55 protein-coding genes (2 of these 55 cut by a window edge) are annotated in these 56366 nt (G+C 71.4%); 34 read left to right on the top strand and 21 right to left on the bottom strand.

What is annotated here, in order from left to right:
* From thrB to ACZ53K_RS11510, 21 genes are all read left to right on the top strand, one after another.
* Positions 1-180, top strand: partial view of a homoserine kinase gene (gene thrB, locus ACZ53K_RS11410; protein WP_468834153.1) — the final stretch only. It extends 738 nt beyond the left edge of the window; 180 of the gene's 918 nt are visible here — the last part of the coding sequence; the start codon falls outside the window, past its left edge; it ends in the stop codon at positions 178-180.
* A 361-nt stretch (positions 181-541) separates the two neighbouring features.
* A complete protein-coding gene (gene rho / locus ACZ53K_RS11415; RefSeq protein WP_468834155.1) occupies positions 542-2611 on the top strand; it encodes a transcription termination factor Rho in 2070 nt (689 codons plus the stop codon).
* A gap of 376 nt (positions 2612-2987) precedes the next feature.
* Positions 2988-4115 (top strand): LCP family protein, encoded by a 1128-nt coding sequence (locus ACZ53K_RS11420; RefSeq protein WP_468834158.1) that lies wholly within the window; start codon positions 2988-2990, stop codon positions 4113-4115.
* 173 nt (positions 4116-4288) lie between these two features.
* Positions 4289-4513, top strand: coding sequence for a 50S ribosomal protein L31 (gene rpmE, locus ACZ53K_RS11425; RefSeq protein WP_468834161.1), 225 nt, complete (start codon positions 4289-4291; stop codon positions 4511-4513).
* 174 nt (positions 4514-4687) lie between these two features.
* Entirely contained in the window at positions 4688-5767 is a 1080-nt protein-coding gene (gene prfA, locus ACZ53K_RS11430) for a peptide chain release factor 1 (RefSeq protein ID WP_073757832.1), read from the top strand.
* A 112-nt stretch (positions 5768-5879) separates the two neighbouring features.
* Positions 5880-6719: a peptide chain release factor N(5)-glutamine methyltransferase gene (gene prmC, locus ACZ53K_RS11435; protein ID WP_468834538.1), complete on the top strand. Its 840-nt coding sequence runs from the start codon at positions 5880-5882 to the stop codon at positions 6717-6719.
* A gap of 53 nt (positions 6720-6772) precedes the next feature.
* Entirely contained in the window at positions 6773-7420 is a 648-nt protein-coding gene (locus tag ACZ53K_RS11440) for an L-threonylcarbamoyladenylate synthase (protein WP_468834163.1), read from the top strand.
* Complete coding sequence (locus ACZ53K_RS11445) at positions 7417-8079, top strand: arsenate reductase/protein-tyrosine-phosphatase family protein (RefSeq protein WP_468834165.1); 663 nt, start codon at positions 7417-7419, stop codon at positions 8077-8079. The genes ACZ53K_RS11440 and ACZ53K_RS11445 overlap by 4 nt, the downstream gene beginning before the upstream one ends.
* 200 nt (positions 8080-8279) lie before the next feature.
* A complete protein-coding gene (locus tag ACZ53K_RS11450) occupies positions 8280-9617 on the top strand; it encodes a serine hydroxymethyltransferase (RefSeq protein WP_468834168.1) in 1338 nt (445 codons plus the stop codon).
* Between the two features lie 99 nt (positions 9618-9716).
* Positions 9717-11063: an MraY family glycosyltransferase gene (locus tag ACZ53K_RS11455; RefSeq protein ID WP_468834170.1), complete on the top strand. Its 1347-nt coding sequence runs from the start codon at positions 9717-9719 to the stop codon at positions 11061-11063.
* Positions 11064-11352: 289 nt separating this feature from the next.
* Positions 11353-11790: a hypothetical protein gene (locus tag ACZ53K_RS11460; protein WP_406524537.1), complete on the top strand. Its 438-nt coding sequence runs from the start codon at positions 11353-11355 to the stop codon at positions 11788-11790.
* Between the two features lie 279 nt (positions 11791-12069).
* The gene (atpB, locus tag ACZ53K_RS11465; RefSeq protein ID WP_468834540.1) at positions 12070-12867 is read left to right on the top strand and encodes a F0F1 ATP synthase subunit A; all 798 of its coding nucleotides are present in this window, start codon (positions 12070-12072) and stop codon (positions 12865-12867) included.
* 80 nt (positions 12868-12947) lie between these two features.
* Positions 12948-13187 carry an ATP synthase F0 subunit C gene (gene atpE / locus ACZ53K_RS11470; RefSeq protein ID WP_030022192.1) on the top strand — a complete coding sequence of 80 codons (240 nt, stop codon included), beginning with the start codon at positions 12948-12950 and terminating at the stop codon, positions 13185-13187.
* A gap of 62 nt (positions 13188-13249) precedes the next feature.
* Positions 13250-13798: a F0F1 ATP synthase subunit B gene (locus ACZ53K_RS11475; RefSeq protein WP_468834541.1), complete on the top strand. Its 549-nt coding sequence runs from the start codon at positions 13250-13252 to the stop codon at positions 13796-13798.
* Positions 13795-14610, top strand: coding sequence for a F0F1 ATP synthase subunit delta (locus ACZ53K_RS11480; protein WP_468834173.1), 816 nt, complete (start codon positions 13795-13797; stop codon positions 14608-14610). The genes ACZ53K_RS11475 and ACZ53K_RS11480 overlap by 4 nt, the downstream gene beginning before the upstream one ends.
* Positions 14611-14759: 149 nt before the next feature.
* The gene (atpA, locus tag ACZ53K_RS11485; RefSeq protein ID WP_030649803.1) at positions 14760-16352 is read left to right on the top strand and encodes a F0F1 ATP synthase subunit alpha; all 1593 of its coding nucleotides are present in this window, start codon (positions 14760-14762) and stop codon (positions 16350-16352) included.
* Between the two features lie 20 nt (positions 16353-16372).
* On the top strand, positions 16373-17293 hold the full coding sequence (locus ACZ53K_RS11490; RefSeq protein ID WP_468834175.1) for a F0F1 ATP synthase subunit gamma: 921 nt from the start codon (positions 16373-16375) through the stop codon (positions 17291-17293).
* A gap of 5 nt (positions 17294-17298) precedes the next feature.
* A complete protein-coding gene (gene atpD, locus ACZ53K_RS11495; RefSeq protein ID WP_468834177.1) occupies positions 17299-18741 on the top strand; it encodes a F0F1 ATP synthase subunit beta in 1443 nt (480 codons plus the stop codon).
* A 107-nt stretch (positions 18742-18848) separates the two neighbouring features.
* Entirely contained in the window at positions 18849-19232 is a 384-nt protein-coding gene (locus ACZ53K_RS11500; protein WP_003981308.1) for a F0F1 ATP synthase subunit epsilon, read from the top strand.
* A 149-nt stretch (positions 19233-19381) separates the two neighbouring features.
* Positions 19382-19831 (top strand): DUF2550 domain-containing protein, encoded by a 450-nt coding sequence (locus ACZ53K_RS11505; RefSeq protein ID WP_468834180.1) that lies wholly within the window; start codon positions 19382-19384, stop codon positions 19829-19831.
* 139 nt (positions 19832-19970) lie between these two features.
* Complete coding sequence (locus tag ACZ53K_RS11510; RefSeq protein WP_468834182.1) at positions 19971-20303, top strand: DUF6234 family protein; 333 nt, start codon at positions 19971-19973, stop codon at positions 20301-20303.
* 95 nt (positions 20304-20398) lie between these two features.
* On the opposite strand, the gene ACZ53K_RS11515 is transcribed toward ACZ53K_RS11510, so the two are convergent.
* The 3 genes from ACZ53K_RS11515 to ACZ53K_RS11525 all read right to left on the bottom strand — a co-directional run bounded on the left by ACZ53K_RS11515 (position 20399) and on the right by ACZ53K_RS11525 (position 24626).
* The gene (locus tag ACZ53K_RS11515) at positions 20399-22531 is read right to left on the bottom strand and encodes a glycosyl hydrolase family 18 protein (protein WP_468834185.1); all 2133 of its coding nucleotides are present in this window, start codon (positions 22529-22531) and stop codon (positions 20399-20401) included.
* A 188-nt stretch (positions 22532-22719) separates the two neighbouring features.
* The gene (locus tag ACZ53K_RS11520) at positions 22720-23403 is read right to left on the bottom strand and encodes a response regulator (protein ID WP_468834187.1); all 684 of its coding nucleotides are present in this window, start codon (positions 23401-23403) and stop codon (positions 22720-22722) included.
* The gene (locus tag ACZ53K_RS11525; RefSeq protein WP_468834190.1) at positions 23400-24626 is read right to left on the bottom strand and encodes a sensor histidine kinase; all 1227 of its coding nucleotides are present in this window, start codon (positions 24624-24626) and stop codon (positions 23400-23402) included. The genes ACZ53K_RS11520 and ACZ53K_RS11525 overlap by 4 nt, the downstream gene beginning before the upstream one ends.
* 164 nt (positions 24627-24790) lie before the next feature.
* Between ACZ53K_RS11525 and ACZ53K_RS11530 the strand changes: the two genes are divergently transcribed.
* A complete protein-coding gene (locus ACZ53K_RS11530) occupies positions 24791-25405 on the top strand; it encodes a hypothetical protein (protein WP_468834193.1) in 615 nt (204 codons plus the stop codon).
* A 6-nt stretch (positions 25406-25411) separates the two neighbouring features.
* Here the strand turns inward: ACZ53K_RS11530 and ACZ53K_RS11535 are convergent, their stop codons facing one another.
* The 3 genes from ACZ53K_RS11535 to ACZ53K_RS11545 are packed head-to-tail and all read right to left on the bottom strand — an operon-like array spanning position 25412 to position 27587.
* Entirely contained in the window at positions 25412-25984 is a 573-nt protein-coding gene (locus tag ACZ53K_RS11535) for a cob(I)yrinic acid a,c-diamide adenosyltransferase (RefSeq protein WP_468834195.1), read from the bottom strand.
* Between the two features lie 41 nt (positions 25985-26025).
* Complete coding sequence (locus ACZ53K_RS11540) at positions 26026-26781, bottom strand: ABC transporter permease (protein ID WP_468834198.1); 756 nt, start codon at positions 26779-26781, stop codon at positions 26026-26028.
* Positions 26782-26804: 23 nt separating this feature from the next.
* The gene (locus ACZ53K_RS11545) at positions 26805-27587 is read right to left on the bottom strand and encodes an ABC transporter ATP-binding protein (RefSeq protein WP_468834200.1); all 783 of its coding nucleotides are present in this window, start codon (positions 27585-27587) and stop codon (positions 26805-26807) included.
* A gap of 81 nt (positions 27588-27668) precedes the next feature.
* Here ACZ53K_RS11545 and ACZ53K_RS11550 point away from each other — a divergent pair, with 81 nt between their 5' ends.
* From ACZ53K_RS11550 to ACZ53K_RS11565, 4 genes are all read left to right on the top strand, one after another.
* Positions 27669-28310 (top strand): TetR/AcrR family transcriptional regulator, encoded by a 642-nt coding sequence (locus tag ACZ53K_RS11550; RefSeq protein ID WP_468834202.1) that lies wholly within the window; start codon positions 27669-27671, stop codon positions 28308-28310.
* A 126-nt stretch (positions 28311-28436) separates the two neighbouring features.
* On the top strand, positions 28437-29285 hold the full coding sequence (locus tag ACZ53K_RS11555) for a 3-hydroxyacyl-CoA dehydrogenase family protein (RefSeq protein ID WP_468834205.1): 849 nt from the start codon (positions 28437-28439) through the stop codon (positions 29283-29285).
* Positions 29286-29551: 266 nt separating this feature from the next.
* Positions 29552-29875: an STAS domain-containing protein gene (locus ACZ53K_RS11560; RefSeq protein WP_468834207.1), complete on the top strand. Its 324-nt coding sequence runs from the start codon at positions 29552-29554 to the stop codon at positions 29873-29875.
* 350 nt (positions 29876-30225) lie between these two features.
* Complete coding sequence (locus ACZ53K_RS11565) at positions 30226-32748, top strand: ATP-binding protein (RefSeq protein ID WP_468834210.1); 2523 nt, start codon at positions 30226-30228, stop codon at positions 32746-32748.
* A 140-nt stretch (positions 32749-32888) separates the two neighbouring features.
* On the opposite strand, the gene nucS is transcribed toward ACZ53K_RS11565, so the two are convergent.
* Positions 32889-33551 carry an endonuclease NucS gene (gene nucS / locus ACZ53K_RS11570; protein WP_360132050.1) on the bottom strand — a complete coding sequence of 221 codons (663 nt, stop codon included), beginning with the start codon at positions 33549-33551 and terminating at the stop codon, positions 32889-32891.
* 213 nt (positions 33552-33764) lie between these two features.
* On the opposite strand from nucS, the gene ACZ53K_RS11575 reads away from it, so the two are divergent.
* Positions 33765-34157, top strand: a complete 393-nt coding sequence (locus ACZ53K_RS11575) for an SCO5389 family protein (RefSeq protein ID WP_468834212.1) — start codon at positions 33765-33767, stop codon at positions 34155-34157.
* A 232-nt stretch (positions 34158-34389) separates the two neighbouring features.
* Here the strand turns inward: ACZ53K_RS11575 and ACZ53K_RS11580 are convergent, their stop codons facing one another.
* Positions 34390-35418 (bottom strand): LLM class flavin-dependent oxidoreductase, encoded by a 1029-nt coding sequence (locus ACZ53K_RS11580; protein WP_468834215.1) that lies wholly within the window; start codon positions 35416-35418, stop codon positions 34390-34392.
* Between the two features lie 189 nt (positions 35419-35607).
* Between ACZ53K_RS11580 and ACZ53K_RS11585 the strand changes: the two genes are divergently transcribed.
* Complete coding sequence (locus ACZ53K_RS11585; RefSeq protein ID WP_078624473.1) at positions 35608-35925, top strand: ATP/GTP-binding protein; 318 nt, start codon at positions 35608-35610, stop codon at positions 35923-35925.
* 7 nt (positions 35926-35932) lie between these two features.
* Here the strand turns inward: ACZ53K_RS11585 and ACZ53K_RS11590 are convergent, their stop codons facing one another.
* The 7 genes from ACZ53K_RS11590 to mce all read right to left on the bottom strand — a co-directional run bounded on the left by ACZ53K_RS11590 (position 35933) and on the right by mce (position 46705).
* Positions 35933-37228, bottom strand: a complete 1296-nt coding sequence (locus ACZ53K_RS11590) for an ABC transporter permease (protein ID WP_468834217.1) — start codon at positions 37226-37228, stop codon at positions 35933-35935.
* Positions 37225-38511 carry an ABC transporter ATP-binding protein gene (locus tag ACZ53K_RS11595; protein WP_468834219.1) on the bottom strand — a complete coding sequence of 429 codons (1287 nt, stop codon included), beginning with the start codon at positions 38509-38511 and terminating at the stop codon, positions 37225-37227. Before ACZ53K_RS11595 ends, ACZ53K_RS11590 begins: the two co-directional genes overlap by 4 nt.
* 150 nt (positions 38512-38661) lie before the next feature.
* Positions 38662-39435: an ABC transporter permease gene (locus ACZ53K_RS11600; RefSeq protein WP_468834221.1), complete on the bottom strand. Its 774-nt coding sequence runs from the start codon at positions 39433-39435 to the stop codon at positions 38662-38664.
* A gap of 2 nt (positions 39436-39437) precedes the next feature.
* On the bottom strand, positions 39438-40493 hold the full coding sequence (locus ACZ53K_RS11605) for an ATP-binding cassette domain-containing protein (RefSeq protein ID WP_468834223.1): 1056 nt from the start codon (positions 40491-40493) through the stop codon (positions 39438-39440).
* A gap of 241 nt (positions 40494-40734) precedes the next feature.
* Complete coding sequence (locus ACZ53K_RS11610) at positions 40735-41673, bottom strand: coiled-coil domain-containing protein (protein ID WP_030022165.1); 939 nt, start codon at positions 41671-41673, stop codon at positions 40735-40737.
* A gap of 114 nt (positions 41674-41787) precedes the next feature.
* Positions 41788-46032 carry a polarized growth protein Scy gene (gene scy, locus ACZ53K_RS11615; protein WP_468834226.1) on the bottom strand — a complete coding sequence of 1415 codons (4245 nt, stop codon included), beginning with the start codon at positions 46030-46032 and terminating at the stop codon, positions 41788-41790.
* 199 nt (positions 46033-46231) lie between these two features.
* Positions 46232-46705 carry a methylmalonyl-CoA epimerase gene (gene mce, locus ACZ53K_RS11620; protein ID WP_468834228.1) on the bottom strand — a complete coding sequence of 158 codons (474 nt, stop codon included), beginning with the start codon at positions 46703-46705 and terminating at the stop codon, positions 46232-46234.
* 173 nt (positions 46706-46878) lie between these two features.
* On the opposite strand from mce, the gene ACZ53K_RS11625 reads away from it, so the two are divergent.
* Together ACZ53K_RS11625 and meaB are read left to right on the top strand one after the other, a co-directional pair.
* Positions 46879-48054 (top strand): acetyl-CoA C-acetyltransferase, encoded by a 1176-nt coding sequence (locus ACZ53K_RS11625; RefSeq protein WP_468834544.1) that lies wholly within the window; start codon positions 46879-46881, stop codon positions 48052-48054.
* Positions 48055-48204: 150 nt separating this feature from the next.
* A complete protein-coding gene (meaB, locus tag ACZ53K_RS11630; protein ID WP_468834231.1) occupies positions 48205-49161 on the top strand; it encodes a methylmalonyl Co-A mutase-associated GTPase MeaB in 957 nt (318 codons plus the stop codon).
* 248 nt (positions 49162-49409) lie between these two features.
* Here the strand turns inward: meaB and ACZ53K_RS11635 are convergent, their stop codons facing one another.
* Complete coding sequence (locus ACZ53K_RS11635) at positions 49410-50057, bottom strand: PepSY domain-containing protein (protein ID WP_468834233.1); 648 nt, start codon at positions 50055-50057, stop codon at positions 49410-49412.
* A gap of 126 nt (positions 50058-50183) precedes the next feature.
* On the opposite strand from ACZ53K_RS11635, the gene ACZ53K_RS11640 reads away from it, so the two are divergent.
* Both ACZ53K_RS11640 and ACZ53K_RS11645 read left to right on the top strand, forming a co-directional pair.
* Positions 50184-50846 carry a response regulator transcription factor gene (locus ACZ53K_RS11640; RefSeq protein ID WP_468834235.1) on the top strand — a complete coding sequence of 221 codons (663 nt, stop codon included), beginning with the start codon at positions 50184-50186 and terminating at the stop codon, positions 50844-50846.
* A complete protein-coding gene (locus ACZ53K_RS11645; RefSeq protein WP_468834237.1) occupies positions 50839-52233 on the top strand; it encodes a sensor histidine kinase in 1395 nt (464 codons plus the stop codon). The genes ACZ53K_RS11640 and ACZ53K_RS11645 overlap by 8 nt, the downstream gene beginning before the upstream one ends.
* A gap of 4 nt (positions 52234-52237) precedes the next feature.
* Here the strand turns inward: ACZ53K_RS11645 and ACZ53K_RS11650 are convergent, their stop codons facing one another.
* The 4 genes from ACZ53K_RS11650 to ACZ53K_RS11665 form a co-directional block, all read right to left on the bottom strand.
* The gene (locus tag ACZ53K_RS11650; RefSeq protein WP_468834240.1) at positions 52238-52714 is read right to left on the bottom strand and encodes a MarR family winged helix-turn-helix transcriptional regulator; all 477 of its coding nucleotides are present in this window, start codon (positions 52712-52714) and stop codon (positions 52238-52240) included.
* Between the two features lie 115 nt (positions 52715-52829).
* Positions 52830-53603, bottom strand: coding sequence for an AIM24 family protein (locus tag ACZ53K_RS11655; RefSeq protein WP_468834242.1), 774 nt, complete (start codon positions 53601-53603; stop codon positions 52830-52832).
* On the bottom strand, positions 53600-54250 hold the full coding sequence (locus ACZ53K_RS11660; RefSeq protein WP_468834244.1) for an AIM24 family protein: 651 nt from the start codon (positions 54248-54250) through the stop codon (positions 53600-53602). The genes ACZ53K_RS11655 and ACZ53K_RS11660 overlap by 4 nt, the downstream gene beginning before the upstream one ends.
* Complete coding sequence (locus ACZ53K_RS11665; RefSeq protein WP_468834545.1) at positions 54250-54858, bottom strand: AIM24 family protein; 609 nt, start codon at positions 54856-54858, stop codon at positions 54250-54252. Before ACZ53K_RS11665 ends, ACZ53K_RS11660 begins: the two co-directional genes overlap by 1 nt.
* Before the next feature lie 160 nt (positions 54859-55018).
* Between ACZ53K_RS11665 and ACZ53K_RS11670 the strand changes: the two genes are divergently transcribed.
* Together ACZ53K_RS11670 and ACZ53K_RS11675 are read left to right on the top strand one after the other, a co-directional pair.
* Positions 55019-55363, top strand: coding sequence for a DUF3817 domain-containing protein (locus ACZ53K_RS11670; protein ID WP_468834547.1), 345 nt, complete (start codon positions 55019-55021; stop codon positions 55361-55363).
* A complete protein-coding gene (locus tag ACZ53K_RS11675; RefSeq protein ID WP_468834246.1) occupies positions 55360-55665 on the top strand; it encodes an MTH1187 family thiamine-binding protein in 306 nt (101 codons plus the stop codon). The genes ACZ53K_RS11670 and ACZ53K_RS11675 overlap by 4 nt, the downstream gene beginning before the upstream one ends.
* Positions 55666-55675: 10 nt before the next feature.
* On the opposite strand, the gene ACZ53K_RS11680 is transcribed toward ACZ53K_RS11675, so the two are convergent.
* Positions 55676-56366: the 3' portion of an ArsR/SmtB family transcription factor gene (locus tag ACZ53K_RS11680; protein ID WP_468834247.1), read on the bottom strand. The gene runs 317 nt beyond the window's last position; 691 of the gene's 1008 nt are visible here — the last part of the coding sequence; its start codon lies beyond the right edge, outside the window; its stop codon occupies positions 55676-55678.

A 56366-nucleotide genomic window follows, 5' to 3' on the forward strand; every position in this document is an offset into this window, starting at 1 on the left:
GTGAACCGACTGCGGGCGGACGGCGTCCCTGCAGTCATCTCCGGCGCGGGCCCCACGGTCCTCGCGCTGGTCCAGGAGGACGCGGCCGACAAGGTCGCCGGCCTCGCGGGCGAGGGGTGGGCGGCCAACCGGCTGGCCCTCGACGCGGCGGGCACCTCGGTGCTGCCGCTCGCCGGGTGATCGACGATTGCCGGTCTTCGAGAGGGGGAATGTTTGTTGGATCCGGTAGTGTTAACCTCAAGTGAGTACGTGACGCCTCAGCGGCGCGGTACTCCGTGTCCCCCATCGGGACCACCTTTCTTCCGGGAGCCTCCCAAACTGCTTGGAGCAGTTGCCTGAGCAGAAGCGAGCACGCTCCGGAATCGGCGTGACGGACATGAGTCACAGACATCTCTTCGCGCCGGAACCATGCACTGATCTCTCCGCCATTTCCGGCGGGACCACCGCCCCGGCCAGGTCCGCAAGTACGGGACCGCAGCCGGACAGCACAACCGGTCGCCGAGCCAGACAGGCCGACGCCCGCTCCAGGGAAGGACCCTTCGTGAGCGACACCACCGATCTGATGGGCGTACGCACCGATGGCAGTGCCACCGCGCCCGCCACGGACGCTCCCGCCGCGCCTGCGCGGCGCCGCCGTTCCGGCACCGGCCTGGACGGCATGGTCCTGGCAGAGCTGCAGCAGGTCGCCTCCAGCCTCGGTATCAAGGGCACCGCGCGGATGCGCAAGAGCCAGCTGATCGAGGTCATCAAGGAGAAGCAGGCCGCCGGCTCCGGCGCCGCTGCCAAGGGCGACGCGCCCGCAGAGACCGAGACCAAGCCCAAGCGCCGGGCGACCTCCAAGGCCCGTACGGGCGAGGACGGCGACGCCAAGGCCGCGGGCAAGGCGGACGGCAAGGCCGCCGCCGACAAGGGCGCAGCCCAGCAGCAGATCGACATCCCGGGCCAGCCGAGCGACGAGCAGCCGGCCGGCGAGCGCCGCCGGCGTCGCGCCACCGCCGCCGCGGGCAGCCCCGACGGCGCCGGTGAGGCGAAGGCCGAGGGCAAGTCCGAGGCGAAGGCCGACACCCGTACGGCACCGCGCGAGGACGCCAAGGCCGAGGCCGCGGCGGACAACGCCGAGGGCCGCCAGGGCAAGGGCGACCGCCAGGACCGCGGGGACCGTCAGGACCGCGGCCAGAAGGGCGACCGCCAGAGCCGCGGCGAGCGCGGTGAGCGTGGCGAGCGCGGCCAGCGCGACCGCCGCAACAAGAACAACGACGGCGGCGACGGCGGCAGCCAGCAGGGCGGCGGCAACCGCCAGCAGCGCGACGGCGGCCGCGACAACCGCGACAACCGTCGGGCCGACGAGGACGGGGACGACTTCGAGGGCGGGCGCCGCGGGCGCCGCGGCCGTTACCGGGACCGCCGTGGCCGCCGTGGCCGCGACGAGGGCTTCGGCAACGAGCCGCAGGTCTCCGACGACGACGTGCTGATCCCGGTCGCGGGCATCCTCGACATCCTCGACAACTACGCGTTCATCCGGACCTCCGGCTACCTGCCCGGTCCGAACGACGTGTACGTCTCGCTCGCCCAGGTCCGCAAGAACGGCCTGCGCAAGGGCGACCACGTCACCGGCGCGGTCCGCCAGCCCCGCGAGGGCGAGCGGCGCGAGAAGTTCAACGCGCTGGTGCGCCTGGACACCGTCAACAGCGTCTCGCCCGAACAGGGCCGTGGGCGTGCGGAGTTCGGCAAGCTGACGCCCCTTTACCCGCAGGAGCGGCTGCGCCTGGAAGGTGAGCCGGGCGCGCTGACGCCGCGGATCATCGACCTGGTCGCGCCGATCGGCAAGGGCCAGCGCGGTCTGATCGTGGCCCCGCCGAAGACCGGTAAGACCATGATCATGCAGGCGGTCGCCAACTCGATCACCCGCAACAACCCCGAGTGCCACCTGATGGTCGTCCTGGTCGACGAGCGTCCGGAAGAGGTCACCGACATGCAGCGGTCGGTCAAGGGCGAGGTCATCTCCTCGACCTTCGACCGCCCGGCCGAGGACCACACCACCGTCGCGGAGCTGGCCATCGAGCGCGCCAAGCGCCTGGTGGAGCTGGGTCACGACGTGGTCGTCCTGCTGGATTCCATCACCCGTCTGGGCCGTGCGTACAACCTCGCCGCCCCGGCGTCGGGCCGCATCCTGTCCGGTGGTGTCGACTCGACCGCGCTGTACCCGCCGAAGAAGTTCTTCGGTGCCGCGCGCAACATCGAGGACGGCGGCTCGCTGACCATCCTGGCCACCGCACTGGTCGAGACCGGCTCGCGGATGGACGAGGTGATCTTCGAGGAGTTCAAGGGCACCGGCAACATGGAGCTCAAGCTCGACCGGAAGCTCGCCGACAAGCGCATCTTCCCGGCGGTGGACGTGGACGCGTCCGGCACCCGTAAGGAAGAGATCCTGATGGGCAGCGACGAGCTGGCCGTCGTCTGGAAGCTGCGCCGGGTGCTGCACGCCCTGGACCAGCAGCAGGCCATCGAGCTGCTGCTGGACAAGATGAAGCAGACGAAGTCCAACGCGGAGTTCCTGCTCCAGATCCAGAAGACGACCCCCGGCATGGGCAACGGCAACGGCAACGACTGACGCCCGGCCCGCACGGACGGCCCGTCCGCGCCCGTACCGGCGCGGTACCCGGCCGTAGCCGCACGGCGCAGCCCTCCTGGTCACTTCGGTGGCCGGGAGGGCTTCGTGCTGTCCGCGGAAATCCGCGGATTGTTGCCTTGCGCACACGCGTACCGTCTGCGGAGGCCGTCACTCCGCTTTCCGGCCGCGGACGAAAGCCCTGGTCATCCGGGTAAAAGTCGACTTTTGGCCGGAGCCGGAGCGGCCCGGTTTCTAAGAATGGCTCTCAACCCCGTTGTGCAACCCTTCCGGTCAGCCCCCCGTCTTTCAAGGCGCAACAAACCGTGCTGGACGGCGACGGCGTGGGGCAGCCGAGAGAACGAGGACTGAGGAGCAGATGGCGGACGACAGCAGCGCCGCGGACGCGGCCAAGGGCCGTTCCCGCGGCATACGTGCCACGGGCCGCCGGCGCAAGGGCCCGACCCGGCGCCGCCGCGCCCTGACGATAACCGTGTGCGCGCTGGTCAGCTGCGTGCTGCTCGGTGGCGCGGGACTCGGCTACGTCTACTTCAAACTCAACGGCAACCTGAAGGGCGTCGACATCAACGCCGCCCTGGGCAAGGACCGGCCCAAGGACCACGACGACGGGTCGATGGACATCCTCGTCATGGGGTCCGACTCCCGGGCGGGCAAGAACGGCGCGTACGGCACCGACGAGGGGGCCGCCCGTTCCGACACCGCGATGATCGTCCACATCTTCAAGGGCCACAAGAAGGCCAGTGTGGTCAGCGTCCCGCGCGACACCATGGTCCAGCGCCCCGACTGTACGACGAAGAACGGCAAGAACGTCCCCGGTCAGCGCAGGGCCATGTTCAACACCGCCTACGAGGTCGGCGGTCCGGCCTGCGCCGTCAAGACCGTCGAGTCGATGAGCGGCATCCGCATGGACCACTTCGTCGAGGTCGACTTCACCGGTTTCAAGCAGCTCATCGACGCCCTCGGCGGCGTGGAGATCACCACCAGCAAGGCCATCCACGACAACAAGAGCCACCTGAACCTGGAGCCGGGCAAGCACACCCTCAACGGTGAGAACGCCCTCGGCCTCGTCAGGACCCGGCACGGCGTGCCCGGCGGCGACGGCAGCGACCTGGGCCGCATCCAGCTCCAGCAGACCTTCATCAAGGCGCTGATGAAGCAGGTCAAGAGCATCGGGCTGCTGTCGAACCCGACGAAGCTCTACGGCATCGCCGACACCGCCACCAAGGCCATCACCACCGACAGCGACCTGAACTCGGTCAATGCGCTGATGGGCCTCGCCAAGGAGCTGGGCGGCATCGAGTCGGACAACATCGACATGGTGACACTGCCGGTGACGTACGACCCGAAGGATCCGTCCCGGGTGGTGCCGCTGGAGAAGCAGTCGAAGCAGGTGTGGGACGCGCTGCGCCAGGACCAGGACATCCCGAAGGAAGCGATCAAGGGATCCGCAGGTGACAAGGGCGGAACCGATCGTTACGTCAAGTAGCTGAATCGTTTCGCCGGAGCGTCTCCCGGCGCCGGGGTGGGCCGGGGAATACTTCCCGGCCCACCCCGGTTTTGGGAGATGAGGCCAGTCCTGGCAGACTGGACCGTCGGCCCCGGTTCACGTGACGCAATCCGCGTGACGACCCGGAGCCCTCCCGAACCTAGGAGAATCCCTTGAAGCGCGACATCCACCCGGAGTACGTCGAGACCCAGGTCAGCTGCACCTGTGGCGCGTCGTTCACCACCCGTAGCACCGTGGCCGGCGGCACCATCCGTGCCGACATCTGCTCCGAGTGCCACCCGTTCTACACGGGCAAGCAGAAGATCCTCGACACCGGTGGCCGCGTGGCCCGCTTCGAGGCCCGCTTCGGCAAGGCCGCCGGCTCCGCCCAGAAGTAGCGACCCGCAAGGCGCCGGTTCCGTCCCGCCCCGCGAAGGGGCGGCGGACCGGCGTTTTGTCGTCCAGGCCACGGACCCCGCCGGAGGTCCCGGGCCGCGGCGCACGCCGCACAGGTGCCGGCAACCGGGAACCCCCGGATCCCGGAAGACTCAGCCAGGTGAGGAACCCCCACGATGTTCGAGGCGGTCGAGGAACTGATCGGCGAGCACGCCGACCTTGAGAAGCGACTGGCCGACCCCGCGGTCCACGCCGACCAGCGCGAGGCCAAGCGGCTCAACAAGCGCTATTTCGAACTGACCCCGATCATCACGGCCTACCGCTCCTGGAAGCAGACCGGCGACGACATCGACACGGCCCGCGAACTGGCCGCCGACGACCCGGACTTCGCCGACGAGGTCAAGGACCTCGAAGCGCGCCGCGAGGAACTGACCGAGAAGCTGCGGCTGCTGCTCGTCCCGCGCGACCCCAGCGACGACAAGGACGTCATCCTGGAGGTCAAGGCCGGCGAGGGCGGCGAGGAGTCCGCGCTGTTCGCCGGCGACCTGCTGCGCATGTACCTGCGCTACGCCGAGCGGGTCGGCTGGAAGACCGAGATCCTCGACGCCAACGAGTCCGACCTCGGCGGCTACAAGGACGTCCAGGTCGCCGTGAAGACCAAGGGCGGCAACGGCGCCACCGAGCCCGGCCAGGGCGTGTGGGCCCGCCTGAAGTACGAGGGCGGCGTGCACCGCGTCCAGCGGGTGCCCGCCACCGAGTCCCAGGGCCGCATCCACACCTCCGCGGCCGGTGTGCTCGTCACGCCCGAGGCCGAGGAGGTCGAGGTCGAGATCGGCCCCAACGACCTGCGCATCGACGTCTACCGCTCGTCGGGCCCCGGCGGCCAGTCGGTCAACACCACCGACTCCGCCGTACGCATCACCCACCTGCCCACCGGCATCGTCGTCTCCTGCCAGAACGAGAAGAGCCAGCTCCAGAACAAGGAGCAGGCCCTGCGCATCCTGCGCTCGCGGCTGCTGGCCGCCGCCCAGGAGGAAGCCGAGAAGGAGGCGTCGGACGCCCGGCGCAGCCAGGTCCGCACCGTCGACCGCTCCGAGCGCATCCGGACGTACAACTTCCCGGAGAACCGCATTTCGGACCACCGCGTCGGCTTCAAGGCGTACAACCTGGACCAGGTGCTCGACGGCGAGCTCGACCCGGTGATCCAGGCCTGCGTGGACGCCGACTCGGCCGCCAAGCTGGCCGCCGCCCAGTAAGCCCGCAGAACGCCCGTAGAACGCCCGTAGAACGAGCCGGAGGAACAGCGTGCCGTCGCCTTCCGGGGGCCACGACCCCCAGCGGCCCCGCCGCGGGCCCAACCCCCGCACCGTGCTGCTCGCCGAGGTGGCCCAGGCCACCCAGCGGCTGGCCGACGCCGGCGTGCCCTCACCGCGCTTCGACGCGGAGGAGCTCGCCGCGCACGTGCACGGCGTCAAGCGCGGCGAACTGCACCGCGTCCCCGACGCGGACTTCGACGCCCGCTACTGGGAGGCCGTCGCCCGTCGCGAGGCCCGCGAGCCGCTCCAGCACATCACCGGGCGCGCCTTCTTCCGCTACCTGGAGCTGCACGTCGGCCCCGGCGTCTTCGTGCCCCGCCCGGAGACCGAGTCGGTCGTCGGCTGGGCGATAGACGCGGTACGGGCCATGGACGTCGTCGAACCGCTCATCGTCGACCTGTGCACCGGCTCCGGAGCCATCGCGCTCGCCCTGGCACAGGAAGTGCCGCGCTCGCGCGTGCACGCCGTGGAGCTGTCCGACGAGGCCATGCAGTGGGCCCGCAAGAACGTCGAGGGGTCCCGCGTCGTTCTCCAGCAGGGCGACGCGCTGACCGCGCTTCCCGAGCTGGACGGCCAGGTCGACCTGGTCATCTCCAACCCGCCGTACATCCCGCTGACCGAGTGGGAGTACGTCGCACCCGAGGCACGCGACCACGACCCCGAGCTCGCGCTGTTCTCGGGCCAGGACGGCCTGGACACCATCCGCGGCATCGAGCGGACCGCACACCGCCTGCTGCGGCCCGGCGGCGTCGTGGTCATCGAACACGCCGACACCCAGGGCGGCCAGGTTCCGTGGATCTTCACCGAGGAGCGGGGCTGGGCCGACGCGGCCGACCACCCCGACCTGAACAACCGGCCCCGCTTCGCCACCGCGCGCAGGGCGATGCCATGACGAGCCCGGCCCCCACGAGTCATCTGTACGTTCCGCACGAGGAGGTCCGTTAAATGGCACGGCGTTACGACTGCAGCGACGCGACCGACCGCGCGACCGGTCTGCGCGAGGCCGCATCGGCCGTCCGCCGCGGCGAGCTGGTCGTGCTGCCGACCGACACCGTCTACGGCATCGGCGCGGACGCGTTCAGTGCCGAGGCCGTCGGTGACCTGCTGGAGGCCAAGGGCCGCGGGCGCGGCATGCCCTCCCCGGTGCTCGTCGGCTCCCCGAACACCCTCCACGGGCTCGTCACGGACTTCTCCGAGCAGGCCTGGGAACTGGTCGACGCCTTCTGGCCCGGCGCGCTCACCCTGGTCGCCACCCACCAGCCGTCGCTGACCTGGGACCTGGGGGAGACCCGCGGCACGGTCGCGGTCCGCATGCCGCTGCACCCGGTCGCCATCGAGCTGCTCACCGAGTTCGGCCCGATGGCCGTCTCCAGCGCCAACCTCACCGGACACCCGTCGCCGCAGGACTGCGACGCTGCCCAGGAGATGCTCGGCGACTCCGTCTCCGTCTACCTGGACGGCGGCCCGACCCCCGCGGCCGTACCGTCCTCGATCGTGGACGTCACCGGCCCCACGCCGGTGCTGCTGCGTGAGGGCGCGATCAGCGCGGAGGAGCTGCGCAAGGTGGCTCCCGGGCTTGAGGTGGCGAATTGATTGCGCCCCTCGGGCGTGGCATAGCGGGACCCGGCGAGGACAGCTACCGCACGTTCCGCATCCTCCACGTCAGCACCGGCAACGTCTGCCGCTCGCCCATCACCGAGCGGCTGCACCGGCACGCCCTCGACCTGCGGCTGGGCGAGGACCGCGGCGGCCTGGTAGTGGAGAGCGCCGGCACCTGGGGCCACGAAGGCGCGCCCATGGAGACCCACGCCGCCACGGTCCTGGCCGACTACGGAGCCGACCCGGCCGACTTCACCGGCCGTGAGCTGCTGGACGAGCACGTCATCCGGGCCGACCTCGTGCTGACCGCCACCCGCGACCACCGCGCCCAGGTCATCTCCATGGGCCACTCGGCGGGGCTGCGCACCTTCACGCTGAAGGAGTTCAACCGCCTCGTACGGGCCATAGACCCGGCCACGCTGCCCGAGCCCGACCCGGCGCTCCCTGGCGGCGGGCTGGTCGAGCGCGCCCGCGCCCTGGTCGGCGCCGCCGCCGCGCTGCGCGGCTGGCTGCTGGCGCCGAACCCGGAGGCGGACGAGGTCTACGACCCGTACGGCGCGCCCATCACGTTCTTCCGCTCCATCGGCGACGAGATCAACCAGGCGCTGGACCCCGTGGTGACGGCGCTGACGGGGGTTCCGGCCCGCGCCTGACCACCGGGGGCGGCGGGCCCGCGAACGCCGCCCTGAAGGGCCGCTGAGGCCCGTCGGGCCGTCGGCTCGCGAGATTCGTCCCGGCCCGCCCACCGCCCCGCCCCGGACCAGCCCGAACCCGGGCGGCACATCCGCCGCGCCCGAACGCCGCTCCGCGCCTACATTGGGACCACGTCCCCGTACGAGGCCCGGAGCAAGCCATGCCCGCCACCACCGCGTCATCCCGGAGCGAGACCACGGCTGTCCTGAGGGAGGCGGCCGGGGCAGGGCCGGCGTACGGCGGGTACACGCCGCCGGCCTGGACGCCGGACTTCGCGGGGCTGCTGCAGCAGGATCCCGAGATCGCCGGGGTGCTGCTCGCCGAGGCGGCCCGGCAGGGCGACGGGCTGCAGCTCGTCGCCGCCGAGAACTTCTCCTCCCGGGCCGTGCTGGCCGCCCTCGGCTCCCCGCTCGCCAACAAGTACGCCGAGGGATACCCGGGCGCCCGGCACCACGGCGGGTGCGAGGTCGTGGATCTCGCCGAGCGGCTGGCGGTGGAACGTGCCAAAGTCCTGTTCGGTGCCGAGCACGCGAACGTCCAGCCGCACTCCGGGTCCTCCGCCGTGCTGGCCGCCTACGCCGCCCTGCTGCGCCCCGGCGACACCGTTCTGGCCATGGCACTGCCGCACGGCGGACATCTGACCCACGGTTCCCCGGCCAACTTCTCCGGCCGCTGGTTCGACTTCGCCGGTTACGGCGTCGATCCGCACACCGGGCTGATCGATTACGCCGAGGTGCGCGCGCTGGCCCGCCGGCACCGGCCCAAGGCCATCGTCTGCGGCTCGATCTGCTACCCGCGGCATCTGGACTACGCCGCCTTCCGGGAGATCGCCGACGAGGTGGGCGCGTATCTCATCGCGGACGCCGCGCACCCGATCGGGCTGGTCGCCGCGGGGCTGGCGCCCAACCCGGTCCCGTACGCGGACGTCGTGTGCGCCACCACCCACAAGGTGCTGCGCGGCCCCCGTGGCGGCATGATCCTCTGCGGTGCCGAGCTGGCCGAGCGCATCGACCGGGCCGTCTTCCCCTTCACCCAGGGCGGCGCCCAGATGAACGCGGTCGCCGCCAAGGCCGTCGCGTTCGGCGAGGCCGCCACCGAGGACTTCGCCCGGTACGCCCGGCAGGTCGTCGCCAATGCCCGGGCGCTGGCCGGTTCGCTGGCCGAGGAAGGGCTGCCGGTCACCACCGGCGGTACGGACACCCACCTGATCACCGCCGACCCGGCGCCGCTGGGCGTGGACGCCCGTACCGCCAGGGGGCGTTGCGCGGCGGCGGGCATCGTGCTGGACACCTGTGCCCTGCCGTGCCCCGAGGACCCGTCCGGGCGCCGGCCCGGGCTGCGGCTGGGGGCCGCCGCCCTGACCACCCAGGGCATGGGCGAGGACGAGGCGGTGCGGGTCGGCGCGCTGATCGCGGCGGCCGTACGGGAGGACCCGCAGGCCCGCGCGGCGACCGCGGCATTGGTCCGGCGCTTTCCCCCTTATCCCGATCCGCGCTGAGCTCTGGAACCATTCACGGGACGGGGTTGTCTTCCCTTACGTTCACGGACAGGGGGCGGACACGCATATGGTGTGTGGCTGTGATGGCCAGCGATACCAATGGGGCAGCCCGTGCGTGAATACCTGCTGACGCTGTGCGTCACGGCCGCGGTCACTTACCTGCTGACCGGGCCGGTACGGAAATTCGCCATCGCGGCCGGCGCGATGCCGGAGATCCGCGCGCGCGACGTGCACCGCGAACCGACTCCGCGTCTCGGCGGCATCGCCATGTTCGGCGGGCTGTGCGCGGGTCTGCTGGTAGCCGCCCATCTCAGCAACCTCAAGTCCGTCTTCGAGCACTCCAACGAGCCGCGCGCGCTGCTGTCGGGTGCCGCGCTGATCTGGGTGCTGGGCGTGCTGGACGACAAGTGGGGCGTGGACGCGCTCGTCAAGCTCGGCGGCCAGATGATCGCCGCGGGTGTGATGGTCCTTCAGGGCCTGACGATCCTGTGGATCCCGGTGCCGGGCATCGGCACCGTCTCGCTGAGCCCCTGGCAGGGCACGCTCCTGACGGTGGCTCTGGTCGTCATCACCATCAACGCCGTCAACTTCGTGGACGGCCTGGACGGGCTGGCCTCGGGCATGGTGTGCATCGCCGCCGCGGCCTTCTTCATGTACGCGTACCGCATGTGGTTCGGGTACGGCATCGAGGCGGCCGCGCCCGCGACGCTGTTCTCGGTCGTCCTGATGGGCATGTGCCTGGGCTTCCTGCCGCACAACATGCACCCGGCGCGGATCTTCATGGGCGACTCGGGCTCGATGCTGATCGGGCTGGTCATGGCGGCCGGCGCGGTCTCGGTGACCGGCCAGGTCGACCCCGACCTGCTGAACCTGAAGGCGGGCAGCGTCCGCGAGGCCACCCACGCGATGGTGCCGGTCTACATCCCGCTGCTGCTGCCGCTGACGATCATCGCGGTGCCGGTCGCGGACCTGGTGCTGGCAATCGTGCGCCGTACGTGGAACGGCCAGTCGCCGTTCGCCGCCGACCGCGGCCACCTGCACCACCGGCTGCTGGAAATCGGCCACTCGCACAGCCGAGCCGTCCTGATCATGTACTTCTGGTCCGCGCTGATCGCCTTCGGTGCCGTGGCGTACTCGGTCAACAACGCGAGCGTGTGGGTCGTGATGGGCATCGTGCTGCTGAGCGCGATCGGGCTGGTCCTCCTGCTGCTGCCGCGCTTCACGCCGCGGGCGCCGCGCTGGATGGAGTGGATGGTGCCGCCGCGGTACCGGCGCAGCGTGCAGGCGGCGGCCGTGGCCGCGGCGGCCGAGGAGAGCGCGGCGGTCGACGAGGCCGGGCACCTGGACGGGGAGCGGCAGCCGGTGCCGGCGGGCATCAACGGGGCCACGGCGATCGGCGACCGGTCGCGTTTCACCGACCGGCGCAAGGCCGGAAGTCATCACTGAGGCGGGTTTTCGCTCGTACGAGCACCGTTCGAAAATGCCCGTAAGGGTCACATAGCAGACAGAGAGCCGCCGTGTCGCGCTCCAACGCGCGGATTACTGCTCACGTGTGACGGGTAGCACACCGAGCAGGTAAAGACCTCATCAAATAGTTTGTGATACCGTTCACGAAACCCGGCGACAGAGCCGAAGGGCCGTAGTGCGACGGTCTTTCGGCCTCAGGTTCTCCCTCAGGCCGGGTCTACGCTCGTCCCTGACGACACCACCCCCATTTTCTTGCCGGAGCGCCGCCATGCAGTCCACTGACGCCCGCCTACTTGCCAATGTCTCCGTACCCTCGCTTGCCACCGGCGCCGTCGGCGTCGTGATCAGCGCTGTGGTCGCGGGCGGGCAGGGCGCGATCGGTGCTGCCATCGGAACAGTGCTGGTGTTGCTGCTGATGGGGTCGGGTCTGGTGGTTCTCCAGCAGACCGCGAAGCGCCTCCCGGATCTGTTTCAGATGATGGGACTGCTGCTGTACGCGGTGCAGATCCTGGCCGTCGCGGTCTTCATGATCGTTTTCAAGGACACCACGCTCTTCAACGTCAGGGCGTTCGCCTTCACCCTGCTCGCGACCGTCCTGGTATGGATCGCCTTCCAGGCCCGCAGCTATATGAAGGCAAAGGTTCTCTACGTGAATCCCGAATCCGCCGAGTCCAAGAAGGCGGAAACCACGGGGTCGCGGACGTGAGCCGTAGGGCCGGAATAAAAGCCCACGCGAGAGCCTGCTATCGTCCGGTGCCAACTGCGGCGCAGTCGGCGCAGGCGGCTGAGCTTCCTGGTCCCGAGTCAGGGAACCGGTTGCACGTCCGGCCGACGCCTGTGAACCGATCCGGCCCCGCGCCGGTCAGCCGCCCCCCAATCCGTAAGACCAGTCCAGTGCCGCACCGTGGCTCAATGCCGCGCCGACACAACGAGGTTGCCGTACCCATGCGCCACGCTGAAGGAGCTCGCGGTGAGTGCTGAAACGATGCTCGCCCTCGACACGGAGTGCCACCTCTTCATCCCGGGGTGTGGCTTCGAGGCCCCGGGCCTTCATTCGTTCGTCTTCGAGCCCCTTTTCACCATCGGTGGCTACGAGTTCAACAAGCCGATGATGCTGGCCCTGGTCAGCACGGTGATCATCGTGGCGTTCTTCTGGGCCGCCTTCGGCCGCGCCAAGGTGGTGCCCGGCAAGCTGCAGATGATCGGTGAGGCGGGTTACGACTTCGTGCGCCGCGGGCTCGTCTACGACGCGCTCGGCAAGAAGGAGGGCGAGAAGTTCGTCCCCTTCATGGTCGCGCTGTTCTTCTTCGTGTGGATCATGAACTTGTGGTCGATCATTCCGGTCGCCCAGTTCCCGGTGACGTCGGTCATCGCGTTCCCCATGGGTCTGGCCCTGGTGGTCTACATCACCTGGCTCGTGCTGACGTTCAAGAGGCAGGGCTTCGTCGGCGGTCTGAAGAACCTCACCGGCTACGACAAGTCGCTCGGCTGGGTTCTCCCGCTGATCATGTTCCTGGAACTGCTGCAGCACCTGATCATCCGGCCCTTCACGCACGCGGTCCGGCTGTTCGCGAACATGTTCGCGGGCCACATGCTCATCCTGATGTTCACCGTCGCCAGCTGGTACCTGCTGAACGGCATCGGCATCGCCTACGCGGGCGTCTCGTTCGTCATGACCATCGTGATGACGGCCTTCGAGCTCTTCATCCAGGCCATCCAGGCGTACATCTTCGTGCTCCTGGCCTGTAACTACATCCAGGGCGCGCTCGCCGAGCACCACTGAGCCCCCAGGCACCCCAGCAGTTCCACCAGACGTCCGGTGGCCAACCCCCACCGGTCCATGAAAGAGAAGGAAGACACGGCATGTCCGCGACTCTCGAACTCGCCGCCGGCCTCACTGGCAACGTCGCTTCGATCGGCTACGGCCTCGCCGCCATCGGCCCCGGCGTCGGCGTCGGCATCATCTTCGGCAACGGCACCCAGGCCCTGGCCCGTCAGCCCGAGGCCGCCGGCCTGATCCGCACCAACCAGATCATGGGCTTCGCCTTCTGCGAGGCGCTCGCCCTCATCGGCATCGTCATGGGCTACGCGTACCCGTCCTAATCACGGAACGCACCGACGACGCCACTTAGACGGAAGGCATTGATGTGAGCGCCCTGGTGAACATGGCGGCGGAGGTTCCTGAGAACCCCCTCGTCCCGCCGATTCCAGAGCTGGTCATCGGCCTGATCGCTTTCTTCATCGTCTTCGGCTTCCTCGCGAAGAAGCTCCTCCCGAACATCAACAGGGTTCTGGACGAGCGCCACGCGAAGATCGAAGGCGGTATCGAGAAGGCGGAGGCCCTACAGGCCGAAGCCCAGCAGGTCCTGGAGGACTACCGGTCCCAGCTCGCCGACGCGCGCCACGAGGCCGCCCGGATGCGCCAGGAGGCGCAGGAGCAGGGAGCGACCCTGATCGCCGAGATGCGTGCCGAGGGCCAGCGGCAGCGCGAGGAGATCATCGCGGCCGGCCACGCGCAGATCGAGGCGGACCGCAAGCAGGCTGCGCAGTCGCTGCGCCAGGACGTGGGCAAGCTCGCCACCGAACTGGCGGGCAAGCTGGTCGGTGAGTCCCTCGAGGACCACGCCCGCCAGAGCCGGACCATCGACCGCTTCCTCGACGACCTCGAGGCCAAGGCGGCGTCGGATTCGACGAAGGCAGAGGCCGGCCGATGAATGGAGCGAGCCGCGAGGCACTCGCCTCCGCACGCGAGCAGCTCGACGCGCTGACCGACAACACGGTCGTCGACGCGGCGAAGCTCGCCGAGGAGCTGGCTGCCGTCACCGCTCTGCTCGACCGCGAGGTGTCGCTGCGTCGGGTCCTCACCGACCCGGCGCAGGCCGGCGAGGCCAAGGCCGAGCTGGCCGGGCGCCTGTTCGGCGGCCAGGTCGGCGGCGAGACCGTCGACCTGCTCTCCGGCATGGTCCGCTCCCGCTGGTCGCGTTCGCGCGACCTGGCGGACGCGACGGAGGAGCTGGCGTACGGCGCCGACCTCGTCGCGGCCCAGCGGGCCGGCGCCCTCGACGACGTCGAGGACGAGCTGTTCCGGTTCAGCCGGATCGTCGCCTCGTCGCACGAACTGCGCGCGGCGCTGACCGACCGCACCGCGCAGGGCCCGGCCAAGGCCGAGCTGCTGCGCTCGCTCCTGGGCGGCCGGGTGAACCCGGTCACCGAGCGCATCGTGGTCCGGCTTGTCGCACAGCCGCGGGGCCGTAGCCTGGAAGCTGGGCTGGACGCCCTGTCCAAGCTGGCCGCGGCCCGCCGGGACCGGATGGTCGCGGTGGTCACCTCCGCGGTGCCGCTCGACGACACCCAGCGGCAGCGCCTCGGCGCGGCCCTTGCGGCGGTGTACGGACGGCAGGTCCACCTGAACCTCGACGTGGACCCCGAGGTCCTCGGCGGAGTCCAGGTCCGGATCGGCGACGAGGTCATCAACGGCAGCATCGCGGCACGCCTCGAAGAGGCGTCCCGGCGGATGGCCGGCTGACCCACCCACCAACTCAAGAAGTAGTACGGCGGCCCGAGTTGGGCCGTGGACGCAGTGACATCACGGGGGCAACCGCCCCTGCCTGCGGCGGGGGACGTACAGCCCCCCGTAAACGACGACGGGCCCAACAAGGAGAGCAGGGAACCCAGATGGCGGAGCTCACGATCCGGCCGGAGGAGATCCGGGACGCGCTGGAGAACTTCGTCCAGGCGTACAAGCCGGACGCGGCCTCGCGCGAGGAGGTCGGGACGGTCAGCGAGGCCGGTGACGGCATCGCGAAGGTCGAGGGTCTTCCCTCGGCGATGGCGAACGAGCTGCTGAAGTTCGAGGACGGCACGCTCGGTCTTGCGCTGAACCTGGAAGAGCGCGAGATCGGTGCGGTTGTCCTCGGTGAGTTCAGCGGTATCGAGGAGGGCCAGCCGGTGCGCCGCACCGGAGAGGTGCTCTCGGTCGCCGTGGGCGAGGGCTACCTCGGCCGCGTCGTCGACCCGCTGGGCAACCCGGTCGACGGCCTCGGCGAGATCGAGTCCGAGGGCCGCCGCGCCCTGGAGCTCCAGGCTCCGGGCGTCATGGTCCGCAAGTCGGTCCACGAGCCGATGCAGACCGGCTACAAGGCCGTCGACTCGATGGTGCCGATCGGCCGTGGCCAGCGTCAGCTGATCATCGGCGACCGCCAGACGGGCAAGACCGCCCTGGCCGTCGACACGATCATCAACCAGCGCGACAACTGGCGCTCCGGCGACCCGAAGAAGCAGGTCCGCTGCATCTACGTCGCCATCGGCCAGAAGGGCTCCACCATCGCGTCCGTGCGCGGCGCGCTGGAGGAGGCCGGTGCCCTGGAGTACACGACCATCGTCGCCGCCCCGGCGTCCGACCCGGCGGGCTTCAAGTACCTGGCGCCCTACACCGGCTCGGCCATCGGTCAGCACTGGATGTACCAGGGCAAGCACGTCCTGATCATCTTCGACGACCTCTCGAAGCAGGCCGACGCCTACCGCGCCGTCTCCCTGCTGCTGCGCCGCCCGCCGGGCCGTGAGGCGTACCCGGGTGACGTCTTCTACCTGCACTCCCGCCTGCTGGAGCGCTGCGCGAAGCTCTCCGACGAGCTCGGTGCCGGCTCGATGACCGGTCTGCCGATCGTCGAGACCAAGGCGAACGACGTGTCGGCGTTCATCCCGACCAACGTCATCTCCATCACCGACGGCCAGTGCTTCCTGGAGTCCGACCTGTTCAACGCGGGCCAGCGCCCGGCGCTGAACGTCGGTATCTCCGTCTCCCGCGTCGGTGGCTCCGCCCAGCACAAGGCCATGCGCCAGGTCTCCGGCCGGCTCCGCGTGGACCTCGCCCAGTTCCGTGAGCTGGAGGCGTTCGCCGCCTTCGGTTCCGACCTGGACGCGGCTTCCAAGGCCCAGCTCGCCCGTGGTCAGCGCATGACCGAGCTGCTCAAGCAGGGCCAGTACCAGCCGATGCCCGTCGAGGAGCAGGTCGTCTCCATCTGGGCCGGTACCACCGGCAAGATGGACGACGTCCCGGTCCAGGACATCCGCCGCTTCGAGCGCGAGCTGCTGGATTGGATGGGCCGCGAGAAGAAGGAGCTGCTCACCAGCATCGCCGAGGGCGCCAAGATGTCCGACGACACCATCCAGGCGCTCGCCGACACCGTCGCCACCTTCAAGCAGCAGTTCGAGACCTCGGACGGCAAGCTTCTCGGTGAGGACGCTCCGGTCAGCACGAGCAAGTGACGACGGAAGGGACCTGATCCATGGGAGCCAAGCTCCGGGTCTACAAGCGTCGCATCCGCTCCGTCACCGCGACCAAGAAGATCACCAAGGCGATGGAGATGATCGCCGCCTCGCGCATCGTCAAGGCGCAGCGCCAGGTGGCGGCATCGACGCCGTACGCGAGTGAGCTCACCCGCGCGGTGACGGCGGTTGCGACCGGTTCGAACACCAAGCACGCCCTGACGACCGAGGTGGACAAGCCCACCCGGGCCGCGGTGCTGCTCATCACGAGCGACCGCGGTCTGGCCGGCGGCTACTCCTCCAACGCCATCAAGGCCGCCGAGCAGCTCACCGGGCGGCTCAAGGCCGAGGGCAAGGAGGTCGACACCTACATCGTCGGCCGCAAGGGTGTCTCGTACTACGGGTTCCGTGAGCGCAAGGTCACGGACTCGTGGACCGGCTTCACCGACAGCCCGACGTACGCGGACGCCAAGGCCGTCGCCGGGCCGCTGATCGCCGCCGTCCAGCAGGACACGGCCGAGGGCGGCGTGGACGAGCTGCACATCGTCTACACCGAGTTCGTCTCGATGATGACGCAGACGCCGGTGGACAACCGGCTGCTGCCGCTCAGCCTCGAGAAGACGGCCGAGGACGCGCAGGAGTCGGCCAAGGGCGAGATCCTGCCGCTGTTCGACTTCGAGCCGTCGGCGGAGGACGTCCTGGACGCCCTGCTGCCGCGGTACGTCGAGTCGCGCATCTACAACGCGCTGCTGCAGGCCGCCGCCTCCAAGCACGCCGCCACGCGGCGCGCGATGAAGTCGGCGACCGACAACGCGGAAGAACTCATCAAGTCGCTCTCGCGGCTTGCCAACGCGGCCCGCCAGGCCGAAATCACCCAGGAAATCAGCGAGATCGTCGGTGGCGCGAGCGCACTGGCCGACGCGACCGCGGGGAGTGACTGACAACTATGACCACCACTGTTGAGACGGCCACGGCGACGGGCCGCGTCGCGCGGGTCATCGGCCCGGTCGTCGACGTGGAGTTCCCCGTCGACGCGATGCCGGACATCTACAACGCTCTGCACGTCGAGGTCGCCGACCCGGCCGAAGAGGGCAAGCTCAAGACGCTGACCCTGGAGGTCGCGCAGCACCTGGGTGACGGCGTGGTCCGCGCCATCTCCATGCAGCCCACCGACGGTCTGGTCCGCCAGGCCACGGTGACCGACACCGGCGCCGGGATCACCGTCCCGGTCGGCGACGTCACCAAGGGCAAGGTGTTCAACACCCTCGGCGAGATCCTGAACGTGGACCCGTCCACGGTCGAGGTCAACGAGCGCTGGCCGATCCACCGCAAGGCCCCCAGCTTCGACCAGCTGGAGTCCAAGACCGAGATGTTCGAGACCGGCGTCAAGGTCATCGACCTGCTGACCCCGTACGTCAAGGGCGGCAAGATCGGTCTGTTCGGTGGTGCGGGCGTCGGCAAGACCGTCCTCATCCAGGAAATGATCTACCGCGTGGCCAACAACCACGACGGTGTGTCGGTGTTCGCCGGTGTCGGCGAGCGCACCCGTGAGGGCAACGACCTCATCGAGGAGATGTCGGACTCCGGCGTCATCGACAAGACCGCGCTGGTCTTCGGCCAGATGGACGAGCCCCCGGGCACCCGTCTGCGGGTCGCGCTGGCCGGTCTGACGATGGCGGAGTACTTCCGTGACGTCCAGAAGCAGGACGTCCTCTTCTTCATCGACAACATCTTCCGGTACACCCAGGCGGGTTCCGAGGTGTCCACCCTGCTCGGCCGTATGCCGTCCGCGGTGGGTTACCAGCCGAACCTGGCGGACGAGATGGGCCTCCTCCAGGAGCGCATCACCTCGACCCGTGGTCACTCGATCACCTCGATGCAGGCGATCTACGTCCCCGCGGACGACCTGACCGACCCGGCGCCGGCCACCACCTTCGCCCACCTGGACGCCACGACCGTGCTGTCGCGTCCGATCTCGGAGAAGGGCATCTACCCGGCGGTGGACCCGCTGGACTCGACGTCCCGCATCCTGGACCCGCGGTACATCTCGCAGGACCACTACAGCTGTGCCTCGCGGGTCAAGACGATCCTGCAGAAGTACAAGGACCTGCAGGACATCATCGCGATCCTCGGCATCGACGAGCTGGGCGAGGAGGACAAGCTCACCGTCCACCGCGCCCGCCGCATCGAGCGCTTCCTGTCACAGAACACCCACGTGGCGAAGCAGTTCACCGGTGTCGACGGCTCGGACGTGTCGCTGGACGAGTCCATCGCGGCGTTCAACGCGATCGCCGACGGTGACTACGACCACTTCCCCGAGCAGGCGTTCTTCATGTGCGGTGGCCTCGAGGACCTGAAGGCGAACGCCAAGGAGCTGGGCGTCTCCTGAGCCCGGCCGCGTTCCGGGGGCGGCCCTGGCCGCCCCCGGTCCGAACGACCACTAGTATTTGACCCAACATCTGCCGTACCCGGCAGGTGGAGACCCGAGGAGCCATCGTGGCTGAGCTGCACGTCGAGTTGGTCGCCGCCGACCGTCAGGTCTGGTCGGGCGAGGCCAGCCTGGTCGTCGCGCGCACCTCGTCGGGCGACATCGGCGTCATGCCGGGGCACCAGCCGCTGCTCGGCGTGCTGGAGTCCGGACCGGTGACGATTCGTACGACCGGCGAGGACGGGGACGGCACCGTCGTCGCCGCCGTGCACGGCGGCTTCATCTCGTTCGCCGACAACAAGCTGTCTCTGCTCGCGGAGATCGCCGAGCTGTCCGACGAGATCGATGTCCAGCGCGCGGAGCGGGCCTTGGAGCGGGCGAAGTCGGAGGCCGACGCGGCCGCCGAGCGCCGCGCCGATGTCCGGCTGCGCGCGGTGGCGGGCGTGCACTGAAGCCCACCACCGACGAGTTCGTCCCTCAGCCGCGGGCTGCGCTGGAACCTTCCAGGGCGGTCCGCGGCTGAGGCAATGCAGGTGCGTTTTCCCCCTCGCGCCCGAACCGGCGCGTGGGTCCCCCCATCAAGGCGAGGAGGTCGGTTCGGATGGTCCTCGCTCTGCTCGTGAGCGGCGCGGTCGTCGTACTGGTGCTGCTGGGGCTCTTCGTCTTCGGTCTACGGCGACGGCTCATCCAGCGCTCCGGCGGCACGTTCGACTGCAGCCTGCGCTGGAACGTGCCCGACGAGGAGGCCGAGCCCAGCGGCAAAGGCTGGATCTACGGCGTCGCCCGCTACAACGGCGACCGGGTCGAGTGGTTCCGCGTCTTCTCCTACGCGCCCCGCCCCCGCCGCGTCCTTGAACGCTTCGCCATCGAGGTGCTGGAACGCCGCACCCCCCAGGGTGAGGAAGAGCTGGCCCTGCTCTCCGACTCCGTCGTGCTCGCCTGCCGCCACCGCGGTACGAGGCTGGAGCTGGCGATGAGCGAAGACGCCCTGACGGGCTTCCTGGCGTGGCTGGAGGCGGCGCCCCCTGGCCAGAGGGTGAATGTGGCTTAAACAGGCGGGGCGGCGGAAGCGCAGCTGAGTACGTGTACTCATGCATACTCACGGTCCCGCTCGGCACCATGCGGTCATGGCGAACACCGCTCATCCACCGAAGCGCCGGCGCCCTTGGTCGCGGCCGGCAAGCCGAAGCGTGGACCTCGCCCTGGCGATCCCGCTGTTCCTGCTGGAGACCGCGTGGCTCGTGCTGGACTGGATGTTGGGCCTCGGTCTTGAGGTATGGGCGGCACAAGGCAGACAGGAGCGGATCGACGCGGCTGCCCTGGCACACACCGGGCGGGTGCAGGTTCTGCTGATCGCCGCGCTGGTCGTGGCGGCTCTCGCCGGTGCCTTCCGTGCCCGCTGGACGGTGACCGCACAGCTGCTGGTGGCTCTCCTGGCCGGCGGGGTGCTGATGATCGGGCAGCAGCAGTGGGAGAGGAGCCACACGCCGCCCGGCTGCGTCCGCTATGCCGCGAACTGCTGAGACCGCCGGCGCGGCGCTCGTGCCGGCGTACCGGCCGGAGGCCGGGAAGGCGGGGGCGACACCGCCTCCCCGGCCGGTCCGGGGGAGTGGCCGGGCTACTTCAGGCCGCTGTCGATGGCGGTCATCAGTTCGCCGTTGGCCGTGTCACCGCTGAATTCCCAGAAGAACGCGCCGCCCAGCCCCTGCTGCTTGGCGTACGTCATCTTGCCGGTGATCGTCGCCGGGGTGTCGTAGCTCCACCAGTTGCCGCCGCAGCGGGCGTAGGCGGTGCCGGCGACGGTGCCGGTGGAGGGGCAGCTCGCCTTGAGGATCTTGTAGTCCTCGATGCCCGCTTCGTACTTGCCGGGCGCCGGGCCGGTGGCGGTGCCGCCGGGGGCGTCCTGGGTGACGCCGGTCCAGCCGCGTCCGTAGAAGCCGATGCCGATCAGCAGCTTCTTCGCGGGGACCCCCTTGGCCTTGAGCTTCTGCAGGGCGGCGTCGGTGGTGAAGCCCTGCTTCGGGATGCCGGGGTAGGACGTCAGGGGCGAGTGGGGGGCGGTGGGGCCGGTCTTGTCCCAGGCGCCGAAGAAGTCGTACGTCATGACGTTGTACCAGTCGGCGTACTGCGAGCCGCCGCCGTAGTCCGCCGCGTCGATCTTGCCGCCGTCCGAGCCGTCCGCGGTGATCGCGGCGGTGACCAGCTGCTTGCCGAACTTGGCGCGCATCGCCTTCATCATGTCGCTGAAGGCCGCGGGGCCGCTGGTGTCGCAGGTCAGGCCGCAGGCGTTGGGGTACTCCCAGTCCAGGTCGATGCCGTCGAAGAGGCCGGCCCAGCGTGCGTCGTTGACCAGCTGGTAGCAGGAGTCGGCGAAGGCCGCGGGGTTCTTGACCGCGTCGGTGAAGCCGCCGGACCAGGTCCAGCCGCCGAAGGACCACAGGATCTTGATGTTCGGGTACTTCGCCTTGAGCTTCTTGAGCTGGTTGAAGTTGCCGCGCAGCGGCTGGTCCCAGGTGTCGGCGACGCCGTCGACGCTCTGGTCGGCGGTGTACGCCTTGTCGGTGGCCGCGTAGGCGTCGCCGATGGTGCACTTGCCGCCCTGGACGTTGCCGAACGCGTAGTTGATGTGCGTCAGCTTGCTCGCGGAGCCGGAGCTGACCAGGTTCTTCACGTGGTAGTTGCGGTCGTAGACGCCCCACTCGGTGAAGTAGCCCAGCTTGACCGCGTCGACGGGCTGCCCGCCGCCGCCGGTGGTGCGGACGGTGGTGGCGTCGCTGGCGGGGCCGGTTTGATCGGCGGTGTCGCGGGCGACGACCGTGTAGGTGTATTCCGTGCCCTTGGTGAGGCCGGTGTCGGTGTAGGCCAGTTTCTCGACGGTGGCGACCTTGGTGCCGTTGCGAAGGATGTCGTAGTTTTTGACGCCCTTGTCGTCGGTGGCGGCGGTCCAGGTCAGGCGTACGGAGGTGTCGGTGATGTCGCCCGCCGCCGGCTTGCCGGGAGCGGAGGGCGGGTTGTCACCGGGCTGTCCGCCGCCGGTGGTGCGGACGGTGGTGGCGTCGCTGGCGGGGCCGGTTTGATCGGCGGTGTCGCGGGCGACGACCGTGTAGGTGTATTCCGTGCCCTTGGTGAGGCCGGTGTCGGTGTAGGCGAGCTTCTCGACGGTGGCGACCTTGGTGCCGTCGCGGAGGATGTCGTAGTTCTTGATGCCCTTGTCGTCGGTGGCGGCGGTCCAGGTCAGGCGTACGGAGGTGTCGGTGATGTCGCCTGCCGCCGGCTTGCCGGGCGCGGACGGCGGGGTGTCGCCGGGCTGTGCCCCGTCGCAGGAGCCGCCGTTGAGCTTGCAGCCGGTCACGTCGCCGCCGCCGGAGCCGGCGCCGATGAAGCCGAAGCTGACCGAGGCGCCGGGGGTGATGGTGCCGTTCCAGTTGACGTTCTTGGCGGTGTAGTGGCCGTTCGAGCCGCTGACCTGGGCGTCCCAGGCGGAGCCGACGGTGGTGCCGGAGGGGAAGTCCCACTCGACGGTCCAGCCGTCGATGGTGGTGGTGCCGGTGTTCTTCACCGTCCACTGCCCCTGGAAGCCGGTGCCCCAGTCGGAGACCTTGGTGTACGTGGCGGTCGCCGACTCGGCGGCGTGCGCGGGGGTGGCGCCGGCCAGACCGATCAGCGCGGCCACGGGCAGGAGGAGTGCGGTGAGGGCCGCGAGGGCTCTTCGTCGGGCGTGGGTGGTGCGTGTCAGGGTTCCGGGTGTCACGGATGCTCCCAGGTAAGGGGGTGGAGGGTGGGGGAACCTGCGCCGCCCGGTGAGCGCTGTGGGGCGCGCTCACCGCAAAGATGTGAAGGGAGCGTAAAAAGGTCCAGACCTACGGTCAAGAGGTCTGGACCAAAGTGAGTGGCAACCTCCGCCGCGCCCGGTCGCGGCAGCGGCGGCCGTTACCCCCATCAGCCGCCGTTGACACCCAACTCCTGCGCCAGCACCGCCGCCTGCACCCGGCTGCGCAGCTCCAGCTTCCCCAGCAGGCGGCTGACATGCGTCTTGACGGTGGCCTCCGCCATCTCCAGACGGTCCGCGATGTCGGCGTTCGACAGGCCCTGCCCCAGGCAGCCCAGCACCTCGCGTTCGCGGCGGGTCAGCACGTCCAGCACGGCCGGGTCCGGCGCCGCGCCGGCGGACCGCCGTACGGTACGGGGACTGGCGAACTCCGCGATCAGCCGCCGGGTCACCGCCGGGGCGATCAGCCCTTCCCCGGCGGCCACCGTGCGCACCGCGTCCAGCAGCGCCGCCGCCTCGCTGTCCTTGAGCAGGAAGCCGGCGGCGCCGGCCCGCAGCGCCCCGAAGACGTACTCGTCCAGGTCGAAGGTGGTCAGCACCAGGACGTCGGCCAGTTCCTCGGCGACGATGGTCCGGGTGGCCGAGACGCCGTCCAGCTTGGGCATCTGTATGTCCATCAGGACCAGGTCGGGCCGCAGTTCGCGGGCCAGCCGCACCGCCTCCTCGCCGTCCGCGGCCTCCCCGGCCACCTCGATGTCGGGGGCGGAGCGCAGGATCAGCACCAGCCCGGCCCGTACGGCGGACTGGTCCTCGGCGATCAGCACCCGGACCGGGTGGCCGGTGGCAGCTGTCATCGTTGTTCTTCCTCCTCGCGGGCGGGAAGGGTGGCCCGTACCCGCCATACCTTGCCGTCGGCGTGCCCGCCGCCGTCCTCGGGACCGGCCTCGAACCGGCCGTCGAGCAGTTCGATCCGCTCCCGCATGCCGACCAGGCCCGCCCCGGAGCCGGGCGCACGCGGGCCGGGCCGGTCGCCGAAGGGGCTGGTGACGCAGACGGTGAGCGGGCCGCCGGGGCCGTGGGTGATGCGGACGGCCACCTCGCCGGGCGCGGCGTGCTTGAGGGCGTTGGTCAGGGATTCCTGCACGATGCGGTACGCGGCCAGTTCGACCGGCGCGGGCAGGCGTGGGGCGCCGTCCGCCCGGCCGTCCTCCAAGGTGAACGTCAGACCGCTGCCCGCCCCGTTGACGCGGGCCTGCGCCAGCAGCGCTTCGAGGCCTTCCAGGGTCGGGGTGGCCTCCGCCGCCCCGCCGGCGCCCTTCGCGTCCCGCAGCAGCCCGATCAGGCGCCGCATCTCGGCGAGGCCCTGGACGCTGTTCTCGCGGATGACGCCGAGCGCCTCGCGGGTGGCGCCGGGGTCGTCCAGGGCCTGCGCGGCCGTGGAGTGGATCGCGATGGCCGACAGGTGGTTGGCGACCATGTCGTGCAGTTCGCGGGCCATCCGGGCGCGTTCGGCGATGATGGCCTGCGTACGGTCCATCTCGGCCAGCAGCGCGGTCTGTTCGGCCTCCAGCCGGGCGGCCCGGGTGGCGTTGCGGTGTTCGCGGATGATCAGGCCGGTCCAGGCGGGGCTGATCGTGATCACGCCGACGCCGAGGCCGAGCAGCAGCGCCTGCGGGTCGTGCAGGATCGCCACCGGGACGATGGTGGCGACGACGGTGAGCAGGACGCTGATGACCGGAACGCGCCGGGCGGTGCCCGGGGGCCCGTACAGCACCGCGGCGTAGACGATGTCGGTGAACATCACGATCGTGACGATCAGCCCGCCGCAGCACACGTCCAGTGCGAGCGCGGCGGTGGCCACGCCCAGTGCGGTCCGCGGTGCGGTCCGGCGCAGCAGTTCGGTGCCGGACAGGACGGCCAGCGGCACCAGGACGAGCCAGGAGGGCACGTCCAGCAGCGGCGGGCTGCTGTGCAGTCCCAGTCCCCACAGCAGCAGCCCGCCGAGCAGCCCGCCGACGGCGATCTGCACGTCGTCGCGGTGCGGGCGCCCCAGGGCGGCGAAGGGTCTCGCGGTCACCCCTCCATCAAACACGGCGGCGCGGCCCGTCGCCTCCACGTCCCGGCGGAACCCGTTCCGCCGCGCGCTACATCGAAAGATGCAGCCCCGGATCATCGCGGACGACGAGGTGACGGCCGGATTCCGGGGTGAGCCTGGAAGGGACCGGAAAGAAGGGGAGTCCCGTGATCGTCACACTGATCATCGTCAGCGAGGTCGGCTTCTGGGTGCTGCTGGCCGCCGGGCTGGCGCTGCGCTACCTGGCGAGGATGCCGCGTACCGGTGCCGCCGTCCTGCTGCTGGAACCGCTGCTGGAGATCATCCTGCTGGTCGCCACGGCCATCGACCTGAAGAACGGCGCGGAGGCCGACTGGAAGCACGGGCTCGCCGCCGTGTACGTCGGATTCTCGGTCGTGCTGGGGCACCGCACGATCAAGTGGGTGGACGCCCGCTTCGCCCACCGTTTCGCGGGCGGCCCGCCGCCGGTACCGGCGCCCAAGTACGGCAGGGAGCGCACGGTCTTCGAGTGGCAGTCGGCGGGCCTCTGGATCCTCGCCTCGCTGATCGCGATAGGGCTGCTGCAGCTTGCGGCCTGGTACGTGGGGAACCCGGCCCAAACCGGTTCGCTGCACGGCTGGCAGGTCAGGATGCTCTTCGTCATCGGCATCAACCTGATCATCGCGGTGAGCTACACGGTCTGGCCGAAGAAGGCCCCGGAGGGGTACCTGCCCCCGGGCGAAACGGACGAGCGCGAGCGGGACAAGGCCGGGGCGGGCCAGGGCTCGCGCGCGTCCTGGTGACGCTGTCTACCGCTCGCCGCCCGGTACCCACAGCACGTCGCCCTGTTCCTTGTTGGCCGTACGGGCCAGGATGAACAGGAGGTCGGAGAGGCGGTTGAGGTAGGTGGCGGTGAGGTGGTTCATGGTGTCGCCGTGCATCTCCAGCGCCGCCCACGTGGAGCGCTCGGCGCGGCGTACCACCGTGCACGCCTGGTGCAGCAGCGCGGCGCCCGCCGTACCGCCGGGCAGGATGAAGCTGCGCAGCTTCTCCAGGCTCTCCAGGTAGTGGTCGCAGTCCGCCTCCAGCTTGTCGATGTAGGACTGCTCGACGCGCAGCGGCGGGAACTCGGGGTTCTCCACCACCGGCGTCGACAGGTCGGCGCCCACGTCGAAGAGGTCGTTCTGCACCCGGACGAGGACCGCGGCGACGTCCTCGGGCAGCGAGCCGAGGGCGATGGCCACGCCGATCGCCGCGTTGGCCTCGTTGGCGTCCGCGTAGGCGGCGATCCGCGTGTCGGTCTTGGCGGTACGGCTCATGTCGCCCAGGGCGGTGGTGCCCTTGTCGCCGGTACGGGTGTAGATGCGCGTCAGATTGACCATACGGGCGAGCCTACGCCGCGCCTCGGCCGCGTGGGCGGGGCCTACGCCGCGGCCTTGCGGAACGCACGGGCGCAGACCGCCGTGGCCGCCACGGCGAGTCCGGCGGCGACCAGCGCTCCGTACAGCACGGGCGTACCGGTGTAGTCGCCCACGTAGGCCGCGCGGACGCCGTCCACGAGGTGGCGCAGCGGCATGAACCGCGAGAACACGTCGAGCCACCCGGGTGCCAGGGCCATCGGCAGCATCAGGCCGGACAGCAGCATCGCGGGCATGGTGGCGGCGTTGACGACCGGCCCGAACTCCTGCGGCGTGGCGACCTTCATGGCCAGCGCGTACGACAGGGTGGAGAGGGCGACGGCCGTCACGGCGACGAACGCGAAGCCGATGAGGATGCCGCCGAGCGGCGCCCGGAGCCCCATCACCAGCGCCGCCAGCACCAGCAGCACTGCCTGGAACGTGAGCAGCGCGGTGTCCCGCAGCACCCGCCCCAGCAGCAGCGCGAGCCGGCTGACGGGCGTCACCCGCATCCGCTCCACCACGCCGTACTGCTTTTCGAGGATGATCGCGAAGCCGCAGAACGAGGCGCCGAAGAGCGCGAGTTGCAGCAGCAGGCCGGGCACCAGGACCTGCCAGGAGCTGCCCTCGGAGGCCAGCGGCAGCCGGGTCAGCAGCGGGCCGAAGAAGAACAGGTAGAGCAGCGGCATCAGCACGCCGAAGAGCATCTGCACCTTGGAGCGCAGGGTCTGCCGGGCGTAACGCCCGAAGATCAGGGCGGTGTCGGACAGCACGGAGGACATACGGGACTCCTGAGGTGGGGCGGTCAGACGGCTACGGGGGCGGTGTCCGCCGGGGCGGGGCCGCGCCCGGTGATCGTGAGGAAGGCGTCCTGGAGGGACGCGTCGGGCGAGCCGGCGTACTCGGCCTTGAGCGCGCGCGGGGTGCCCTCGGCGGCCACCACGCCCTGGTCCACGACCACCAGACGGTCCGCGAGCGCGTCCGCCTCGTCGAGGTAATGGGTGGTCAGGACGACAGTGGTGCCGAAGTCCGTACGCAGCCGCCGGACCAGCTCCCACAGATCGGCCCGGCTGCCGGGGTCGAGCCCGGTCGTCGGCTCGTCCAGGAAGAGCACCGCGGGCCGGTGCAGCAGGCCCATCGCGATGTCCAGCCGCCGCCGCTGCCCGCCGGACAGCGCCGCGCACGTGTGGTCCAGCAGTCCGTCGAGGCCGAGGCCGTGTGCCAGTTCCTCGGCGCGGGCCGCGGCGCGCGCCTTCGGCAGGCGGTACAGGCGGTCCTGGGTCACCAGTTCCTCCCGTACGGAGAGGTGGGGATCGACGCCGCCGGACTGGGCGACGTACCCGGTGCCGCGCCGGACGCCGGCCGGGTCGCGGACGAGATCGCAGCCGGCCACGGTCGCGCGGCCGCCGGTGGGGGCGAGGAGCGTGGTGAGCATCCGCAGGGTGGTGGTCTTTCCGGCGCCGTTTGGGCCGAGCAGGCCGAGGATTTCGCCGCGCTCGACGGTGAGGTCGATGCCGCGTACCGCGTCGACGGTGCCGCGGGGGGTGGTGAAGGTCCGGGCCAGCCCGGACGCGGTGATGACTGCCATGCCGGACAGAAAAACAGAGGGACTGAAATTTTGCAACGACTCCAAAATTTCAAAGGCACCAAGAAGGCGTACGATGCGGGCATGGCTGAGGGACTCAGGGAGCGCAAGAAGCGGCAGACGCGCCAGCACATCTCGGACATGGCCACCGGCCTGTTCCTGGAGCGCGGATTCGACGCGGTGACCATCGCGGAGATCGCCGAGGCCTGCGAGGTCTCGGTCAACACCGTCTACAACTACTTCCCGGCCAAGGAAGACCTCTTCATGGACCGCGGCGCCGGGCTGGTGGACCGCCTCGCGCGCCATGTACGCGGCCGGGACGCGGGGGAGTCGGCCGCCGCCGCCGTGCTGCGCGAACTGCGCGAGCAGGTGGAGGCGGTCTCGCCCGCCGTCGGGCTGGTCGCGGGCTACGACCGCTTCCTGCAGGTCATCGAGGGTGCCGCCACCCTCAAGGCCCGCCTCTGGCACCTCCAGCAGGAACAGCTCACCCGCCTGGAGGAGACCCTCCGTCAGGAGGCCGGTGCCGCGGCGGACGACTGGCTGCCGCTCCTGGTGGCGGGTCAGCTCAACTGGGTGCACGCCACGCTCACGGCGCACATCGCCCGCGCCATGATGGCCGGAAGAGCACCCGACGAGGTGTCACGCGAAGCGCTCGTCCTGCTCGACGACCTGGAGGACGCGCTCAGCGGAAAGGTCCTCAACTACGCCGTGCGCGGCGGCCGGTGAGCGCGCGCGATGTGATGTCCGTCATCTGAGACGTGACGCGCATCTCTAACCCTCCTATCGATCGCCGACGAGCGCTAACGTCACTGCCGAGAGCCGTCAGGTGTACAGCGTGTTAGGGGACAGCAAGTGGCAAAGAAGCTCGCCGTCATCGGAGCCGGACTCATGGGGTCCGGCATCGCGCAGGTCTCGGCCCAGGCGGGCTGGGACGTCGTTCTCCGCGATGTGACGGAAGGCGCGCTGGCCCGCGGCAAGGGCGGCATCGAGGCCTCGTACGAGAAGTTCGTGAACAAGGGCAAGCTGACCGCCGAGGACGCCGGGCGGGCGCTGGGCCGGATCACCACCACGACCGACCTGGACGCGGCGGCCGACGCGGACATCGTCGTCGAGGCCGTCTTCGAGCGGATCGACGTCAAGCGCGAGATCTTCCAGAATCTGGACAAGCTGGTGAAGGACGAGGCGGTGCTCGCCTCCAACACCTCGGCCATCCCGATCACCAAGATCGCGGCGGCCACCGCGCGCCCCGAGCGGGTGGTGGGCACGCACTTCTTCTCGCCGGTGCCGATGATGCAGCTGTGCGAACTGGTGCGCGGCTACAAGACCAGCGACGAAACACTCGCCACCGCCCGCGCGTTCGCCGAGTCCGTCGGCAAGACCTGCATCGTCGTCAACCGCGACGTGGCCGGGTTCGTGACCACCCGCCTGATCTCGGCGCTGGTCGTCGAGGCGGCGAAGCTGTACGAGTCCGGGGTGGCCAGCGCCGAGGACATCGACACCGCCTGCAAGCTGGGCTTCGGCCACGCCATGGGGCCGCTGGCCACCGCCGACCTGACCGGCGTGGACATCCTGCTGCACGCCACCGACAACATCTACACCGAGTCGCAGGACGAGAAGTTCGCCCCGCCGGAGATCATGCGGCGGATGGTCGATGCCGGCGATATCGGCCGCAAGAGTGGGCAAGGCTTCTACGAGCACTGATACCGCGTCGGGCGGGCCCGGACCCCGCACCGCGCTGACGCAGCGTCAGGCGCCGCCCCCGGCACCGCCGCGGGTGCGGCGGCCGGGGCGCCGGCCGCCGACGGCACACCTTCCCGGTGGCCGGCGCGTCAGGCGCACGGATACGGCGCCTTCACCCTCCAGGGTGAATTCGGTATCGGTTCGCTTACAGGCGGCAACTTCGCCGCATGAGAGGCAGTCAGTTCTGTAGACGTAACGATCGAGCATTCATCACCCGGGGAGCGCATATGCACATCAGGGGCGACCACGCCGAGCTGGTCGTCGGGGGCCGCCTCGACGTCCGCAGCGCGGCGGACGCCCGGACCGCCCTGCACGCCGCCGTCGACTCCGGCCAGGGCGACCTCGTGCTGGATCTGACCGGCCTCGACTCGTGGGACGCCACCGGCCTCGGCGTGATCATGGGCGCGCACCGCCGCGCCGGGCGGGCCAACCGCCGCCTCGTACTGCGCGGCGTACCGCCGCAGATGCAGCGGCTGCTGGTCGCCACCCGACTGCACCGCATCCTCGCCATCGAGGGCGGCATCGCGGCCGAGACCCTGCCGCGGGTCTGAAGGCGGCCGGGCGGAGCGGGTGCGCCACCGGCCGCCGGTGCGCACGGCGCCCGCCACCGGCGCGAACGGCACCGGCCCCGGCGTGAACGGCACCGGCCGCAAGATCAAAGCCGCATACCCGAAGGATTCTCACAACACTGTGACGTTCCGGGCAGGAACGGACCCCGGCGCATCATAGATACTGGGCGAAGGTCTAAGGTTCGGTTTTCCGCCGTCCGGTACACCGCACGGCGGGCACCGGACCAGAAGCGGCGGCCGGGGAGCACCCCGGCCGGAGGCTGGGGGAGTGCGGACGGCCGGGACGCAAACGGTCGGTCGGCACGCCAAGCGCATCTGGGGGGCATTTCACCATGGACCCGAACACCAACCGGGGACCTGAGGAGTACGGCGAGCAGGACGCCCCTGCCACGACGCCCACGCCGGTACCCGGCGGCTCCGCGGCCGCCCCCGGCGGGCTCGCACGCACCGTACAGCTCGTGTCGGGCCCCTACCTGCTCACCGTCAACCCGGTCGACGGCAGCGAGATCGAACCCTGCCCGCCCGGCGAGCAGCCCGCCGTCCCCGGCAAGCACGGCCCCGCGGAGCGCGCCGAGCTGGCACGCGCCGCCGCCCCGCCCGCCGTACCGGTCTCCGCGGGCCGCCAGGGCACGCTCCTGGAACGCGCCGAAGAGACCGACCGGCTGGTGCGGCTGCTGTCCCGCGGCAGATCCGTACGCGTCACCGGACCCTCCGGATCGGGCCGTACCCGCCTGCTGGACGCCGCCGCCACCGCCTGCGACGGCCTGGCCCCCGACGGCGTGGTGCGGCTCTCCGGGTACCACCGCACGCCCACCGACGTGATGTACGAGCTGTTCGCCGCCGTCCACCGGGCCCCGCTGCACCGCCCCGACCGCGGCGAGCTGCTGCGCCTGCTCGGCGAGATCGGCGCGATCGTCGTCCTGGACGACCTGGAGTTCGGCGGCGCCGCGCTGGACGAGCTGCTGGGCGCCACCCCCGAGTGCGCCTTCCTGCTCGCCGCCACCCCGGATGTCGCCGCCCCCTCGCCCGGCTCCCACCTCGAAGAGGTCTTCCTCGGCGGCATCGGCCGCGGCGCCTGCCGGGACCTGCTGGAGGGCGTCGTCGGCCGGCCGCTCACCGACGACGAGACCGCGTGGGCCGCGGACCTGTGGTTCGAGTCCGAGGGGCTGCCGCTGCGCTTCGTCCAGGCCGGCGCACTGCTGCGGCAGCGGCTGCGCACCGGGCAGGACACCTTCGACACATACGGCGAGCACTCCGACGACGCCTCCACGGCCGGCGACGGGCCCGGCGCACCGCTGCCGACCGTCGCCGAGGCCGCCTCGCCCGCGCCGCTGATCGCCTCCGGGCTGAGCGACGCGGCCCGCGAGACGCTGCGCTTCGCGGTCGCGCTGGGCGGCGAGCTGCCGCACCAGGCGCACCTGCCCGCCCTCGTCCAGGACACCCACGCGGACGCCGCCCTCGGCGAACTGCTGGACTGCGGACTGATCACCCCGGCCGGGTCCCACTACCGGCTCGCGGCGACCGTCGAGGACCAGCTGGCGGACGCCGGGTACGACGACGGCGCGGGCGAGCGGGCCCTGACCGCCGCCCAGCACTACGCCTGGTGGGCCGGCCACCCCTCGGTCACCCCCGAACGGGCCGCCGCCGAGGCCGACGCGATCCTGGCCGCGATGGGCATCCTGACCGGCAGCCGGGAGAGCGGCCACCCCAGCGCCGCCGTGCTGCTGGCCCGTACGGCGGCTCCGGCCTTCGCCGCCGCGCTGAGCTGGAGCGCCTGGGAACGCAGCCTGCGGCACGGCGCGGAGGCCGCCCGGATCGCCGGGGAAGTGGCCGAGGAGGCGTACTTCCATCACGAGCTGGGCGTGCTCGCCCTGTGCACCGGCAACCTGGACCGGGCGCGGGCCGAGCTGGAGGCGTCGATAGGACTGCGCGGCGTGCTCTCCGACCGGCGCGGCACCGTCGCGGGACGGCGTGCGCTGGCCCTGGTCGCCGACCGCTCCGGCACGTTCACCCCGCCCGCCGGCACGGCCACGCCGGCCGGCGAGGAGATCCCGGACGCGCGGTCGGAGGAGTCGGCCTCGCCGCCCGGCGGGGTGCCCGCCGGGCTCGCCGCGGCCCCGGCCGTCGACGCGACCGCACCCACCGTGGTCACCCGCGGCGTCGCGGCGGGCAGCCCTTCGGCCGGCGCACCGGGCGGCAAGGGCAGGAACCGCAAGGCACTGGCCCTCGGCGCCCGGCGCAACCTGGTCGCCGCGGGCGCGGGCGCGCTGCTCATCGCCGTACTGGGCACGGTCGTCACCCTGGGCGCGGTCTCCGGGTCCGACAACGGCACGGGCGAGAAGGTCAAGACCGAGCAGTCCGCCGAAACGGGCCACGACGGCGACGGTCTGCCCGCCGACCAGCCGGGCGCCGACCGCACCCGCACCGGCCAGGGCAGCCGCCCCGGCACGGCCACCGGACCCGGCTCCACGACGCCGGGCAGCAGCGGCCGGCCGGGCACCGGCACGCCCGCCCCGAGCACCGGCGCGACGGACCCGACGACCGGCCGGCCCACGGACGGGACCACCCGCCCGACCGACCCGACGACGCGGCCGACCGACCCGACCACCCGGCCCAGCGACACGGGGACGGGCACCGGCAAGCCGACGGACAAGCCGACCGACAAACCGACGGACAAGCCCACCGACAAGCCCACGGACAAACCGACCGACAAGCCCACCGACAAACCGACGGACAAGCCGACCAGCCAGACCCCGACCGGGACCACCGGCAACCCGGCTCCCAGCAGCGGCAACGGCAGCGGCTCGGCGACCACCACCGGCGGTGGTACGACCGGCGGTACGGACAACGCCTGAGCGCAGCACGACGGCCCGGTACGTGACCGTCCGCCTCCCTGGGCGGGCGCTCCCGTACCGGGCCGTCGTCGTCCGTACCGGCGGACCATGCGGGCCGTGTGCTCAGCGGCCCCGGACCCGCCCGCGGCGGGCGGAGCCGTTCAGAACAGTCGCAGCTTGTCGTCCTCGATGCCGCGCAGCGCGTTGTAGTCCAGCACGACGCAGCCGATACCGCGGTCGGTGGCCAGCACCCGCGCCTGCGGCTTGATCTCCTGGGCCGCGAAGACACCCTTGACCGGCGCCAAGTGCGGGTCACGGTTGAGGAGTTCGAGGTAGCGGGTGAGCTGCTCGACACCGTCGATCTCGCCGCGCCGCTTGATCTCCACGGCGACCGTCCCGCCGTCCGCGTCCCGGCACAGGATGTCCACCGGGCCGATCGCGGTGGGGTATTCACGCCGGATGAGGGAGTAGCCCTCGCCGAGGGTCTCGATCCGGTCGGCGAGCAGCTCCTGGAGGTGCGCCTCCACCCCGTCCTTGATCAGACCCGGGTCCACCCCCAGCTCGTGGGCGGAGTCGTGCATCACCTCTTCCAGGGTGATGATGAGCTTCTCGCCCCCCTTGTTCTCCACCGTCCACACGCTGCCGTCGCCCTCCTTGAGGGTGCACGGCGGGGACATCCAGTTGAGGGGCTTGTAGGCCCGGTCGTCCGCGTGGATGGAGACCGAACCGTCCGCCTTCACGAGGATCAGGCGAGGGGCCGACGGGAGGTGGGCACTGAGCCGGCCCGCGTAGTCCACGGAGCAACGGGCAATGACGAGACGCATGGTGCGCCACGCTACTCGACCGGAGGCCACCGACGCGATTCGCCCCTGAAGCGCCCGCTCGGCCGGTGACCGGTTGTCTCTGCAATCTCCTGGTGCGGGCCGGATGGGCGGCATACCGTTGAAGCGGGGCGTCGTGATACGGACACGCTCCGTCGCGAAACCCCGTCCCATCCCTGAGGCCCCGTCCCGGCGGGGCCGCGAGAGGAGAACCTCATGTCGCTCGACGTCTCACCGGCCCTCCTCGAACAGGCCGAGCGAGGCGAGGTCGACGAAGCGGAATTTGTCGACTGCGTCCGGACCTCCTTGCCCTACGCATGGGGAATGATCAGCTCCCTGGCGGCCCAGCTGAAGGTGGACGGCGGTCAGTTCGCCGACAACCAGACGCCGCCGCCGGACGAGCAGGCGCGCGGTCAGCTGCTGCGTGCGCTGGCGAGTGACGCGATACGCGGGTCCTTGGAGCGCCACTTCGGTGTGCGGCTGGCCTTCCAGAACTGCCACCGGGTCGCGGTCTTCCCGCTCGGCCCGTCGGCGGACGACAGGCTGGCCAAGTTCACCTCCATCCGGGGCCAGCTGCTGAACCAGTCGCCCGAGCTGCGCGACTGCTGACCGGAGATGCTGCCGCTGCGCACGCGCGACGGAGGCCGTGCGGCAAGGACGCGCCAGCGGCAGCATCGGCCAACCCGGCGCCGATCACGCAGAGTCGGCGACGCGTGAACGGGGTCTTCCGTTCACGGGGCCGCGGAGCGGCACTTTCACGCCAGGCGGTGGTGGCCCCGTGCGGGCCGGCCCACCCCACCGGCCCGCCATCCCCGCGCCCGTCCTCCTCTGCGCCTGCGGTTCAGCCGAGCCGCGGCAGCACCTCGGCGCCCAGCCGCCGCACATTCTCCTCGGTGGCGTCCAGATCGCCGGAGCCCTCCACGAGCAGCGCGAAGCGCCGGATGCCCGTCCGCTCCGCCGAGGCCGCGAGCCGGTCGGCGCACAGCTTCGGCGACCCGACCGGATGCAGATCGCAGAGCAGTTCGGTGTACGCCAGCGGGTCACGCGTCGCGCGGTGGCGGCCATCGACCGTCTCATGGGCCGCCAGCCCGCGCCGCAGCCAGCCCGGCATCGCCTTCGTGAGGACCTCGGCCGCGCCCTGGCGGGTGTCGCCGACCTGCACCACACCGGCCGAGACGTGCTCCGCCGCCGCGACTTCGGCCGGGTCCCGCCCGGCCGCCAGCGAGAGCCGGCGCCACAGCGCGACCATCCCGGCCTTGTCCTCGTCACCGCTGTGCATCCCGAGCAGCATGGGCAGCCCGCGCTCGGCGGCCAGCCGTACCGACCCGGGCGAGGTGCACGCGAGGACGACGGGCGGCCCGGCCGGCATCTCCAGCGACTCGTCGGGCCGCGGTACGACGGCCACCTCCCGGAAGGAGTGACGTTCTCCCGCGGCGCCGACCCTCGGCTCGCGCAGCCAGCGCAGCAGCAGGTCCAGCGACTCGGGGAAGTGCTGTTCGAAGGCGGCCAGTCCGGTGCCGAACACCTCCAGGTCCACCCAGGGACCGCCCCGGCCGACACCGAGCGTGAACCGCCCGCCGGTGGTCAGGTGCAGTATGGCCGCCTGCTCCCCGAGGGCGACCGGGTGCTGTGTCGGCAGCACGCTGACGGACGTGCCGACACCGATCCGCTGCGTACGGCCCAGCAGCAGGGCGGCCAGCGTCGCCGCCGACGGGCACACTCCGTACGGCATGAAGTGGTGCTCCGCCAGCCAGACCGCATCGAGCCCGGCCTCCTCGGCGACCTCCGCGGACCGCACCGCCCGGTGCAGTGCCTCCCCCTGCCCCTGACCGGGAAACTGAGCGGCCAGAATGAAAGCCCCAACGCGCATCGCTCTTCTGCCTCCTCGCAGCCGACGCGACATCCCCCTAACAGGCAACAACGGGTGACACGTGCCAAGGGCACGGCCTGGACCGAAGTTTCCTGATGATCGCAGGATTGTGGTGGCCGACTACGCCCCATGACGGAGCCGCGTAGGGTGGTGACGGCCCGTGACCCCGCAGATTTCCCGAGGTGCCCAGTGTCTCCGCGTCGAAACCGCCCTCGCGGCGGTGAGAAGCCAGCCGATCACGCGGGCGGGGGCCGCTACGGTCTCGAACGTACCGAGGAATGGCGCGGCGAGGAGTGGGTCGTACGGCACCTGGGGGGCGGCGGGGCGGCCAAGCACTACCGGTGCCCGGGGTGCGACCAGGAGATCCCGCCGGGGGTGCCGCACGTCGTCGCCTGGCCGCGGGAGGGCGACGTGGACGAGCGCAGACACTGGCACAAGGCGTGCTGGAACGCACGGGACCGCCGGAGCGCGCGGCTCCAGCGGTCCCGTAACGCGCCGAGGTACTGACAGGCTCTTACACGTCGCGCTTCTCCAGCGCGGCGTAGGCGCCGCCGAGGACGACGGCGGTGACGCCCAGGAGGACGAGCAGCGGCTGCCAGCCGGACGGGCCTTCGGGCATGAAGGGCTGGTCGTAGATCGCGGCGAGGTTGTTCGGGATCGAGTACTCGATCAGCTTGGTCGCGAACGGGCGCAGGCTGTCCGACCCGATCATGAACACGGCCAGCAGCATCGGCAGCAGGACCAGGCCCATCATCGCGCTGATCGCGCCGGCCGAGTGCCGCAGCAGCGTGCCCGCCCCCAGGGCCAGCAGGCTCAGCACGGCCACGAACAGGCCGGAGCCGACCGTGGCGCGCAGCCACTGGTCGCCGGTCGGCGCCGGGCCGTTGAGCATCCCGGAGTGCGCCACCGCGACCAGCACGTTGGAGACCGTGGTGATGACGAACGTCAGCCCGAACAGGACGATCGCCTTGGCGGTCAGCACCCGGGCCCGGCTGGGGCAGGCCGTGAACGTCGTACGGATCATGCCGGTGCCGTACTCCGAGGCGATCACCAGGACGCCGAGGGGGATCACGCACAGCGTGCCGAGCAGCAGGCCGAACCAGGCGAAGCCGAGTTTGGGCTCGACCACCCGGTCCGGGCTTGCCAGCACCAGCGACATCAGCAGTCCGATGCCGACGTTCAGCAGGACCATCACGCCCAGCGTCCACATCGTGGAGCGCACCGAGCGGATCTTCGTCCACTCGGAGGCGAGGGCGTGGCCGAGGTTCGTACGGCGTACCGGGATCGGCGAGACATAGGCCGGGGCGGCGCCACCGGGGCCGGCGGCCTGCCAGGCGGCCGGGATCTGCTGCTGCTGAGGCGGCAGCTGCGCCTGCTGCTGCGCGGGCTGGTGCGGCTGGTGGAGCGGCTGCTGCGGGGGACCGGCGGGCGGCTGCTGGGCCTGGAGCGTCATCGTGCCCGCGTCCCTCGGAGCACCCTGCGGCCCGGGCGCACCCTGCGGCGCGGGCTGGGCCTGGAGCATCATCGTCCCGGCCTCCTTGCCGGGCGCGGCGGCCGGCGGCTGCTGGGCCTGAAGCATCATCGTGCCGGCCTCGCGCGCCGGAGCACCCGCCTGCGGCGCCTGGGCCGGCTGCTGCGCCGGGGGCTGCTCGGCGGACTGCTGCTCCGGCTGCGGGTGTGCGGCCAGCGGCCGGGGCTCCGGCTGCTCGGCGGGCGGCTGCGGGGCCCCCGCCGGGGGCATCGCGCCGGCGCCGGGGGCGTCGGTGTCGTGCGGCTCAGGCTGCGGCTGCGGCTGCTGAGGGCTGGTCATCGGGCGTCCTCGGTGTGCGGCTTGGACATGTCGGCGGGGGCGGCGGCGGGCGGCATCGGCGCCGGGGCGCCGGCCTGCGGGCCCGGCTGCGGCTGCCCGTACGGGTTCGGCTGTCCGTACGGCGAGCCCTGGCCGGCCATCGGCGGCGGGTACCCCTGGCCCGGCGCGCCACCGGGGCCCTGCGCGTACGGGTTCGGCTGTCCCTGGGCCCCGGGGTGGCCCTGCGGCTGACCCGGGTGACCGGGCTGCCCGTACGGGCCCGGCTGCGGCGCTCCGGGCGCGTACCCCTGCGGCGGCTGCCCCGGTGCACCGGGACCCTGCGGCGCGTGACCGGGCGCCTGCTGCTGGAGGCCGGCCCGCTGGTCGGTCGTCGAGCGGTAGTCCACGACGCCCTGCGTGAGCTGCATGTACGCCTCTTCCAGGGACGCCTGGTGCGGCGACAGCTCCCACAGGCGGATGTCCGCGTCGTGGGCGAGGTCGCTGATGCGGGGCAGCGGCAGTCCGCTGACGCGCAGCGCGCCGTCCTGTTCCGGCACGACCTGGGCGCCCGCCTCGCCGAGCAGCGAGCCCAGCTTCTCGCGCAGCGCCGGCTCGGTGTCCGGCGTGCGGACCCGGGCGAAGTCGGCGGAGTTGGCCGAGATGAAGTCCTTGACCGACATGTCGGCGAGCAACTGGCCGCGGCCGATGACGATCAGGTGCTCGGCGGTCAGCGCCATCTCGCTCATCAGGTGCGAGGAGACGAAGACCGTACGGCCCTCGGCGGCCAGCTGCTTCATCAGGTTGCGGACCCACAGGATGCCCTCGGGGTCCAGGCCGTTGACCGGCTCGTCGAAGAGCAGCACCTGCGGGTCGCCGAGCAGGGCCGCCGCGATGCCCAGGCGCTGGCCCATGCCGAGCGAGAAGCCGTTGGAGCGCTTGCGGGCGACGTCCTGGAGGCCGACCACGCCGAGTACTTCGTCGACCCGGCGCGCCGGGATGCCGGAGAGCTGGGCGAGGGAGAGCAGGTGCTGGCGGGCGCTGCGGCCGCCGTGCACGGCCTTGGCGTCGAGCAGCGCGCCGACGTGCCGCGGGGCGTTGGGCACCTTGCGGAACGGGATGCCGCCGATCGTGACGTGCCCGGACGTCGGGGTGTCCAGCCCCAGGATCATGCGCATCGTCGTGGACTTGCCGGAGCCGTTGGGTCCCAGGAAGCCGGTGACGGTGCCCGGCCGCACCTGGAACGACAGCTGGTGCACGGCCGTCTTGGCGCCGTAGCGCTTCGTCAGACCGAATGCCTCGATCATTCTCCGCCCCTCAGAAATGGTTCGGGGCAGAGGTGCTCTCGTACCCCCGTGAGGGTTAGGAGGTTATCCGCAGGCTGACGGTTCCCGTCAAAACGCGGGCCTGCGGGGCGCGTGGGGCTCCGGGGGTTCACGCCGGGCCGGCGTGGCTCCTCAGGCGTCGCGCCGCTTCAACATCACGTATCCGCCGAGCAGTACGGCCGCGGTCCACACGAGCATGATGGCGAAGCCGCCCCACGGCCCGTACGGCACCTCGTCCCCGGTCGGCGGCACCACCTGCATGATCTTCTGACCGGCCTGGTCGGGGAGGTACCAGCCGATCTTCTTGGTGGCCGAGACGTTCCCCAGGATGCTGGAGATCAGGAAGAAGAACGGCATCAGGATGCCCAGCGCCAGCATGGGGCTGCGCAGCATGGTCGCCACGCCCATCGAGAACACCGAGATCAGCGTCATGTACAGCCCGCCGCCCACCACGGCCCGCAGGACGCCCGGGTCGCCGAGGGACGCCGCGTGCGTGCCGAGCATCGCCTGGCCGATGAAGAAGCAGAGGAAGGCCGTCACGAAGGAGATGACGAGGGCGAGCAGGGTGGCGACGGCGATCTTGCTGAAGAGGAAGGTGCCGCGCCGCGGTACGGCGGCGAGCGAGGTGCGGATCATGCCGGTGCTGTACTCGTTGGAGACCACCAGCACCCCGAAGACGATCATCGCGAGCTGGCCGAGGCCCATCCCGGCGAAGCTGATGTTCGTGGGGTCGAAGACGAGCCGGTCGCGCGGGGACATGGTGCCGAAGTCGTTCGAGGCGAGCAGGCAGATCAGCGCGCCCAGCGTGACGGTGACGACCAGCGCGATGCCCAGCGTCCACACCGTGGACCGCACCGACCGGATCTTGGTCCACTCCGATCTCAGGACCTGGGAGACCGCCGCCATCGTCAGGACCCCCGCTTCTTGTTCCGCCAGCCGGCGCCCCAGCCGCCGCCCGGCGGTGTACCCGGGGGCGTGCCCTGGGGCGGCGCTCCCGGCGTCCCGGGAGGCGGCGGAGCGTCCGGCAGGCCGTCCTCCGGCGGCGGCGCGGGCCGCGGCCCGTCCGAGTGCGCGTGGTACTCCACCGACCCGGCGGTCAGCTGCATGAACGCCTCCTCCAGGGATGCCTGCTGCGGGCTGAGTTCGTGCAGGACGATCCGGTGCCGCGCGGCCAGCTCGCCGAGGTCGGCGGCGCTCGCCCCGTCCACCTCCAGCGCGTCACCGGACGCCGCCGCCGCGTATCCGTCGCCCCGGAGCGTGTCCAGCAGCCGCTCGCGCTCCGGCGACCGCATCCGTACGTACGAGCGCGAGTTCTCCCGGATGAACTCCGCCATCGAGGTGTCCGCCAGCAGCCGTCCCTGGCCGATGACGATGAGGTGTTCGGCGGTCAGGGCCATCTCGCTCATCAGGTGCGAGGAGACGAAGACCGTCCGGCCCTGCGCCGCCAGACCCTTCATCAGGTTGCGGATCCAGTGGATGCCTTCGGGGTCGAGCCCGTTGACCGGTTCGTCGAACATCAGGATCTCGGGGTCGCCGAGCAGTGCCCCGGCGATGCCCAGGCGCTGGCCCATGCCCAGGGAGAAGCCCTTGGAGCGCTTCTTGGACACCGCGGTGAGCCCGACGGTGTCCAGCACCTCGTGGACCCGGGCGCGCGGGATGCCGTTGCTCTGCGCCAGGCACAGCAGGTGGTTGAAGGCGCTCCGGCCACCGTGCACGGCCTTGGCGTCCAGCAGCGCGCCGAGGTGTTTCAGGGGATCGGACAGCTGCCGGTAGTGCCGGCCGTCGATACGGACCCGTCCCGACGTCGGGTGGTCCAGGTCGAGCATCATCCGCATGGTCGTGGACTTGCCGGCGCCATTGGGGCCGAGGAAGCCGGTGACGATCCCGGGCCGCACGGTGAAGGTCAGCCCGTCCACGGCGAGCTTGTCGCCGTAACGCTTGGTCAGCCCCTCGATCTCGATCATGTACAGCACGCTAAGCGGGGGCCGGGGGCCCCGCATCTCGGGCGTACCGGACATCGCGCGGCAGGCCCGCCGCGCCCCGCGACCGCTCGTACTGTCTGCTGAAAGCATTCCGCCCGCCCGGCCTCCGGGGAGAGGCGGGCGGGCGGACAACACCTGCCCCGTCGTGCGCGGTACCGGCCGTCACGGGTGCGGGTCGCAAGAACCCACCGGCCGCACCGGCGTCACAACGACGAACGGCGCCTCAGCGCGACTGCTGCGCCGGGACGCCGCGGGAGATCGGCTCCTCGTCCGCCGGGGTACCGGCCGCGGCGACCGCCGCACCGGTGAGCGTCGCGAGCATCTCGCGGACGTTCGTCAGCTGGGCGTTGATCGAGTCCCGGCGGTTGGTCAGCGCCGCCAGCTCCCGCTCCGACTCGCTGCGGATCCGGTCCGCCTTGGCGTTCGCGTCGGCCACGATGTCCTCGGCCTGCCGCTGCGCCGTCTCCACCGTCTGGCGGGCCCGGCGCTCCGCGTCCGTCCGCAGCTTCTCGGCCTCCAGCCGCAGCTGCTCCGCCCGGTGCTCGATCTCCGCCAGCCGCTTCTCGGCCTTGGCCTGACGCGACGCCAGGTCCCGCTCGGACTGCTCGCGGCGCTTGGCGAGGTTGGTCTCGAAGTCCGCCGCCGCCTGCGCGGCCTTGGCGCGGGTCTCCTCGAAGAGGGAGTCCGCCTCCTCCCGCTTGGACTGCGCGTCCTTCTGCGCCTCGGCGCGCAGCGCGGTCGCCTCGCCCTGCGCCTTCTCGACGATGCGGGAGCCCTCGTCCTCCGCCTTGGCCTTGCGGTCCGTCGCGAACTGCTCGGCGTCATTACGGACCTGCTGGGCGGCCGACTCGGCCAGCTCGCGGTGCTGCTCGGCGGCCCGCCGGGCCTCCTCGCGCAGGTCCTTCGCCTCTTCCTCCGCGAGCCGGAGGATCTTCTCCACGCGCGCACCGAGGCCCGCGTAGGACGGTTCGGCGTCATTGACCTGGGCCTGGGCGTTCTGCGTTTCGAGGTGCAGCTCCTCGATCCGCTTCTCCAGCGAGGTGATACGGGCCAGGGCGCTGTCGCGGTCGGCGACCAGCTTCGAGATGCGGTCGTCCACCTGACCGCGGTCGTACCCACGCCGCACGAGCTCGAAGCCGTAGGGGGAGGAAGTGTCGCTCATGGGGTTCCTGTCGAAAGAGACCGGTGAGGTGATAAAGGGAATCCTAGGGGCCGCAACGGCGTGTCATCGAGTCATTGCGCGTTTGAAGTGGAGAATGGCCCCTCATTCGGGTGGCTACCCCTCAGACTGCTTGCCACTCGAACGAGTTGCGCCCGCCCCCGCCGCGGCCTTCGCCCCGTCCTTGCCACCACCGTTGGCCGGGGCCTCGAAAGACTCCAACGCCTCCAGCACGTCCTGGACACGGGAGATCTCCGCGTTGATGTCCTTGCGGCGCCGCACCAGCACCTCCAGTTCCCGCTGCCCCTCCTCCACGATCCGCTCCGCCTCCGCGCGGGCCTCGGCGCGCAGCCGCTCCGACTCCCGTACGGCCTCGGCCTTCTTCTGTTCGGCCTCCTTGAGCAGCCCCTCCGCCTTCTTCACCGCGGCGATCCGCACCTTGCTGGCCTCGCTGCTGGCGTCCGACACCATCCGCTTGGCCTTCTCCTCGGCCTCCGCCTGCTGCTGCGTGGCCTGCGCGATCAGCTTGTCGACACGCTCCCCGGCGTTCTTCATCGTCTCCGACGACTCGCGGCGGGCCCGCTCGTGCAGCTCCTCGACCTCGCCCTCGATCCGGGTCCGCAGCTCCTCGGCACGTTCCCTTATCGCGGTGGCGTCCCCGCGGGCCTCGCTCAGCAGGACATCCGCGTCCGTACGGGACTTCTCGACCATCGCGTTGCCCTCGGCGGTGGCCTCCTGGACGATCCGGTCGGCCTCCTTGCGGGCCGCGCCCACCATCAGGTCGGCCTGCTCCTCGGCGGCGGTCGCCGACTTCAGCGCCTCCTCCTGGGCCTTGGCCACCAGCTGGTCGGCCTGCTCGGCGGCGTCCGCGCGGCGCTGCGCCGCGTCCTTGCGCGCCGCGTCGACGGTCTGCTCCGACTCCTCCAGCGCCTCGGTACGCAGCCGGTCGGCCTCGGCCTCCGCCTCCTCCTTGATCCGCTCGGACTCGGCCCGCGTACGGGTGGCGTGCTCCTGCGCCGAGGTGACGGTGTCCGCCGCCTCCGCCCGCAGCCGGTCCGCCTCCGCGGTGGCCTCGGCGATCATCCGGTCCGCCTGCTCACGGGCGTCCGCCCGGGTGCGGTCGGCGTCCCGCTCGGCGCCAGCGACGGCCTCCGCCGCGTCCGCGCGCAGCTTCTCGGCCTCGCTGCCCGCCTCGGACATCAGCTGGTCGGCCTGCTCGGCGGCGTCCGAACGGGTCTTGTTCGCCGCCTCGCGCGCCTCGTCGCCGGTCCGCTCCGCCTCCCGGCGCGCGGTCTCCAGCGCCTCGGCCGCCTCGGCCCGCAGCCGCTCCGCCTCGGCGGTCGCCTCCGCGACCAGCTCCGCGGCCCGCTGCTCGCCCTCGGCCCGCAGCCGCTCGGCGGTCTCCCGGCCCTCGCGGACCGTGCGGTCCGCGTCGTCCTGCGCCGAAGAGGTCAGCTCGGTCGCCTCGGTGACGATCCGTTCGGCCTCCGCGCGGGCCTCGGTGAGGAGCTGGTCCACCTGTTCGGCGGCGTCCGAACGCATCCGGTTGGCGTCGTTGCGGGCCTCCGCGCGGGCCCGGTTGGCGTCCTGCTCGGCCGAGGCCAGCGCGTCGGACGCGTCCGTACGCAGCTGCTGCGCCTTGGCGGAGGCGTCCGCCACCAGCTTCTCGGCCTGTGCGGTGGCCTCCGCGACCAGGCTGTCGGCCTGCTCGGCGGCGTCCGTACGCGCCTTGCCGGCCGCCTCGCGCGCCTCGTCGAGCGTGCTGTCGGCCTCCGCGCGCAGCCGGTCGGCCTCCGCGATGGCCTCCGCGACCGTCCGGTCGGCGAGGGCCTTGGCGGCCTCGGCCTCCTCCTGCGCCTCGCGGCGGGTGCGGCCCGCGTCCTCGGCGGCGCGCTCGCGCTCCGCGTAGGCGTCGGCCCGTACCCGGTCGGCCTCCTCCTGCGCCTCGGTCCGTGTCCGGTCCGCGGCGTGCTCGGCCGCCGAGCGCAGCCCGGCGATCTCCTCCTCGGCCTGCTCGTGCAGCCCGGAGACCGCGTCCCGCACCTGCTGGGCGGTCTGCTCGGCGGCGGTGACCAGCTCGTCGGCGCGCCGGTCCGCCTCCTCGACCAGCCGCTCCGCCTCCTCCTGTGCCTCGGCGACCCGCTTGCGGGCCGAGGCCAGCAGTTCCTCGCTCTGCTCGCGCGCGGCCGTGCGCTCCTGGTGGGCCTCCTCGCGGGCCTCGCCGAGCAGCTCCTCGGCCTCCCGGCGACGGCGGGCCGCCTCCTCCTGGGCAGCGGCCAGCGCCTCGGCGGCCTCGGCGCCCGTGCGCTCCGCGGCGGCCGCGGCCTCCGCGCGCACCCGGTCCGCGGTCTCCTGCGCCTCGGTCTTCAGCCGCTCCGCCTCGGCGGCGGCGTCACTGCGCAGCCGTACGGCGACGGACTCGCCCTCGGCGCGCGCGGCGGATGCGTCGGTCGCCGCCTCCGTCCGCAGCCGCTCGGCCTCCTCCTCGGCCTGCTGCTGGAGCACCCGCAGCCGCTCCGCGGACTCCGCCTTGAGCTTGGCGGCCTCCTCCTGCGCCTCCCGGCGCAGCTTCTCTGCCTCGCCACGGGCGTCGTGCAGCGACTCCTCGGCCGCGGCGACCTTCTCGGCGGCCTCCGTCTGCAGCCGGTCCAGCTCCTCCTGGACCTCGGCGCGGCGCTCCGCGGCGGCCTCCTCGGCCTCCGTACGCAGCTGCCGCGCGGCCTCCTCGGCCTCCGACCTCAGCTCCGCGGCGGCCTCCTCGCCCTCGCCGCGCAGTTCCTCGGCCTCCTCGCGGGCGCGCTCCAGCGCCTCCTCGGCCTGCTTGCGCAGCGCCGTGGCCCGCTCGATGGCCTCGGTACGGACCCGCTCGCTCTCCGCGCTCGCGCCCGAACGCGTCTCCTCGGCGTCCGACTTCGCCTTGGCCAGCAGCTCCTCGGCGGTGGCGGCCGCCTCCTCGATCTGCTGGACCGCCTCCCGGCGCGCCTCGGCCCGGATCCGGTCGCCCTCGTCGACGGCCTCGGCCCGCAGCTGCTCGGCCTCGCCGCGCAGCCGCCGTGCCTCCTCCTGGAGCTCGACGGTCTTGGCGCGGTACTCCTTCGTGTCGTCCTTGGCGGCGCCCTTGAGCTGCTCGGCGGTGTCGTGCGCCTCACCGCGCAGCCGGTCCGCCTCGGCCTCGGCCTCCCGGCGGACCCGCTCGGCCTCCTCGGCGGCGGCCTTCGTGGTGGCCTTGGCGTCCTCGGACGCCTTGGTCAGCACCTCCTCGGCGGTCCGCGCGGCCTTCGCGAGCTGCGCCGCGGAGTCCTCCGCCGCCTTGGAACGGGCGGCCTCCTGCGCCTCGGCGACCAGCCGCTCCGCTTCCGCACGGGCGTCCGCGCGCAGCTGCTCGGCCTCCGCCTTGAGGGCTTCGGCCTCCTTCGTGGCCTCACCGACCAGCCGGGCGATCTCCGCCTTGGCCGTCCGCAGCCGCTGCTCCTGGTCCGACTCGGCGGCCGACAGCCGCTTCGTGGCGCTCTCCTGCGCCTCCGAGACCAGCTTCTCCGCCTCGGCGCGGGCCTCGCGCAGCGCGCGGTCGGCCTCCTGCATCCGGGCCTCGGCGGTCCGCGTCAGCTCGGCGGCCTGCCGGCGCGCCTCCTCGGACTCCGTACCGACGCTGGTGCGCAGCTGCTCGGCCTGGTCCGTTGCCTCCTGGGCCTGGGTGGAGGCGGCGTTCAGCAGCCGCTCGGCGTCCGCCCGGGCCCGGCGCAGGATCGCGTCGGCCTCGGTGCGCGCCTGCTCGGCCTCGCTGCCCAGCCGGGCGCGGGTCTGCTCGGCCAGCCGCTGTGCCTCGGCGCGGGCGGCGGCCAGCGCCTGCTCGGCCTCGGCCCGCGACTCGTCCATCAGCCGGCGCGCCTGCGACTCCGTGCGGGCGCGCAGCTGCTCCGCCCAGGCCACGTTCTCGTTGACGTGCGACTCGACGGTCTGGCGGCGCTCGTTGAGCTCCTCGTCCAGCCGGCGGCGGCGCTCGACCGCCTCGGCGTGCAGGTCGGCCTCCATGCGCGCCTGGCGCTCGGCCTGCTCCTGCAGCAGCCGCTGCGTCTGCGCGCGCGCCTCACGCACCTCGCGCTCGGCGTCCGTCCGCAACTGGTCGGCCTGGATCTGCGCGTTGCGCAGCAGCTGATCGGCCTGGTGGCTGACGTTGTCGTAAGCGGGGCGGGCCGCGATGGTGCGCCGCGCCTCATGGAGCTTGGCTCGCAACACCTCGACCTGGTACCCGAGGTCGTCGGCGTGCTGGACCGCCTTGTCCCGCTCCGTCTTCAGCCGCTCCATCTCGGCCTCGAACTGCGAGAGGTGGTCGTCAGCCTCGTAGCGGTCGTTGCCCCGCACTGCGCGGTCCCATCCGTCCCCTGGTCATGGTGGCGGCCGGCTCCCATCTGCTCGTCCGCAGCCCGAAATGCCTCGTGCCGGGCGCGTGCTGGAGCTGACCCTTCCGAAGAAATGGTGTCAGATCATCGGCGGAGTGTGGACCGGGCCCCGACCCGGCCCCCGGCCGAAGATGCACTCTACCGGCCGGGGAAGGGAAAGGTCAGTGCTCCGTCGTGGAGGGAGACGTGGAAGCGGGGGCGGCAGTTCCCTCATGAGGGGCCGCGGTGACCAGTTCGGTCAGTACGCCATGGCAGTCCTTGGGGTGCAGAAAGGTGATCCGCGACCCCATGGAACCCACCCGCGGCTCGTCGTAGAGCACCCGGACCCCCTTCTCCCGAATGGCCCCCGCGTCCCCGTCCACATCCGCCGTACCGAAGGCGATGTGGTGCACCCCCTCGCCGTTCTTGGCGAGCCACTTGCCCACCGCGGAGTCCGCCCGGATGGGTTCCAGGAGCTGGAGGTACGAGGCGCCGCCGTCCGACGTTTCGTTGATCTTCAGCATGGCCTCGCGGACGCCCTGCTCCTCGTTGACCTCGGTGTGGAACACCTCGAAGCCGTACGTGGCGCGGTAGAACTCGACGGTCGCGTCGAGGTTCTCGCAGGCGATCCCGATGTGGTCGATTCGCGTCAGCATGGCTCCAGTGCACCGCTCGCACGCGTGGTTACGCAACGTGCGCGCGATCACACCCGCAGCCCGGTGACCCGGCGCCTACCGCTCAGTACATTGACGGGAACCCTCGTTAACCTCCCTGTACAGGAAGGGCCGCGCTGATGTCGACAGCGAACGGTACGTCCAGCACCACCTCCGTGATCGTCGCGGGCGCCCGTACCCCCATGGGCCGCCTGCTGGGGTCCCTGCGCAGCTTCACCGGCGCCGACCTGGGCGGCGCGGCCATCAAGGCCGCGCTGGACCGGGCGGGCATCGGCGGTGACCAGGTGCAGTACGTGATCATGGGTCAGGTGCTGCAGGCCGGCGCGGGCCAGATCCCCGCCCGCCAGGCCGCCGTCAAGGCCGGCATCCCGATGAGCGTCCCGGCCCTGACCGTCAACAAGGTCTGCCTCTCCGGCCTGGACGCCATCGCCCTCGCCGACCAGCTGATCCGCGCCGGCGAGTTCGACGTGGTCGTGGCCGGCGGCCAGGAGTCCATGACCAACGCGCCGCACCTGCTGCCCAAGTCCCGCGAGGGCTTCAAGTACGGCGCCGTCGAAATGCTCGACTCGATGGCCCACGACGGCCTCACCGACGCGTACGAGAACGTCGCCATGGGCGAGTCCACCGAGAAGCACAACACCCGCCTGGGCATCGGCCGCGCCGAGCAGGACGAGATCGCCGCCCGCTCCCACCAGCGGGCCGCCGCCGCCCAGAAGAACGGCCTCTTCGAGGCCGAGATCACCCCCGTGGAGATCCCGCAGCGCAAGGGCGAGCCGGTCGTCTTCAGCAAGGACGAGGGCATCCGCGGGGAAACCACCACCGAAACCCTCGCCAAACTCCGCCCCGCCTTCGCCAAGGACGGCACCATCACCGCCGGCACGTCCTCCCAGATCTCCGACGGCGCCGCCGCGGTGGTCGTCATGAGCAAGGCCAAGGCCGAGGAACTCGGCCTGGAGTGGATCGCGGAAATCGGCCCGCACGGAAACGTGGCAGGCCCGGACAATTCCCTCCAGTCCCAGCCCAGCAACGCGATCCGCCACGCCCTGGGCAAGGCCGGCCTCACCGTCGAGGATCTTGACCTGATCGAGATCAACGAGGCGTTCGCCGCGGTGGCCGTGCAGTCAATGAAGGATCTGGGCGTATCGCCGGAAAAGGTGAACGTCAACGGCGGGGCGATCGCGCTCGGTCACCCGATCGGCATGTCCGGCGCCCGCATCGTGCTCCACCTGGCACTGGAACTGCGGCGCCGGGGCGGCGGCGTCGGGGCCGCGGCGCTGTGCGGCGGTGGCGGTCAGGGCGACGCGCTGATCCTCCGGGTGCCGGGGAAGTAGGGCCGCGCAGGCGGGGCGGGGTGGCGGGCGGCGTACCGCGTCGCCGCCACCGGCGTCCCCCGCGTCGTCGCCTGCCGGCCCCCTCGCTCGCCGCGCGTCGCACACATGCTCCACATGCCCCACACGGAACGAACTGGGAGGAACTGGCCGATGGTGGACGTCCCCGAGCTGGTGGAACAGGCCCGGCAGGGCCGGCCGCGGGCCGTGGCCCGGCTGATCTCGCTGGTCGAGGGCGCGTCCCCGCAGCTGCGTGAGGTGATGGCCGCACTGGCTCCGCTGACCGGCCGGGCCTATGTCGTCGGCCTCACCGGCTCGCCCGGAGTCGGCAAGTCGACATCCACGTCCGCCCTGGTCAGCGCGTACCGCCGGGCCGGCAAGCGGGTGGGCGTACTCGCCGTCGACCCGTCCTCCCCGTTCTCCGGCGGCGCCCTCCTCGGCGACCGCGTACGGATGTCGGACCACGCGTCCGACCCCGGCGTCTACATCCGCTCCATGGCCACCCGCGGCCACCTGGGCGGCCTCGCCTGGGCCGCACCCCAGGCCATCCGGGTCCTGGACGCGGCGGGCTGCGACGTGATCCTCGTCGAGACGGTGGGCGTCGGCCAGTCCGAGGTCGACATCGCCGGCCAGGCCGACACGACGATGGTGCTGCTCGCACCGGGCATGGGGGACGGCATCCAGGCGGCCAAGGCCGGCATCCTGGAAATCGGCGACGTCTACGTCGTCAACAAGGCCGACCGCGACGGCGCCGACGCGACGGCCCGCGAACTGAACCACATGCTCGGCCTCGGCGAAGCCCGCGCGCCCGGCGACTGGCGGCCCCCCATCGTCAAAACGGTGGCCGCCCGGGGCGAGGGCATGGACGAGGTCCTGGAGGCCCTCGAAAAGCACCGGGCCTGGGCCGAGGAACACGGCACCCTCACGGAACGCCGACGCGTGCGGGCGGCTCGCGAGGTCGAAACCATCGCCGTCACCCGCCTCCGCGAACGCATCGGCGACCTACGAGGCGACCGCCGCCTGTCCGTCCTGTCGGAACGCATCGTGGCGGGCGAACTGGATCCTTATGCGGCGGCGGATGAGCTGGTTGCCGGGTTGACGGCGGGGTAGTTCGGCGATGCGCGCTTTGCGCGCGTTGTTTCGGGGTTCGGCTTTTCCGGCGTTGTGGTTGCCGTTCAGGTGTCCTCAAACGCCGGACGGGCTGGGGTTGTGCGGGGCGGGCTGGGTTTATGCGTGCGGGGGGGGCACGTGGTGCGCGGTCGGTCCGGTGGGTGGGGGGCTCGGGCCCCCGCAGGGGGGTGAACCCACGAACGAGGCCCACCCCCCTGAGGTGCGTCGTCGGCTGCCCCCGGGAAGGACTAGTCGTCCTGGCCGTCACCATCGGCCTCCCGCGGTGCATCCGACACCGCCCCCGTCTTCGGATCAACGAGCACCTTGTGCTCCTTCCCGTCCTTGGTGACGGTTTCGACCTCCCAGGCGGCGCTCGCACGGTGGTCGTCGTCCAGGTCGACGGAGGTGACGGTGCCGTACTTGGCGGCGGCCTTCCGGGCCGCCTCCGTGGCGTCGACGGTGGCACCCTTCAGCTCGGCGCGGGCGTGGTCGACGCCGTGGTCATCGTCACCCTCGTGCTCGACGCGCTGGTTCAGGACCTTCGCGTCGCCCGCGTCGAGGGTGACCTCGTGCCACTTGTTGTCCTTGCCGAGGATGTCGACCTCCCAGACCAGGCCGGGCCGGTCCTGGTCGAGGTCGATGCCGGTGACGGTGCCGGGGGTGGCCTTCAGGGCCGCGGCGGCGGCCTGCGGGGCGGAGACGGTCGCGGCCTTGGCCTCCCGTGCGTCCTCGTTCACGTCGTCGTTGGGCACGTTGACACTGGACCGCGGCGTCGAAGACGCGCTCGGCGTCGAAGACGCCTGCGCGGAGTCGCCGCTGAAGGCGACGGCGGTAGCGGTGCCGCCGCCGATGAGGGCGGCCGCGGCCACGGTGGCGATGACGATGTTGCGCTTCATCTCGGTTCGTTCTCCCCGGTTGGTGAGGTGTTGCTCGATGACGTGGTCCACCGTGGCGGAGGGAAGCTGAAGCCAGGCTGAAGTCACCTGAAGCGGGCTTCAGGCAGGCGATGGCATCGTGTGCGTATGCGCCTGTTGATCGTGGAGGACGAGAAGCGGCTGGCTCTGTCGCTGGCCAAGGGACTGATGGCCGAGGGGTACGCGGTCGATGTGGTGCACGACGGCCTGGAGGGCCTGCACCGGGCGGGTGAGGGCGCGTACGACCTGGTGATCCTGGACATCATGCTGCCGGGGATGAACGGGTACCGCGTGTGCGGCGCCCTGCGCGCGGCAGGCAATGACGTACCGGTGCTGATGCTGACGGCCAAGGACGGCGAGTACGACGAGGCCGAGGGGCTGGACACCGGCGCGGATGACTATCTGACGAAGCCGTTCTCCTACGTCGTGCTGGTGGCCCGCGTGAAGGCGCTGCTGCGCCGGCGCGGGCGCTCGGCGCTGCCTGTGCTGCGGGTGGGTGAGCTGAGCATCGACCAGGGCGCGCGCCGCGTGGAGCGGGCCGGCGTGGAGGTGACGCTGACGGCGAAGGAGTTCGCGGTGCTGGAGCAACTGGCGCTGCGCGCGGGCAACGTGGTCTCGAAGGCGGAGATCCTGGAACACGTGTGGGACTTCGCGTACGAGGGCGACAACAACATCGTCGAGGTGTACGTGAGCGCGCTGCGCCGGAAGCTGGGTGCCGCGGCGATCGTGACGGTGCGCGGCGCCGGGTACCGGCTGGTGTCCGGTGCGTAGGGTCTTCGGGAAGGTACGGGTTCGGGCCGCGGTGGGGGCCTCGCTGGTGGTGGCGGTGGCGCTGGTCGCTGCGGGGGCGGCGCTGCTGCTGGTGCTGCAGCACAACCTGGTGGGGCAGGCGGATCTTCAGGCGGAGAACGCAGCGCGGGAGGTCGCGACGCAGATCGCGACCGGCAAGCCGTACGACAAGCTGGATCTGCCGGACGGGGACGACCGTCCGGTGGTGGTGCTGGCCGAGGACGGGCGGGTGCTGGCGGCGGGTGACGACGTCCGGGCGGTGGACGGGAAGGCCGTGACGGAGCGGCATGCGCCGGCCGCGCGGCAGCCGGACGACGACGATGACGATCACGGGATCAAGCCGGGCGAGGTGGAGGACGAGGCCCGGCACAGTGCCGGTACGGCGATGGTCGGGCGGCGGACGGCGGACTATCGGTTCGCCACCGTCGAGGCCAAGGACACGCAGGGCGGCAAGGCCGTGGTGCGGGCGGGTTCGCCGCTGGCGGCGGAGCGCGAGGCGGTGGGTTCGGTGCGTACCGCGATGCTCATCGGGCTGCCGTGTCTGCTGCTGGTGGTGGCGGGTGTGACGTGGCTGGTGACGCGGCGGGCGCTGCGTCCGGTGGAGGGCATCCGGCGGGAGATGGCCGTGATCACGGCGAGTACGGACCTCTCGCGGCGGGTTCCGGAGCCGGGGTCGCGGGACGAGATCGACCGGCTGGCCCGTACGACCAACGAGACGCTCGGCGCGCTCCAGACGTCGGTGGAGCGGCAGCGCCGGTTCGTCGCGGACGCCTCGCACGAGCTGCGCAGTCCGATCGCGAGCCTGCGGACGCAGTTGGAGGTGGGCATCGCGCATCCGGAGCTGCTGGACGCGGAGGGCGCCGTGGAGGACGTCGTACGGCTGCAGAATCTGGCGGCGGACCTGTTGCTGCTGGCGCGGCTGGACGCGGGGGAGCGGCCGGCGGACACCCGCATCGACTTGGCGGCGCTGGTGCGGGAGGAGGTCTCGCAGCGGGTGGGGGACCGGATCGCCGTGCAGGTGGGGGACTTGGACGGGGTGGAGGTCGCCGGGTCGCGGAGTCAGGTGGGGCGGGTGCTGGGGAATCTGCTGGACAACGCGCAGCGGCACACGGCGGGCGCCGTGAGGGCGGGTGTGGTGCGCGACGGGCAGTGGGCCGTGCTGCGGGTCGAGGACGACGGGCCGGGGGTGCCGCCGGAGGAGCGGGAGCGGATCTTCGAGCGGTTCGTGCGGCTCGACGACGCCCGCAGCCGCGACGACGGCGGGGCCGGTCTCGGCCTCGCCATCGCCCGCGACGTCGCCGAGCGGCACGGTGGCACGCTGACCGTGCGCGACGGCTCGGTGTTCGAACTGCGGCTGCCGGCGGCGTGAGCCGTCAGATCTTGCCGCGGCGGCCTCTGAGGTGTTCGGCTACCGGGGTCAGGGAGGTCCGCAGGGACTCCAGGTTCTCGGTGGTGAACAGGTCGATGAAGTGCCGGCGTACGGACGCGACGTGGTGCGGCGCGACCCGGCGCATGGTGTCCCAGCCTTCGTCCGTGAGCACCGCGTAGAGGCCGCGGCGGTCGGACTCGCAGCTCTCACGGCGGACCAGGCCCGCGTTCTCCATGCGGGTGATCTGGTGGGACAGGCGGCTCTTGGACTGCAGGGTGGCGGCCGCCAGGTCGCTCATGCGCAGCCGCCGGTCCTCGGCCTCGGAGAGGTTGACCAGGATCTCGTAGTCGTTGTTGGTCAGTCCGAACGGCTGCAGGTCGCGCTCCAGCTGGTGCATCAGCAGTCGGCTGACGTCCAGGTGGGTACGCCAGGCTCGCTGCTCCTGCTCGGTCAGCCAGGGAGTGTCGCTGTCGGTCGTCATGAATGAATTCTACCCGTGAAAGTTGAATGTCGAATTAGTCATGGCTGTGACATGGCTCAGGCGCTCGGTCGGGCGCTTGCTCAGGCGTTCGAGGTCACCGTCTGCAGACTACCGCTCACAGCCCGAAGCGGCGCTGGAGGCCCCCGAGCCCGCCGGGCAGCTGCGGCAGTTGTGAGCCACTTTGGCGAGTTGCCTCACCCCCGCCCGGCACCCCCGCCTCGGCCGTGACCTCGCCCGTCGCCAGCTCGGGCATCAGCTGCTCGGTGGACTGGAGCAGCACCGTGCCGGCCCCGACGAACTCGAACTGGTGCTCCTCGCCGGAGACTCCGCCCAGGCCGGTGTGGGCCCGGACGCCGCCGAGGAATCCGCGCAGGTACTGGTGGTCGTAGTGGTGGCAGGGCGAGGGGCAGTCCGCCCAGCCCACCAGGGCCTGCGGGTCCACCCGGATCGGCGGCTCCATGAAGACGACCGGGCCGTTGGAGGCGGCCACGAACTTGCCCGTGCCGATCAGGGTGAGGAAGCCCGGGACGATCGACTGCTTCAGCGACAGAGATGGCTGAAAGGCGAGCAGGTTGCCCGAGCGAATGGTCAGGTTGCCGTCTTCCAGATCGTAGGAATTGACGTCGAACGCCCGGTCGGCGAGGAGCATCTTGCCCTGGCCCTCGGCGACGACCCAGTCCGCGGCGTGCAATGGCGAATGGAAACTGTGGGCGATCAGGCGGTCCAGCGCGCCGTGCCCGATGCCCTGGAAGTCGATCCGCCCGTAATAGGCGATCATCTTCCCCTTCTGCAGGAACCACTGGCCGTTCAGGTCCACGCTGAAGGTGTACTCGTTGACGTTGTCGTCCGAGGGGAGCGTGTGGGGGTCGTGGATGACGGGACCGGTCACAGTTTCTCCTCCGACGCCTGTACGTAGACGGTGCCCTGGCCGGACAGCTCCAGCTGGAACGCTTCTCCCGAGCCGCGGCCGACCATGTCCCGCCACCCGAGGGCCGTGGACAGCTTGTTGCGGACGTCGCCGCGGTGCGCCACGTACGCCTGCGGGTCGACGTGCACGGGCCGCTGCGGGGTGATCGGCAGCTCGATGACACCGCCGTGTGCCATCACGGCCACCGAGCCCTGCCCCTTGAGGGTCGTGGTGAACAGGCCCTGGCCGGTGACCTGGCCGCGCACCATGCCCATCACGCCGCCCTGCGACCCCATGAACATCGTGCCCTGCTGGAGCGTCCCGTCGAAGGCGAGCAGCCGGTCCGCCTCGACGTAGAGGGTGTCGCCGGTCAGGTCGACGACGTGGATGTGGTGGCCGCCGTGGCCGAAAAGGACCGTTCCGTTCCCTTCCACGGTCATCAGCGGCGTCGCCTCGTTGGCGATCCGCCGGCCGATCATCGAGCCGATGCCGCCCTGGCCGCCCTGGATGTTCGGGGTGAAGCCGACGTCGCCCTGATAGGCGAGCATCGCGCCGCGCTGGCTGTACATCCGCTGCCCGGGGCTGACCTGGGCCCGCACCATGCGGGAGTTCACGAGGGTGAACGGCATCAGACCTCCCCGCCGATCGTGTTGCGCTCGCTGGGCTGTACGTACACCAGGCCCTCGCCCTCGAAGCGGATCTGGAAGGACTCGCCGGAGCCCTCGCCGATGAAGGTGCGGAAGTTCACCCCGGACTGGAAGTGCTGTTTGAGGTCGCCGGTGTGCGCGACGTACGCGCCCGGGTCGACCTGGAGCGGGTACTGCTTGGTGACGCGCAGTACCACGGCGGGTCCGTCGGAGACGATCGCGGCCTGGCCGCTGCCCTCGACGGTGGTGGTGAACAGGCCGTTGCCCTGGGAGGCGCCGCGCAGCCCGGTGAAGGTGGTGCCGGTGCGCAGCGACGCGTCGGTGCACAGCAGGTTGCTGGATTCCACGTACAGCTTCTCGCCGTGCAGCTGTACGAGGTTGATCTCGCTCGCACGGTCGGCGAAATAGCAGGTGCCGTGGCCCTTCACCTCCATCACTTCCATCTGTTCGCCGGTCAGCCGACGGGTGACCATGCCGCGCAGCCCGTCACCGCCGCCGGTCATCTTCTTGAACGTCATCTGGCCGTCGTAGGCGACCATCGCGCCGTTCTTCGCCTTGACGGCATCGCCGGTCATGTCGACGGCGAGCACTTTGCTCCCCTGGAGCCGAAACTGAGCCACAGGATCGAAGGTAACCGGCGCACCGACCCCTGAACAGTGATCCTTTGCGGGCCTGCAACAATGGTGACGCCCTTGTGAAATGCCGCACAAGCGCTCCCGTGCCGCCACCTGCCACCCGAACGAGGTTCCCGTGGAGATCAAGACCGCTTCCGCCCTGCGCCGGCTCCGCCTGGCATCCGTACCCGAAGCCGCCTCTTGGTTGCTGCTGATCGTCTGCACCATCGTGAAGTACACGACCGACTTCAACGCGGTGCCGGTCCTGGGCCCGGTGCACGGCGTGCTGTTCATCCTGTACGTGCTCTTCTGGCTGGACGCCTGGAACCGCACGAAGTGGTCCTTCGGGACCGCCGCCCTCTACTTCGTCCTGTCCATCGTGCCGACCGGCGGGTTCATCGCCGACCGCCGCCTCAAGCGGGAGGCCGAGGCCACCGTCATCGCCGCCCGCGCCCGCCGGGAAGGCGTGGTCAACGCATGATCGTCGCATTCTCGGTGAGCCCGCTGGGGGTGGGCGAGGACGTCGGGGAGTACGTCGCCGACGCCGTACGGGTGGTCCGCGAGTCCGGACTGCCCAACCGTACGGACGCCATGTTCACGTCCATCGAGGGCGAGTGGGACGAGGTCATGGACGTCGTCAAGCGCGCCGTGGCCGCCGTCGAGGCGCGCGCCGGGCGGGTCTCGCTCGTCCTGAAGGCCGACATCCGGCCCTCCGTCACCGACGGCCTGACCTCCAAGGTCGAGACCGTCGAGCGCTATCTCGCGGCAGACTCCGGCGACTGACCGGCACGCCTCAGCGCGGCGGCGTGCCGACCGCACTCCCCGCGCTGAGCGCGATGCCCAGCGGCGTCCGCTCGTACAGCACCTCGTGCCCGTGCCGGCGCGACGTCAGCAGCCCGGCGGCGCGCAGCACCGACAGCTGCGCCGACACCGACGACGGCGCGAGCCCCAGCCGCTGTGCCAGCGCGGTGGTCGACGCCGGCTCCTCCAGCGCGGTGAGCACCGCCGCCCGGTTCACGCCGAGCAGCCGGGCCAGCGCCGGGCCCGTGTCCGGCTCGTGCCACAGTCCGCCGATGCCGCGCGCCGGGTAGACGACGGTGGGCTGCCAGTGCGGCTCGTAGGCGCTCACCACGTCGGGCCATACGAAGACGCTCGGCATCAGCAGCACGCCCCGCCCGGCCAGGTCCTGGATCTGCAGGAACCGGGGGCGGGTGCGGACCGTGAGGGTGCCGCCGGACCAGGTGATCCGCGGGCCGAGGTCGGCGAACAGCTTCTCCAGCCCGTCGCCGGCCAGCTGCCGCGACCGGTAGGCGACCTCGGCCTCCAGCAGGGCGCGCAGCCGCGGCCAGTCCGGGGCCAGCAGCGCGTGCCAGGCCCGTTCGGTGGCGTCGGCCAGCTCCTGTACAGCGCCCGCCGGGTCCGCCAGCATCGCCCGGCCCCGCGGGGACTCGGCGGCGCCCGGCGTACAGGCCAGCGACTTGGCC

It is taken from the genome of Streptomyces sp. NPDC033221, from assembly GCF_055577005.1.

What these genes read in the sequence shown, in the direction of transcription:
- ACZ53K_RS11420 (WP_468834158.1), top strand. Translation starts at nt 2,988, where the DNA reads ATGGCGGACGACAGCAGCGCCGCGGACGCGGCCAAGGGCCGTTCCCGC.
- prfA (WP_073757832.1), top strand. Translation starts at nt 4,688, where the DNA reads ATGTTCGAGGCGGTCGAGGAACTGATCGGCGAGCACGCCGACCTTGAG.
- ACZ53K_RS11440 (WP_468834163.1), top strand. Translation starts at nt 6,773, where the DNA reads ATGGCACGGCGTTACGACTGCAGCGACGCGACCGACCGCGCGACCGGT.
- ACZ53K_RS11450 (WP_468834168.1), top strand. Translation starts at nt 8,280, where the DNA reads ATGCCCGCCACCACCGCGTCATCCCGGAGCGAGACCACGGCTGTCCTG.
- ACZ53K_RS11455 (WP_468834170.1), top strand. Translation starts at nt 9,717, where the DNA reads ATGGGGCAGCCCGTGCGTGAATACCTGCTGACGCTGTGCGTCACGGCC.
- ACZ53K_RS11460 (WP_406524537.1), top strand. Translation starts at nt 11,353, where the DNA reads ATGCAGTCCACTGACGCCCGCCTACTTGCCAATGTCTCCGTACCCTCG.
- atpB (WP_468834540.1), top strand. Translation starts at nt 12,070, where the DNA reads ATGCTCGCCCTCGACACGGAGTGCCACCTCTTCATCCCGGGGTGTGGC.
- atpE (WP_030022192.1), top strand. Translation starts at nt 12,948, where the DNA reads ATGTCCGCGACTCTCGAACTCGCCGCCGGCCTCACTGGCAACGTCGCT.
- ACZ53K_RS11475 (WP_468834541.1), top strand. Translation starts at nt 13,250, where the DNA reads ATGGCGGCGGAGGTTCCTGAGAACCCCCTCGTCCCGCCGATTCCAGAG.
- ACZ53K_RS11480 (WP_468834173.1), top strand. Translation starts at nt 13,795, where the DNA reads ATGAATGGAGCGAGCCGCGAGGCACTCGCCTCCGCACGCGAGCAGCTC.
- atpA (WP_030649803.1), top strand. Translation starts at nt 14,760, where the DNA reads ATGGCGGAGCTCACGATCCGGCCGGAGGAGATCCGGGACGCGCTGGAG.
- ACZ53K_RS11490 (WP_468834175.1), top strand. Translation starts at nt 16,373, where the DNA reads ATGGGAGCCAAGCTCCGGGTCTACAAGCGTCGCATCCGCTCCGTCACC.
- atpD (WP_468834177.1), top strand. Translation starts at nt 17,299, where the DNA reads ATGACCACCACTGTTGAGACGGCCACGGCGACGGGCCGCGTCGCGCGG.
- ACZ53K_RS11505 (WP_468834180.1), top strand. Translation starts at nt 19,382, where the DNA reads ATGGTCCTCGCTCTGCTCGTGAGCGGCGCGGTCGTCGTACTGGTGCTG.
- ACZ53K_RS11520 (WP_468834187.1), bottom strand. Translation starts at nt 23,403, where the DNA reads ATGACAGCTGCCACCGGCCACCCGGTCCGGGTGCTGATCGCCGAGGAC.
- ACZ53K_RS11535 (WP_468834195.1), bottom strand. Translation starts at nt 25,984, where the DNA reads ATGGTCAATCTGACGCGCATCTACACCCGTACCGGCGACAAGGGCACC.
- ACZ53K_RS11540 (WP_468834198.1), bottom strand. Translation starts at nt 26,781, where the DNA reads ATGTCCTCCGTGCTGTCCGACACCGCCCTGATCTTCGGGCGTTACGCC.
- ACZ53K_RS11545 (WP_468834200.1), bottom strand. Translation starts at nt 27,587, where the DNA reads ATGGCAGTCATCACCGCGTCCGGGCTGGCCCGGACCTTCACCACCCCC.
- ACZ53K_RS11550 (WP_468834202.1), top strand. Translation starts at nt 27,669, where the DNA reads ATGGCTGAGGGACTCAGGGAGCGCAAGAAGCGGCAGACGCGCCAGCAC.
- ACZ53K_RS11560 (WP_468834207.1), top strand. Translation starts at nt 29,552, where the DNA reads ATGCACATCAGGGGCGACCACGCCGAGCTGGTCGTCGGGGGCCGCCTC.
- ACZ53K_RS11565 (WP_468834210.1), top strand. Translation starts at nt 30,226, where the DNA reads ATGGACCCGAACACCAACCGGGGACCTGAGGAGTACGGCGAGCAGGAC.
- nucS (WP_360132050.1), bottom strand. Translation starts at nt 33,551, where the DNA reads ATGCGTCTCGTCATTGCCCGTTGCTCCGTGGACTACGCGGGCCGGCTC.
- ACZ53K_RS11575 (WP_468834212.1), top strand. Translation starts at nt 33,765, where the DNA reads ATGTCGCTCGACGTCTCACCGGCCCTCCTCGAACAGGCCGAGCGAGGC.
- ACZ53K_RS11580 (WP_468834215.1), bottom strand. Translation starts at nt 35,418, where the DNA reads ATGCGCGTTGGGGCTTTCATTCTGGCCGCTCAGTTTCCCGGTCAGGGG.
- ACZ53K_RS11590 (WP_468834217.1), bottom strand. Translation starts at nt 37,228, where the DNA reads ATGACCAGCCCTCAGCAGCCGCAGCCGCAGCCTGAGCCGCACGACACC.
- ACZ53K_RS11595 (WP_468834219.1), bottom strand. Translation starts at nt 38,511, where the DNA reads ATGATCGAGGCATTCGGTCTGACGAAGCGCTACGGCGCCAAGACGGCC.
- ACZ53K_RS11600 (WP_468834221.1), bottom strand. Translation starts at nt 39,435, where the DNA reads ATGGCGGCGGTCTCCCAGGTCCTGAGATCGGAGTGGACCAAGATCCGG.
- ACZ53K_RS11605 (WP_468834223.1), bottom strand. Translation starts at nt 40,493, where the DNA reads ATGATCGAGATCGAGGGGCTGACCAAGCGTTACGGCGACAAGCTCGCC.
- ACZ53K_RS11610 (WP_030022165.1), bottom strand. Translation starts at nt 41,673, where the DNA reads ATGAGCGACACTTCCTCCCCCTACGGCTTCGAGCTCGTGCGGCGTGGG.
- mce (WP_468834228.1), bottom strand. Translation starts at nt 46,705, where the DNA reads ATGCTGACGCGAATCGACCACATCGGGATCGCCTGCGAGAACCTCGAC.
- meaB (WP_468834231.1), top strand. Translation starts at nt 48,205, where the DNA reads ATGGTGGACGTCCCCGAGCTGGTGGAACAGGCCCGGCAGGGCCGGCCG.
- ACZ53K_RS11635 (WP_468834233.1), bottom strand. Translation starts at nt 50,057, where the DNA reads ATGAAGCGCAACATCGTCATCGCCACCGTGGCCGCGGCCGCCCTCATC.
- ACZ53K_RS11640 (WP_468834235.1), top strand. Translation starts at nt 50,184, where the DNA reads ATGCGCCTGTTGATCGTGGAGGACGAGAAGCGGCTGGCTCTGTCGCTG.
- ACZ53K_RS11650 (WP_468834240.1), bottom strand. Translation starts at nt 52,714, where the DNA reads ATGACGACCGACAGCGACACTCCCTGGCTGACCGAGCAGGAGCAGCGA.
- ACZ53K_RS11660 (WP_468834244.1), bottom strand. Translation starts at nt 54,250, where the DNA reads ATGCCGTTCACCCTCGTGAACTCCCGCATGGTGCGGGCCCAGGTCAGC.
- ACZ53K_RS11675 (WP_468834246.1), top strand. Translation starts at nt 55,360, where the DNA reads ATGATCGTCGCATTCTCGGTGAGCCCGCTGGGGGTGGGCGAGGACGTC.